General features: G+C 38.3%; 58 protein-coding genes, 1 tRNA gene and 1 other annotated feature (2 of these 60 running past the window's edge). Of the genes, 6 read left to right on the top strand and 53 right to left on the bottom strand.

Annotated features, from left to right (window positions below; translation table 11 throughout):
• The 36 genes from ppdK to gpr all read right to left on the bottom strand — a co-directional run.
• Positions 1 to 2502, bottom strand: partial view of a pyruvate, phosphate dikinase gene (gene ppdK, locus AC4HCY_RS11285; protein ID WP_333783243.1) — the 5' portion only. 117 nt of this gene lie to the left of the window's left edge; 2502 of the gene's 2619 nt are visible here — the first part of the coding sequence; the start codon lies at positions 2500 to 2502; its stop codon lies beyond the left edge, outside the window.
• A complete protein-coding gene (locus AC4HCY_RS11280; RefSeq protein WP_323430484.1) occupies positions 2502 to 3314 on the bottom strand; it encodes a pyruvate, water dikinase regulatory protein in 813 nt (270 codons plus the stop codon). The genes ppdK and AC4HCY_RS11280 overlap by 1 nt, the downstream gene beginning before the upstream one ends.
• On the bottom strand, positions 3314 to 3970 hold the full coding sequence (ccpN, locus tag AC4HCY_RS11275; RefSeq protein WP_323430485.1) for a transcriptional regulator CcpN: 657 nt from the start codon (positions 3968 to 3970) through the stop codon (positions 3314 to 3316). The genes AC4HCY_RS11280 and ccpN overlap by 1 nt, the downstream gene beginning before the upstream one ends.
• A gap of 189 nt (positions 3971 to 4159) precedes the next feature.
• Complete coding sequence (gene glyS / locus AC4HCY_RS11270; RefSeq protein WP_491094288.1) at positions 4160 to 6244, bottom strand: glycine--tRNA ligase subunit beta; 2085 nt, start codon at positions 6242 to 6244, stop codon at positions 4160 to 4162.
• 16 nt (positions 6245 to 6260) lie between these two features.
• Positions 6261 to 7151, bottom strand: coding sequence for a glycine--tRNA ligase subunit alpha (glyQ, locus tag AC4HCY_RS11265; protein WP_323430487.1), 891 nt, complete (start codon positions 7149 to 7151; stop codon positions 6261 to 6263).
• Between the two features lie 54 nt (positions 7152 to 7205).
• Positions 7206 to 7376: a binding site (T-box leader), on the bottom strand.
• A gap of 51 nt (positions 7377 to 7427) precedes the next feature.
• Complete coding sequence (locus AC4HCY_RS11260; RefSeq protein WP_323430488.1) at positions 7428 to 7958, bottom strand: DUF4342 domain-containing protein; 531 nt, start codon at positions 7956 to 7958, stop codon at positions 7428 to 7430.
• Positions 7959 to 7989: 31 nt separating this feature from the next.
• Entirely contained in the window at positions 7990 to 8745 is a 756-nt protein-coding gene (gene recO / locus AC4HCY_RS11255; protein WP_323430489.1) for a DNA repair protein RecO, read from the bottom strand.
• A gap of 9 nt (positions 8746 to 8754) precedes the next feature.
• A complete protein-coding gene (gene era, locus AC4HCY_RS11250; protein WP_323430490.1) occupies positions 8755 to 9651 on the bottom strand; it encodes a GTPase Era in 897 nt (298 codons plus the stop codon).
• 67 nt (positions 9652 to 9718) lie between these two features.
• Positions 9719 to 10117 (bottom strand): cytidine deaminase, encoded by a 399-nt coding sequence (locus tag AC4HCY_RS11245; protein WP_323430491.1) that lies wholly within the window; start codon positions 10115 to 10117, stop codon positions 9719 to 9721.
• Positions 10118 to 10121: 4 nt separating this feature from the next.
• Positions 10122 to 11174 carry a DUF3048 domain-containing protein gene (locus AC4HCY_RS11240; protein WP_323430492.1) on the bottom strand — a complete coding sequence of 351 codons (1053 nt, stop codon included), beginning with the start codon at positions 11172 to 11174 and terminating at the stop codon, positions 10122 to 10124.
• 228 nt (positions 11175 to 11402) lie between these two features.
• The gene (ybeY, locus tag AC4HCY_RS11235; RefSeq protein WP_333783244.1) at positions 11403 to 11879 is read right to left on the bottom strand and encodes an rRNA maturation RNase YbeY; all 477 of its coding nucleotides are present in this window, start codon (positions 11877 to 11879) and stop codon (positions 11403 to 11405) included.
• A gap of 27 nt (positions 11880 to 11906) precedes the next feature.
• Entirely contained in the window at positions 11907 to 13964 is a 2058-nt protein-coding gene (locus tag AC4HCY_RS11230; RefSeq protein ID WP_323430494.1) for an HD family phosphohydrolase, read from the bottom strand.
• 15 nt (positions 13965 to 13979) lie between these two features.
• Positions 13980 to 14972, bottom strand: coding sequence for a PhoH family protein (locus AC4HCY_RS11225; protein ID WP_333783245.1), 993 nt, complete (start codon positions 14970 to 14972; stop codon positions 13980 to 13982).
• Positions 14973 to 14999: 27 nt separating this feature from the next.
• Positions 15000 to 16178 carry a sporulation protein YqfD gene (yqfD, locus tag AC4HCY_RS11220; RefSeq protein WP_323430495.1) on the bottom strand — a complete coding sequence of 393 codons (1179 nt, stop codon included), beginning with the start codon at positions 16176 to 16178 and terminating at the stop codon, positions 15000 to 15002.
• Positions 16179 to 16190: 12 nt separating this feature from the next.
• Complete coding sequence (yqfC, locus tag AC4HCY_RS11215; protein WP_255228376.1) at positions 16191 to 16463, bottom strand: sporulation protein YqfC; 273 nt, start codon at positions 16461 to 16463, stop codon at positions 16191 to 16193.
• 94 nt (positions 16464 to 16557) lie between these two features.
• Complete coding sequence (locus AC4HCY_RS11210; protein ID WP_323430496.1) at positions 16558 to 16938, bottom strand: hypothetical protein; 381 nt, start codon at positions 16936 to 16938, stop codon at positions 16558 to 16560.
• Positions 16939 to 16978: 40 nt separating this feature from the next.
• Positions 16979 to 17971, bottom strand: a complete 993-nt coding sequence (floA, locus tag AC4HCY_RS11205; RefSeq protein ID WP_323430497.1) for a flotillin-like protein FloA — start codon at positions 17969 to 17971, stop codon at positions 16979 to 16981.
• 1 nt (position 17972) lies between these two features.
• Complete coding sequence (locus AC4HCY_RS11200; protein WP_323430498.1) at positions 17973 to 18467, bottom strand: NfeD family protein; 495 nt, start codon at positions 18465 to 18467, stop codon at positions 17973 to 17975.
• Positions 18468 to 18567: 100 nt separating this feature from the next.
• A complete protein-coding gene (locus tag AC4HCY_RS11195; RefSeq protein WP_323430499.1) occupies positions 18568 to 19737 on the bottom strand; it encodes a SpoIIE family protein phosphatase in 1170 nt (389 codons plus the stop codon).
• Positions 19738 to 21438: a [Fe-Fe] hydrogenase large subunit C-terminal domain-containing protein gene (locus AC4HCY_RS11190; RefSeq protein ID WP_491094287.1), complete on the bottom strand. Its 1701-nt coding sequence runs from the start codon at positions 21436 to 21438 to the stop codon at positions 19738 to 19740.
• 1 nt (position 21439) lies between these two features.
• On the bottom strand, positions 21440 to 21685 hold the full coding sequence (locus AC4HCY_RS11185) for a (2Fe-2S) ferredoxin domain-containing protein (RefSeq protein WP_323430501.1): 246 nt from the start codon (positions 21683 to 21685) through the stop codon (positions 21440 to 21442).
• 309 nt (positions 21686 to 21994) lie between these two features.
• Positions 21995 to 22438 (bottom strand): GatB/YqeY domain-containing protein, encoded by a 444-nt coding sequence (locus tag AC4HCY_RS11180; RefSeq protein ID WP_255228383.1) that lies wholly within the window; start codon positions 22436 to 22438, stop codon positions 21995 to 21997.
• Between the two features lie 26 nt (positions 22439 to 22464).
• Entirely contained in the window at positions 22465 to 22641 is a 177-nt protein-coding gene (gene rpsU / locus AC4HCY_RS11175; protein WP_255228384.1) for a 30S ribosomal protein S21, read from the bottom strand.
• Between the two features lie 130 nt (positions 22642 to 22771).
• On the bottom strand, positions 22772 to 23116 hold the full coding sequence (locus AC4HCY_RS11170) for a histidine triad nucleotide-binding protein (RefSeq protein ID WP_255228385.1): 345 nt from the start codon (positions 23114 to 23116) through the stop codon (positions 22772 to 22774).
• Between the two features lie 70 nt (positions 23117 to 23186).
• Positions 23187 to 24494: a tRNA (N(6)-L-threonylcarbamoyladenosine(37)-C(2))-methylthiotransferase MtaB gene (gene mtaB, locus AC4HCY_RS11165; protein WP_491094286.1), complete on the bottom strand. Its 1308-nt coding sequence runs from the start codon at positions 24492 to 24494 to the stop codon at positions 23187 to 23189.
• 175 nt (positions 24495 to 24669) lie between these two features.
• On the bottom strand, positions 24670 to 25413 hold the full coding sequence (locus tag AC4HCY_RS11160; protein WP_491094285.1) for a 16S rRNA (uracil(1498)-N(3))-methyltransferase: 744 nt from the start codon (positions 25411 to 25413) through the stop codon (positions 24670 to 24672).
• A 1-nt stretch (position 25414) separates the two neighbouring features.
• Positions 25415 to 26353, bottom strand: coding sequence for a 50S ribosomal protein L11 methyltransferase (gene prmA / locus AC4HCY_RS11155; RefSeq protein ID WP_491094284.1), 939 nt, complete (start codon positions 26351 to 26353; stop codon positions 25415 to 25417).
• Positions 26354 to 26482: 129 nt separating this feature from the next.
• Positions 26483 to 27640 carry a molecular chaperone DnaJ gene (gene dnaJ / locus AC4HCY_RS11150; protein ID WP_323430505.1) on the bottom strand — a complete coding sequence of 386 codons (1158 nt, stop codon included), beginning with the start codon at positions 27638 to 27640 and terminating at the stop codon, positions 26483 to 26485.
• Positions 27641 to 27669: 29 nt separating this feature from the next.
• The gene (gene dnaK, locus AC4HCY_RS11145; RefSeq protein ID WP_323430506.1) at positions 27670 to 29493 is read right to left on the bottom strand and encodes a molecular chaperone DnaK; all 1824 of its coding nucleotides are present in this window, start codon (positions 29491 to 29493) and stop codon (positions 27670 to 27672) included.
• 36 nt (positions 29494 to 29529) lie between these two features.
• The gene (gene grpE / locus AC4HCY_RS11140) at positions 29530 to 30120 is read right to left on the bottom strand and encodes a nucleotide exchange factor GrpE (protein ID WP_323430507.1); all 591 of its coding nucleotides are present in this window, start codon (positions 30118 to 30120) and stop codon (positions 29530 to 29532) included.
• A 42-nt stretch (positions 30121 to 30162) separates the two neighbouring features.
• Positions 30163 to 31194, bottom strand: coding sequence for a heat-inducible transcriptional repressor HrcA (hrcA, locus tag AC4HCY_RS11135; protein WP_323430508.1), 1032 nt, complete (start codon positions 31192 to 31194; stop codon positions 30163 to 30165).
• A gap of 105 nt (positions 31195 to 31299) precedes the next feature.
• Positions 31300 to 32430: a radical SAM family heme chaperone HemW gene (gene hemW, locus AC4HCY_RS11130; protein WP_323430509.1), complete on the bottom strand. Its 1131-nt coding sequence runs from the start codon at positions 32428 to 32430 to the stop codon at positions 31300 to 31302.
• Positions 32431 to 32439: 9 nt separating this feature from the next.
• A complete protein-coding gene (lepA, locus tag AC4HCY_RS11125; protein ID WP_491094283.1) occupies positions 32440 to 34248 on the bottom strand; it encodes a translation elongation factor 4 in 1809 nt (602 codons plus the stop codon).
• Positions 34249 to 34378: 130 nt separating this feature from the next.
• A complete protein-coding gene (locus AC4HCY_RS11120; RefSeq protein ID WP_323430511.1) occupies positions 34379 to 34696 on the bottom strand; it encodes a hypothetical protein in 318 nt (105 codons plus the stop codon).
• A gap of 5 nt (positions 34697 to 34701) precedes the next feature.
• Positions 34702 to 35895: a stage II sporulation protein P gene (gene spoIIP, locus AC4HCY_RS11115; protein ID WP_323430512.1), complete on the bottom strand. Its 1194-nt coding sequence runs from the start codon at positions 35893 to 35895 to the stop codon at positions 34702 to 34704.
• Positions 35896 to 35994: 99 nt separating this feature from the next.
• Complete coding sequence (gpr, locus tag AC4HCY_RS11110; protein ID WP_491094282.1) at positions 35995 to 36969, bottom strand: GPR endopeptidase; 975 nt, start codon at positions 36967 to 36969, stop codon at positions 35995 to 35997.
• Between the two features lie 234 nt (positions 36970 to 37203).
• Here gpr and rpsT point away from each other — a divergent pair, with 234 nt between their 5' ends.
• Entirely contained in the window at positions 37204 to 37467 is a 264-nt protein-coding gene (rpsT, locus tag AC4HCY_RS11105) for a 30S ribosomal protein S20 (protein WP_323430514.1), read from the top strand.
• Positions 37468 to 37505: 38 nt separating this feature from the next.
• On the opposite strand, the gene holA is transcribed toward rpsT, so the two are convergent.
• The 4 genes from holA to AC4HCY_RS11085 all read right to left on the bottom strand — a co-directional run bounded on the left by holA (position 37506) and on the right by AC4HCY_RS11085 (position 41796).
• Positions 37506 to 38561 carry a DNA polymerase III subunit delta gene (gene holA, locus AC4HCY_RS11100; protein ID WP_323430515.1) on the bottom strand — a complete coding sequence of 352 codons (1056 nt, stop codon included), beginning with the start codon at positions 38559 to 38561 and terminating at the stop codon, positions 37506 to 37508.
• Between the two features lie 27 nt (positions 38562 to 38588).
• Entirely contained in the window at positions 38589 to 40919 is a 2331-nt protein-coding gene (locus AC4HCY_RS11095; protein ID WP_491094281.1) for a DNA internalization-related competence protein ComEC/Rec2, read from the bottom strand.
• Positions 40920 to 41049: 130 nt separating this feature from the next.
• A complete protein-coding gene (locus AC4HCY_RS11090; RefSeq protein WP_323433107.1) occupies positions 41050 to 41430 on the bottom strand; it encodes a phage holin family protein in 381 nt (126 codons plus the stop codon).
• A gap of 117 nt (positions 41431 to 41547) precedes the next feature.
• A complete protein-coding gene (locus AC4HCY_RS11085; protein WP_323433108.1) occupies positions 41548 to 41796 on the bottom strand; it encodes a holin in 249 nt (82 codons plus the stop codon).
• A gap of 164 nt (positions 41797 to 41960) precedes the next feature.
• On the opposite strand from AC4HCY_RS11085, the gene AC4HCY_RS11080 reads away from it, so the two are divergent.
• Both AC4HCY_RS11080 and AC4HCY_RS11075 read left to right on the top strand, forming a co-directional pair.
• Positions 41961 to 43157, top strand: a complete 1197-nt coding sequence (locus AC4HCY_RS11080) for an alanyl-tRNA editing protein (RefSeq protein ID WP_323433109.1) — start codon at positions 41961 to 41963, stop codon at positions 43155 to 43157.
• Between the two features lie 121 nt (positions 43158 to 43278).
• Positions 43279 to 44481, top strand: coding sequence for an NAD(P)/FAD-dependent oxidoreductase (locus AC4HCY_RS11075; protein WP_323433110.1), 1203 nt, complete (start codon positions 43279 to 43281; stop codon positions 44479 to 44481).
• A 19-nt stretch (positions 44482 to 44500) separates the two neighbouring features.
• Here the strand turns inward: AC4HCY_RS11075 and AC4HCY_RS11070 are convergent, their stop codons facing one another.
• On the bottom strand, positions 44501 to 44830 hold the full coding sequence (locus AC4HCY_RS11070) for a hypothetical protein (RefSeq protein ID WP_491094280.1): 330 nt from the start codon (positions 44828 to 44830) through the stop codon (positions 44501 to 44503).
• A 182-nt stretch (positions 44831 to 45012) separates the two neighbouring features.
• On the opposite strand from AC4HCY_RS11070, the gene AC4HCY_RS11065 reads away from it, so the two are divergent.
• Positions 45013 to 45939, top strand: a complete 927-nt coding sequence (locus tag AC4HCY_RS11065) for an AEC family transporter (protein WP_323433112.1) — start codon at positions 45013 to 45015, stop codon at positions 45937 to 45939.
• A gap of 100 nt (positions 45940 to 46039) precedes the next feature.
• Positions 46040 to 46136: transfer RNA gene (locus tag AC4HCY_RS11060), tRNA-Sec, on the top strand.
• A gap of 28 nt (positions 46137 to 46164) precedes the next feature.
• On the opposite strand, the gene AC4HCY_RS11055 is transcribed toward AC4HCY_RS11060, so the two are convergent.
• The 5 genes from AC4HCY_RS11055 to AC4HCY_RS11035 form a co-directional block, all read right to left on the bottom strand.
• Positions 46165 to 46425, bottom strand: coding sequence for a cysteine-rich small domain-containing protein (locus AC4HCY_RS11055; protein ID WP_323433113.1), 261 nt, complete (start codon positions 46423 to 46425; stop codon positions 46165 to 46167).
• A gap of 14 nt (positions 46426 to 46439) precedes the next feature.
• Positions 46440 to 48362 (bottom strand): selenocysteine-specific translation elongation factor, encoded by a 1923-nt coding sequence (gene selB / locus AC4HCY_RS11050; protein ID WP_323433114.1) that lies wholly within the window; start codon positions 48360 to 48362, stop codon positions 46440 to 46442.
• 24 nt (positions 48363 to 48386) lie between these two features.
• Positions 48387 to 49790 carry an L-seryl-tRNA(Sec) selenium transferase gene (gene selA / locus AC4HCY_RS11045; RefSeq protein WP_333783349.1) on the bottom strand — a complete coding sequence of 468 codons (1404 nt, stop codon included), beginning with the start codon at positions 49788 to 49790 and terminating at the stop codon, positions 48387 to 48389.
• A gap of 278 nt (positions 49791 to 50068) precedes the next feature.
• Positions 50069 to 51112, bottom strand: a complete 1044-nt coding sequence (gene selD / locus AC4HCY_RS11040) for a selenide, water dikinase SelD (RefSeq protein WP_323433116.1) — start codon at positions 51110 to 51112, stop codon at positions 50069 to 50071.
• Between the two features lie 191 nt (positions 51113 to 51303).
• Complete coding sequence (locus AC4HCY_RS11035) at positions 51304 to 51915, bottom strand: helix-hairpin-helix domain-containing protein (RefSeq protein ID WP_491094279.1); 612 nt, start codon at positions 51913 to 51915, stop codon at positions 51304 to 51306.
• A 147-nt stretch (positions 51916 to 52062) separates the two neighbouring features.
• Between AC4HCY_RS11035 and AC4HCY_RS11030 the strand changes: the two genes are divergently transcribed.
• A complete protein-coding gene (locus tag AC4HCY_RS11030) occupies positions 52063 to 53337 on the top strand; it encodes a D-alanyl-D-alanine carboxypeptidase family protein (RefSeq protein WP_491094278.1) in 1275 nt (424 codons plus the stop codon).
• Between the two features lie 20 nt (positions 53338 to 53357).
• Here the strand turns inward: AC4HCY_RS11030 and AC4HCY_RS11025 are convergent, their stop codons facing one another.
• The 7 genes from AC4HCY_RS11025 to AC4HCY_RS10995 all read right to left on the bottom strand — a co-directional run.
• On the bottom strand, positions 53358 to 53741 hold the full coding sequence (locus AC4HCY_RS11025) for a RidA family protein (RefSeq protein WP_323433119.1): 384 nt from the start codon (positions 53739 to 53741) through the stop codon (positions 53358 to 53360).
• 19 nt (positions 53742 to 53760) lie between these two features.
• A complete protein-coding gene (locus AC4HCY_RS11020) occupies positions 53761 to 54414 on the bottom strand; it encodes a helix-turn-helix transcriptional regulator (RefSeq protein WP_323433120.1) in 654 nt (217 codons plus the stop codon).
• A gap of 91 nt (positions 54415 to 54505) precedes the next feature.
• Positions 54506 to 54856, bottom strand: a complete 351-nt coding sequence (gene rsfS / locus AC4HCY_RS11015) for a ribosome silencing factor (protein WP_323433121.1) — start codon at positions 54854 to 54856, stop codon at positions 54506 to 54508.
• 65 nt (positions 54857 to 54921) lie between these two features.
• On the bottom strand, positions 54922 to 55875 hold the full coding sequence (locus tag AC4HCY_RS11010; RefSeq protein ID WP_323433122.1) for an LCP family protein: 954 nt from the start codon (positions 55873 to 55875) through the stop codon (positions 54922 to 54924).
• A gap of 13 nt (positions 55876 to 55888) precedes the next feature.
• Entirely contained in the window at positions 55889 to 56464 is a 576-nt protein-coding gene (yqeK, locus tag AC4HCY_RS11005) for a bis(5'-nucleosyl)-tetraphosphatase (symmetrical) YqeK (RefSeq protein WP_491094277.1), read from the bottom strand.
• A gap of 16 nt (positions 56465 to 56480) precedes the next feature.
• Positions 56481 to 57116, bottom strand: coding sequence for a nicotinate-nucleotide adenylyltransferase (gene nadD, locus AC4HCY_RS11000; protein ID WP_323433124.1), 636 nt, complete (start codon positions 57114 to 57116; stop codon positions 56481 to 56483).
• A 92-nt stretch (positions 57117 to 57208) separates the two neighbouring features.
• Positions 57209 to 57671 carry the 3' portion of an MgtC/SapB family protein gene (locus AC4HCY_RS10995; protein WP_491094276.1) on the bottom strand. Its footprint extends 200 nt past the window's final position, so only the last 463 of its 663 coding nucleotides appear in the window; its start codon lies off the right edge, out of view — the gene reads right to left on this strand; it ends in the stop codon at positions 57209 to 57211.

Raw genomic sequence — 57671 nt, 5'->3', positions numbered from 1 at the left:
GCCATGCTCACCGCATATTCCTAATTTGATATTTGGCCTTTCCTTTCGTCCCAGTTCAACAGCCATTTTCATGAGCTTTCCTACACCTTTTCTATCTATGGCCTGGAATGGATCTTTATCAAAGATTTTCTTATCCATATAGTCTTTTATAAACTTACCGGCATCATCTCTTGAAAAGCCATATGTCATCTGAGTCAGATCATTTGTCCCGAATGAGAAAAATTCTGCATCCTTGGCTATTTCATCTGCTACCAAAGTTGCCCTGGGCACTTCTATCATAGTCCCATACATATATTTCAAATCGATTCCGGAATCATTTATAAGCTCATCGGCAAGCTTTGTTGCAACTTCTTTAAGAAAAGCTAACTCTTTTACATCACCTACCAGAGGTACCATTATCTCAGGTTTTACATCTATCCCTTTTTCCTTTTTAACTTGAATAGCCGCTTCAATTATTGCCCGGGTCTGCATCTCTGCGATTTCAGGATAGGTTATTGCCAATCTGCAGCCTCTATGCCCCAGCATCGGATTGAATTCTTTCAATTCTTCAACTCTGGCTTTTAACTTTTCATGTTCAACCTTCATCTCATTTGCCAGATCGATTATATCTCCATCATCATGAGGCAAGAATTCATGGAGCGGGGGGTCCAGCAATCTGATGGTCACAGGTCTGTCTCCCATAGCCTCGAAAATACCAATAAAATCTTCCCTCTGCATTGGCAGTATCTTTTCTAATGCAGCTTTCCTCTGCTCAATATTATCCGCAATGATCATCTCCCTTACGGCAGGAATTCTGGCTTCATCAAAAAACATATGCTCAGTTCGGCATAATCCTATGCCCTCTGCGCCGAATTTAACGGCTTGAGCTGCATCTTTGGGTGTATCCGCATTAGTCCTGACCTTAAGCTTTCGAACTTCATCAGCCCATTCCATCAATTTGCCAAAATGCCCGCTCATTTCAGGTTCATGAGTCTTTATTATACCCTCATAAACATTTCCGGTGCCTCCGTCTATGGATATATATTCTCCCTCTACGTAAGCTTTGCCGTCAATGATGAATTTCTTATTTTCTTCATAAACCTTTATAGCCTCACAGCCTGCTACACAGCATTTGCCCATTCCTCTTGCGACAACCGCAGCATGTGAGGTCATGCCTCCTCTGGCGGTAAGTATGCCCTGAGCCTCTATCATCCCTTCTATATCCTCCGGCGATGTTTCCTGTCTTACAAGGATCACCTTCTCGCCTTTTTTAGATGCTTCTACTGCGGCTTCAGCAGTAAAATATATCTTTCCGCTGGCGGCTCCGGGGGAAGCAGGGAGTCCTTTGGCTATGGACTTTGCCGCTTTTAAAGCATTTTCTTCAAAGGTGGGATGCAGCAATTGATCAAGCTGAGACGGCTCTATTCTCATAATAGCCTCTTCTTTGCTTATCTTTCCCTCTTCAACCATCTCTACCGCTGCTCTGACCGCAGAAAATGCAGTCCTCTTGCCGTTCCTGGTCTGGAGCATATAGAGCTTGCCCTTTTCAATTGTAAACTCTATATCCTGCATATCCTTATAATGATTCTCCAAAAGATCAGCAGCCTGTACAAATTGATCGTATATTTCGGGCATGACTTCTTTAAGCTTTTCTATGCTTTGAGGAGTTCTGATACCGGCAACAACATCTTCTCCCTGGGCATTTATCAAGAATTCGCCAAAAAGCTTTTTCTCTCCTGTTGCAGGGTTCCTTGTAAATGCAACTCCCGTACCGGAGTCATCTCCCATATTGCCAAATACCATGGATTGCACATTTACTGCAGTACCCAAATCATCAGGTATGCCGTTAATTTTTCTATATATTTTTGCTCTTTCATTATTCCAGGATCTAAATACTGCTTCAACGGCAAGAACTAATTGCTCTTTGGGCTCCTCCGGAAACTCGCTTCTAATTTCATTCTTATATAATGACTTATACTTTAACACTACTTCCTTTAAGGCTTCAGCATCTAAATCAGTATCATATTTTGCTTTCTTGGCTTCTTTTACAGATTCCAATACACTGTCAAACTTGTATTTTTCTATAGACATTACTACATCGCCAAACATTTGAATGAATCTTCTATAGCTATCGTAAGCAAATCTCTCATTTCCCGTGATTTTGTGTATGGCTTCAACGGTATCATTATTCAGACCTAAATTCAATATGGTATCCATCATACCGGGCATTGAAAATTTGGCCCCGGATCTCACCGATACCAATAATGGGTTGTTTTTATCCCCGAATTTTTTATTTGTCTTGTTCTCCAGTTCGGATAATTTTTCAAAAATTTCATTCAATAGTTCTGACCAAATCTCTTGGCCTTTTTCATAATACATATTGCATGCTTTTGTGCTTATGGTGAAGCCTGGAGGCACGGGCAGGCCTATATTGGACATCTCTGCCAGGTTCGCTCCCTTTCCCCCCAGCAAATCCTTCATTGCGGCTTTACCCTCATTAAAGCTGTATACAAGTTTATTCATCAGTTTTCTCCCTTCATAATCCTTAGTATAATACTAGCTGTTTCTTCTATAGCTTTATGGGTTACATCAATAACCGGACAACCAATCCTTTTCATTATCTTCTCTGAATAATCCAATTCCTGAAGAATGCGATCCATGTTTGCGTAGTTTGCTTCAAAGCTCAAGCCCAGAGCTTTAAGCCGCTCCTGCCTTATAGCATTTAATTTGTTAGGGCTTGATGTGAGACCGAATATTTTCTTCGACGAGATATCAAATATTTCCTTTGGGGGCTCAACTTCAGGCACTAGAGGAATGTTTGCAACCTTTAAGTTCTTGTTTGCAAGATACATGCTCAAGGGCGTTTTAGAGGTTCTGGAAACTCCCAAAATTATTACATCTGCTTTTTTTATGCCCCTCGGGTCTTTTCCGTCATCGTATTTAACGGCGAATTCAATGGCCTCTACTTTTTTAAAATATTCTTCATCCAATTGCCTTATAATACCAGGCGTGTATATCGGTTTAGCTTTAGTTATATGAGAAATGGCATCAATAACCGGCCCCATAATATCGACATAGATGATACCTTGATCTTTTGCTTCATTCTCCAGATATTCTTTTAGTTCGGGTATGACCATGGTATATACTATAATGCTGTTGTGAGCCTTGGCTTCATTTATTATTTCTTTTATTGTCTGCTTTTCGCTGACATAAGGTATTCTCCTTATCTCACTTACGATACCTCCATATTGTGCCGCTGCAGCTCTTGCTACCTGCTCGGCTGTTTCTCCGATGGAGTCTGACACAATATAAATTATTGATTTTTCGTCTAACATCATAATCCTCCTAACTTATCGTTGCACAAATCGAAAAAAAGTCTTGTAATATTGGTTTTTGATACTTTTCCGGTAATCTTATAGCCTGTCTTCCCATTTTCAGCACACACCTGTTCTACAACCGGGACACTGTCCACTTCATGAAGAATTATCTTTGCAGCAGCGTCATAGGCACTATCGTCATCCTTTACATATGCTATATTAGGCATTCTGGTCATTATTATCCCTACAGGCACCTTATGTATATCCGTTTTTCCCAAAGCAATCTTCAAAAAATCCTTTCTTGATGCAACACCGGTCAGCAGACCTCCGCTATGAATATATATCGTACCGACATCTTCCAGGAAAAGCGTGACTATTGCATCATAAACCGTTGTATCTTCCGATACTATGACAGGGCTTGATTTTATATTCTCCACCTTTAGATTTTTGATAAAATCAGAGATCATATTATTTACAGACTGGCCGGAATACAAATATCCGACTTTAGGTCTTGCCTCCAAAAAGCCTGACATAGTAAGAACGGTAAGATCCGGCCTTAGGGCTGCCCTAGTCATGTTAAGCTGCTCCGCTATATGCTCGCTGGTGATAGGTTCATGTTTCTTCACTAACTCAATTATTTGTTTTTGCCTATTAGTTAATTCTATAGGGTTCACCCTCTTTCATAGAAATATAGAAATTAAATTTCTTTGCTAATTGTGCTATACTATTTCATATTTATATAGCACATATAAGTATATTATCATAAAAAAAACTTGTTTTGCAATATTGATTTCAATATTGTATAGAATAAATATTAAAGGTACGCATTTATAATCATAAATGCATACCTTTTGTACAAAAAACTACCTGCTGACTACGATGATGGATAAATCGGCAAACCTCATCATCATGCTTTCTATGTTTTTAAGCAACGCGAGCCTGTTTCTTCTGATGTATTCGTCATCAACCATTACCATAGTATTGTCAAAAAAATTATCTATGGGGGCTTTCAAAAGCATCAATGACTTCAATGCATTGTAGTAATCTCTCTTTTCCACAGCATCTCCAAACAGCTTGCTGACCTCAGTATAGGATTCATATAGCTCTTTTTCAGCCTTTTCAGCCAGCAACTCCACATTGATTTCTAAACTGTCGGCTTTTGCAGCCAGATTGCTAACCCTGTTAAAAGATCCCGCTATGCTCAGGAAATCTTGCTGGCTCTTCCAATCGGACAGCTCTTTGATCCTTAGCAGAGCATCCTGTATATCGATCAATCCCGTCTTTAAAACCGCTTCAATGACATCATAATCATATTTTCTGTCCAGCAAAACATTTTTCAGCCTCTGCCTGAAAAACTCGTTGATATCGTCTATAACCTTAGATACTTCGTCTTTCATTATCCCTTTATCATAGAAGGGTTTGATTGCATTTTCAATAAGACTCTTAAGGTTTATATGAAGCTCTTTATCCAGAATTATATTTATGATGCTTATAGCCTGCCGTCTTAAAGCATATGGGTCCTGCGAGCCTGTGGGCTGTATGCCAATTGAAAAACAGCCGCTTATCGTATCGATTCTGTCGGCTATGCTCAATATTGAACCAATGATCGATGCCGGCATGGCGTCGCCTGCATTTCTCGGCATATAATGCTCTTCTATTGCATTTGCGACTTCAGAATCCTCTCCCTGGACAAGGGCATATTCTCTTCCCATTATCCCCTGCAGCTCGTCAAATTCCTTGACCATGCCTGTGACCAAATCGGCCTTTGACAGATAAGCTGCCCTATCTAGTTTATTCATGCTATCCCGGTCTAGATTAAGGCAATTTGCCAGATAGGCTGAGTTATTCATTATATTTCTTGTCTTATCATAAATAGTTCCAAGTGTTTCCTGGAAAACCACATGCTTTAGCTTTTCTACACAATCATCTAAAGATACCTTCTTATCTTCTTCATAGAAAAATCTTGCATCTGACAGCCTCGCTCTCAGCACCTTTTCATTGCCCTGTCTTACAACATCGATAAAGCTGTCATCGCCATTTCTGACCGCAATAAAATTGTTCAATAGCTCTCCTTTTTCATTTTCTATCGGAAAATATCTTTGATGCTCCTTCATAGGAGTTATTATAGCTTCTTTAGGCAGCTTTAGGAAGTCCGGTTCAAAGCTTCCCAATAAAGCAGTCGGATATTCCACCAAGTAAACTATTTCTTCTAAAAGCTCCTCATCCTTTATAAGCACTCCGTTCTTTTCTTTTGCGATTTTCTCGCATTGCTTTTGTATGATTTCTCTTCTCTCGTTTTGATCTACTATCACATATTCTCTTTTAAGTATATCGAAATAGTTTTCTGCCCTATCGATCTCAACCTTATCTTTCGACAGAACTCTATGCCCTCTTGTAAATTTACTGCAGGGTATGCCGTCTTTATCAAACTCTATCAACTCATCACCATAAATTGGCATTAGCCAGCGCACCGGTCTGGCAAATCTAAAGCTCTTGTTTCCCCATTTCATGGATTTTGGAAAGCTGATGGAGGTTAGAATTTCCGAAAGCAGCTCTTTCAATACTTCTTTCGCAGCTATGCCCGAGACATGCTTTCTGCCGTATACGTATTCTGTACCGGATAATTCTTTGATATATACATTTTCCAGACTTAATCCGTTTCCCTTTGCAAAACCTAACAGGGCTTTGGTGGGATTGCTCTCAGCATCATAAGCCGCTTTTTTTGAAGGTCCCTTTAATTCTGTTTCTAAATCTTCTTGCTTTTCATCCAAAGCTTTTACATATAATACAAGTCTTCTTGGAGTACCATAGGTCTCAAGGGACTTAAAATTGATTCTATTTTCCGTAAAAGACTTTTCGGAAACTTCTTTTAATTGATCTAAGGTTTTATTCATAAACTTTGCCGGGATTTCTTCAGTGCCTATTTCAAATACCAAATCTCTGCTCAACTTTTTCTCCTCCTTCTCATTCTTTTTCGCAGGCCGCTGCCTTGCTTTTGAGAGGATAGTCCATCTCCTCCCGCTGTTTCAGATATCCTTGTGCAACCAGCCTCGCCAGATTCCTCACTCTGGATATGAATCCTGTTCTTTCGGTCACGCTTATGGCTCCTCTTGCATCCAAGACATTAAAGGTATGAGAGCATTTAAGCACATAATCATAAGCCGGAAGTATAAGCCCTTCGCCAATAACCCTCTTAGCCTCAGCTTCGTATGAGTCAAAGAACTTGAACAACAAATCAGTATCAGCCACCTCAAAACTGTATATCGAATGCTCTACCTCTGCTTTCTTAAATATATCTCCATAGGTTATCCCATTAACCCATTCAATGTCAAAAACATTATCGATTTCCTGGATATACATGGCGATTCTCTCCAGTCCATAAGTCAGTTCCGCAGATTCCAGTTCACAGTCAAATCCTCCGATTTGCTGGAAATATGTAAACTGCGTGATCTCCATACCGTCCAGCCATACCTCCCAGCCTAAACCCCATGCTCCTAAAGTCGGTGCCTCCCAGTTATCTTCAACAAATCTTATATCATGCTTTTTAGGGTCTATCCCCAATGCCATAAGGCTTCCCAGATATAAATCCTGTACATTATCAGGAGAAGGCTTTAGTATAACTTGATATTGATGGTGCTGATAAACTCTATTCGGGTTTTCACCATACCTGGCATCGGCGGGCCTTCTGGAAGGTTCTACATAGGCAACTCTCCAGGGTTCAGGACCCAATGCTTTAAGAAAAGTATAGGGGCTCATGGTTCCCGCTCCTTTTTCAACATCATATGGTTGTGCAATGATACAATTATGCTTTGCCCAATAATTTTGCAGCGTGAGAATTATCTCTTGAAATGTCATAAATTTTCCTCCTTACAATCTTATTTAGTAAAAAAAATAAAACCTTCCATCCCTGTAAGGGACGAAAGGTTATCTTCCGCGGTTCCACCCTTATTGGCCGGCTGATGCCGCCCTCTTGTTAATTAAGCTCAGGAGTGCCTTTACCACAAACGAATGCTGATTTTCACCGGCCACCAGCTCTCTAAAATTCAAGTTATAGCTACTACTCTCCATCACAGCCAATAAAATAATTCTTGTAATATAATCTAGCAAAACCAAGTTATTTTGTCAATAGCATTAGGGCAAGTCCGTATCAATTTTAGGGCAGCAATCCTCAGCAGTATTGCTATTGGTCATATTTTGCTTGGTATTTTTTACGTCTTCGGCAAAATCTTTGACTTTATCTGCTGCATTGACTATAGCATCATTGATAACATTATTTACATTTACTGTGTCTTTATTTTGCCTTTCAACTTCAATGGTGCATTTGGTCAGCAATGCGGCAGCGGTTCCCAGGGCAGTTATCTGAGGCATAACTACAGCACTTATGGCCCCGGCGGTCACCGGTATATCCAAAATTACACTATCATCCTTTTTTACTCTTATTCGATTTACATTGCCTGACTTTACCACAGCTTTCAGTTTATCTATAACTTCACTGCCTTTTACAGATACTGATTCTGTCCAGTTTCTGCCGCTTGATTCTTCAATGCTTATTAAGGCATCAACCACATTGCCGTTGGCCTGTGTCAGTGCCTCCCGGGCTTCCTTATATGAAACGCCGGTCCTGTCCCTTATTATGTCTATCTTATCCAGCGTGATATCCATTTTACCCTCTCCTTTCATTGACCAGTTATAATTATTCTCTTTCGAGACTTTTTATGTTATTGATAAAATCCATGGATTTAAATCTTTTGTCCAAATGTTTTTGGACAAAAACATTGATAATTTTATCAATCTCTATAAAAATAGTATTATCAATTTTTATCGTATTTAATCTCGAAATAGGTGTGGACAATAAAAGACCAAATGTTTCCAAAGCTCCTGGACTCAGTTTAACTGCATTTTTGTCGGCTGTAAAACAGCGGCTGCACAAAGCTCCTCCCAAGTCGATACTGAACTTCCACAAGCTTTCTTCATTACCGCAATTTGCACATTTTGAAATCAACGGCCTGAAGCCGCTTAAATCCATTAGTTGCATCTGATAGGCACATGATAATATGCCTATAGGTATTTCATCATTAGATAGATAATATAAGGTTCTTGATAAAAGCAGAAATAATCTTTCACTTTGTATATCTTCATCCGTCACTGTGTCCGCCAGCTCAGCAAAATAAACGGCATAGGAAAGCTTTAACAAATCATTTCTGATATTATAAAAGGATTCTCTAAGCTCTCCTGTGCTTACATGATAGAAATTAGTCCCCTTGTACAATATCAGTTCACTGAAGGCAAAAAGCTCGCTGCTTGGCAAAAGGCTGCTTTTTGGTCTTCTGCAGCCTTTTGAAATAGCTTTGATCTTACCTTTGCTTCTTGTCAATATAGTCAGTATCCTGTCCGCCTCATTAATGTCTGTATATTTCAAAACAAGACCTTGTGTCTTAATGATTGCCATATTACACCTCTAATTATAACCTAAGGCCTTTAGAGCCGATAAGCTGTCCCTCCAATCCCTTTTAACCTTTACCCAGAGCTGCAGGTTCACTTTACAGTTCAATAAATTTTCTATATCAACTCTTGATTTGCTTCCTACCGCTTTAAGCATCGACCCTTGTTTCCCTATTATTATCCTCTTGTGTGACTCCTTCTCACAATATATGGTGGCATCTATATCAATTATATCTTTGTCTTTTCTCTCTTTCATGGAAGTCACTTCAACTGCAGTTCCATGAGGAATTTCTTCTCTGGCCAACAGAAGTATTTTTTCTCTTATATATTCGGCGACGATAAACCTTTCAGGAACATCCGTTATCATGTCTTGAGGGAAATACATAGGTCCTTCAGGCAAGAATTTCACTATTTCTTTTATCAAGTCATCTGTATTATTCCCCATTTTAGCGGATATGGGTACTATGCTGTCAAATATATTTTCATATAGTGTAATCTTTGCCAGAACGCCTTCCAATTCTCTCTTTGATATTTTATCAATCTTATTTAATGCCAATATTTTTCTCGTCTTAACATTCTTAACAGTATCAAATATGAATATATCTCCGCTTCCAATCTGGGCAGAGCAATCGATCAGAACCACAGTTACATCAACACCCTTTAAGGATTGCACAGCAGCACTTACCATATATTCACCCAGCTTATGCTTGGGTTTATGTATTCCCGGTGTATCTAAAAAAACTATCTGATGATCCTGTTGCGTCAATATACACCTTATAGTATTTCTGGTAGTTTGGGGCTTATCGGATATAATATTTAACCGCTCACCCATAAATGTATTTATAAGCGTAGACTTTCCCACATTAGGTCTTCCTATTATAGACACAAAGCCTGATCTAAAACCGCTATCCATATCATCTCCTCCTTCCATCATTTTATTTTTAATCATTGCTCTGGATGATAAATTGCCGATATCTCTTCTAAACTTCCTTGATTGCCTCAAATTCGGTAAATGCGTAAGGCAAAAGATCGCTCAATTTATATATCACGATTTTATGTCCATCTGTAAAAATAAGCTTCAAATCCAACCCAAACTCAGACATAAATTGCCTGCATATACCGCAGGGATAAGTAATATCATCGCTGCTGCTGACAATTGCAATGGCCTCAAATTCTTTCTCGCCTTCTGAAATTGCTTTTGTAAAGGCTGTCCTCTCAGCGCATATCGTAGCACCATAAGATGCATTTTCAATATTACATCCGGTATATATCTTGCCGGATTTACCGAGAAGTGCGGCTCCGACTTTAAAGTTGGAATATTTCACATAGGCCTTCTCCCTCGCTTCTTTGGCCTTCTCAATCAAAAAGTCATAACTCATTTGATCACTCTCCGAATTCTATTTTGACATACTCTGGAACTACTTGAATCCAGGTTATGCCTTTATTTATAAGGATCTCTTCCCCTTTTACATTTTTATATATAGTTTTGCCGCTTCGGCTGGATTTGTCCCATTCTATTTCAATAAGCTTTCCGCCCGTTAAAAGATAGCCCCTGTTCTTGCCAATATTTTTTATTTCCAGCCTTCCAACCTTATCTAACACTTTTACCCCTGCTCTTTCGACTATAATATTAGTTGCTTTAATGTCTTGTTTAGATTCCTTATCCTTCATATTATCGCCGTTTATCTGCCGATAATATACTTTTTCCTCTTTATTATATATATATGAGACCTTATATCTTTTATCATAATTTATAACAATTTTTTGTCCATCTCCACCATCAGGTATTACAAAATCATCGTTAAAATTGAAGTATTGAGGGGCGGTTTTATTTTCAAGCTTTTTATTCAGGGATACCTCCCTCATCATCCTTGTATTGGTATATAGATTATGGGGCATTTTTCTGTCAGTCGACCGCCAGAAAACCGGAGTACCGGTCAGATCATTATATGCATCTACCTTTAATGTTTTAATATCGCTTAATGCCTGAGGGCTGCCTCCGCAGTGAACATAAATAGAACCAAACTCTAAAGCTTTGTCAATAAAATATGGTCTTGCACTCCTCACAGGTCCGATCTTCTCCGAAGAAATATGATGGTATATGGCCATATACCTGGTGATATTGCCTTCTACAGGCATTTCATAAATTATGTCGGCTTCACTCAAACCGGATTGAGGCCTGGCGCTTATCTCATTATCTAGCATTACAGCAATAGGCCTGTATTTTATTTCTGCTTCATCCGTCACTGCCATGCCGGTAAGGGAACAGGTAAATTTATTTTCCTGAGCCGATTCTCCTATAGGTCCATTTTCACCCGTTGTGCTTGTTTCCGTGTCCTCATCCGGCTTTACCGGTTCTGCTTTAGGTTTACAGGCAGACGCTAATATTCCAATTATTGCAACAATTACTAAGAGAGCCCTCAAGGATGACTTCATTCTAACCCTTCTTTCATTATTTTACTGTGAAAAGCCTACAACTTTCATTCTGAACGAAACTAAGTTGAGTAAAGAATCTAACTAATATTCTTCGTTGCACTCAGAATGACGGCATATGCTTTTTTTACCCTGGATCGCTTCGTCACTAAAGTTTCTCGCAATGACGGGAAAGTATATGACCTATAGCATTATACTAATTCAGTAATACTTATTTTTTATTTTTCATTCCTATCTGCTGATTTTCAATATATTCAAAATATCATCTTGCTTCTTGAACATTAATATTTCATCTTTCCCGTCTTCATGATCATACCCCAAAAGGTGCAGCATTCCATGGACCAAAAGGAATGCGATCTCTCGTTCCTTGCTATGCCCATATTCCCCTGCCTGCTCAATAGCTTTTTCTACAGATATAACTATGTCCCCTAACGGCTGTTCTCCTTCGAAATGTTCTTCCGGGCCATCCTTAGACTCATCTTCAAACTCCAGCATGGGAAACGATAAAACATCTGTGGGTTTATCAATATTTCTAAATTTCTTATTAAGAGCCTGTATTTCTTGATTGTCTACAAAAGATATGCTGATTTCAAAGTTTTGATCCCATTCCTCATAATTCAATACGCCTTTTACGATCCCGTTTATAAAATTCTCCATGTCCTCAGCAACTTCCAATATGCTCTGGCGGCTATCAATTAATACTGTCAATATATCCACTCCCATTCTCACTGATATTTAATCTTCTTTAAGATTCTCAGGGTATTCTATCCTTTCATGAAAGATGCCCGCCAAAACCTTTACAAAAGCCTCGACAATGCTTTCTATATCCCTCAGGGTCAAGCTGCATTCGCTGAGTTGATTGTCATTTATTTTTTCAAAAAGTATTTTCCTTACTCCTTTTTCTACCCCATCCTTTGTAGGTTCGCTCAAGGACCTGATATAAGCTTCGGCGGAATCTGCCAACATAACTATGGCAGCCTCCTTGCTCTGGGGTTTCAATGAAGGATAGCGGAATTTATCTTCCTCCACCGAATCTTCACTCTGGGAAGCTATAGCTTTATGATAAAAATAGGCTACTAGAGTATTTCCATGATGCTGACCTATTATATCGATGACTTTGGACGGCAACTTATATTTTTTGCCAGTTTCTATTCCATCTTTTACATGAGAAATAATGATCGATGCGCTTAAGCTGGGAGAAATTTTATCATGAAGATTTTCTTGCGTTAATTGATTCTCTTTAAAGAAATAAGGTCTTTTGAGCTTTCCTATATCATGATAATATGAGCCGACTCTGCAAAGCAAAGCATTTGCTCCTACCTCTTCTGCAGCAGCTTCAGAAAGATTGCCTACCAATATGGAATGATAATAGGTTCCGGGGGCTTCTATCAAAAGCCGTCTCAGCAGCGGCTGATTGGGATTGGATAGCTCAAGAAGCTTCATTGGTGTTATAATGTCGAATACAGATTCAAAAAAAGGTAGTAAGCCGATTGTAAGCACTGAAGTAAAAATCCCGCCTACAATACCATAGCTGACATCATAGATAAAGGATTTGGTCTCAATATTATTGATGAGCCCAAAACTAAAGATAGACAAAGCATTTATAAATGCTACTGCTAATCCGGCATAAATAACCATGCTTCTATGATGAGTTTTTGAAACTATGATAGAACCCAAAATCCCTCCAAGCAATACAGATATCATCAAAGCGTTATTAAAATCTGTGACAAATCCTACTATTATAGTCATCAGTACGTTTACTATAATAGCTATTCTGGTATCTGCGAGGATTGTTATAATAAACGCACAGGCAGGTATAGGCATTATATAAAATGAAATATGTCTTGTTCCAACTGCTATTAATAGAATAATAACGATGATGATGCTTGTCAAAAGCAATGCCGAATTGCTTGTCCAAATATTAGGGCAAAAACGCCATATATATAAACAAAATATTATCATGGAAACCATTATTAAAGCTCCGTACGATAAAATAATCCTTAAACCATTGCCGCTTTCATCCTTTAGAAGCCCATAGGCCTTCAGCAGCTGTATTTGCTGACTGTTGACTTCTTGACCCTTGCTTATGATCCTTGTGCCTTTTTTTATCAGGATTTCATCAATATCGGCCCGAGCTTCACTTTTTCTCAAATTTGTTTCTGTTTCATCATAAAAGAGATTTGGCTTTATTATTGTCATAGCGATTTTTGAGCCTACGTCGTTCAGTTTGCTTCTTTTAGGCAGCTTTGAAAAAAAATCGGCTATTTCCTCTTTTTTGGTTTCAATCTGCATTTCGCTGAGCCTTTCATTCAATATCTGATTGATAAGGTATTTGACATTCTCCTTAACCTGTAATAAATCTTGCTGAGAGCAATTAAGCAATGATACATAGTCTTCCTTGTCCAAAACTATGGCAGGATTATTTCCTAAGCTTTCAAGTTTTTGCTCTATACTCAACTCTTCCAGGATTCTTTGCTCCTCCAGCTGATTGAAGAACAGGTTGATTTGCTTTTCAAGCTCTATTTGCACTGTCAAATCTACTCTATAAATAGGCTGAACCATATTTTCAGCTTCTTTACGCTTGATTTCTGTCGCTGCCTTATCAACCATGTTAGCCGGTGCATCAATATCAATATCCGCAATATCCCCAATATTCAAGATATACTGTTTTGGAGCTGCGGTAATTATTAAGACTATATATATGATCAAAAACATGGAAACCAGCACTGAAGCTTTCGTGAGGTTATTATTGGTCCAAGCATTCACTGGCTTAAGCTTCTTTTGTTTATCCATAATTCACCTCCACGCTTATTCGATAAAGGATTCATTATTTTCCGCATTCTCTTCTTCATATTTTTCATAAGCTTTTATGATATGCTGTACAAGCTTATGTCTTACAACATCTTTCTCTCCCAAATGAATAAAATCTATTCCATTTATGTCCTTTAATATATCTTCAACTTCCTTTAATCCCGAAAACCTGCCTTTGGGCAAATCTATTTGAGTGACATCGCCTGTAATAATAGCCTTTGAACCAAAACCCAATCGGGTCAGGAACATCTTCATTTGCTCCGGGGTAGTGTTTTGAGCTTCATCCAAGATGATGTATGAATCATCCAAAGTTCTGCCTCTCATGTAGGCTAAAGGCGCCACCTCAATCAAGCCCTTTTCCATGTTTTTTTGGAAATTTTCTACCCCCATTATATCGTACAATGCATCATATAAAGGTCTAAGATAAGGATCTACTTTGTCTTGCAAGTCTCCGGGAAGAAAGCCCAGCTTTTCCCCGGCTTCAACTGCAGGTCTAGTAAGGATAATCCTGTTTACTTCTTTATTTTTAAAGGCTTTGATTGCCATTGCCATTGCCAAATATGTTTTTCCGGTACCTGCCGGTCCTATAGCAAATACCACTTCATTATTTTTTATTGCATCAATATACTTTTTCTGTCCAAGGGTCTTGCATCTTATCACTTTTCCTCTGGCTGTCGTAATGATTATCCCGCTGAGCTCTGCTGTCTTTTTATCTTCACCGTCACGGACCAACCTGATTGCATAATCAACAGTATGGCTGCTTATGCCACCTTCCTCGTCAAGCTTCTTTATCAGCATATTTATAACTTTATGAGCCATGGATGCATTATCGTTATCTCCAATGATTCTGAGCTCGTCATCTCTTAATATCACGTCTACACCGAATTCATTTTGAATCAATGATAAGTTCTGATCAAAATCTCCGAACAATAGCTTTGTTTTATCCATATCCATTAATATAACCTTTCCCTCTGATGTGCCACTTGTCAAACTATACTCCTCCTACTTTAAGTAAATCTAATTTATTTTTGCTTTAGTGCCTATGTTTTCGAGAGCTTCAACATATATTTTGCCCATTACCGATTTTTCATTAACAAAATACTCTATTTTACTCCCAAGAATAACCGCGTCTTCAGGAATTTGCATCTTTATTCTTGCATTCAATCGTTCCTCACATCTGGCCTTTGCCACATCTTCATTCAATCTTATATCTAAAGGCTTAAGCTCTTCATACCTGGTAATGATCAGCTTTATAGGAAAAACATAGCTCCCAAAATTTAATAAATGCATTTCTCTGTGACTTTTATTATATTCTTCAAAAGGTATTTTCTTATTCCTCTCATACTTTTTCTTTATTATTTCTATCGCGTAGGTATTAAAGGCTTTCCCTGTTTTCTTATATTCGATTTGTTCAAAGGGGATTTCCTCTGCCTCTTCATACCACGTCCTCGCATGAATTTCAGCCATGGAATGGACATAGCGATTTGGCAGATCACCTCTTATTATTGTACCGGACACCAGAACCTGGCCTTTTTGTACGGTATCTCCGTCTTTCACCATACCGTCACCATTCAGGATAAGTATTTTTTCTATAACACCATTTTTAACGGCAACGATATCGCATGGATCCTCCCTGCTTATAGGCTGCTGCTCCGGTCCCTTTTCTACAATAGTTACAAAGGCTTTTGTCCCCTTTATCTCCAAGCCGATCCAGGTCAGGTCCTGCATTTTTATCAACATGCTATTTTCGATTTCTCGCTTGTCTATCCTTCTCTTGCTTATTCCGATCCTTAAGCCTGCAATGTTCAAATTGTCCATAACAGCTTGCTCATCTAAGCTTTTTAATCCATGAATCTCAATCATCCATATATAAGAGCTTAAAATATATAAAAAAACAAACAATGCACCCAATCCAAAGAAAAACCATTTCCTTTTTTTTACTGTTTTCATTTTGAAAGGTACACCGCATTTTTCTATTATTTTAATATTGCTGTCAGTTTTTCTTACTATAATACGAAGCTTTGAGAAATCTTTAAGATTTATTTTGGCTTTTATAGTCGTATAGTCTATTTTTTCTATATCCCAAATATATATGCCGTTTACTACAGCTAAGTTAATAAATCGTTCAATCTTAACGCCTTTTATTATTATGATAGCATATCCGCAAAAATAATTCCATAATCTAAGAATAAACAAAGCATCACCCCATCAATAGCTTACATTGCTTATATTTCCTGTTATTATAATCTCCTCTTGTATTATTGATTTGATAGTCAGCCTCTGTCCCGAAACTGTCAATACCCCACATCCTGTATTTACTCTTATCTGATTATCGCAATAGCTTATGACCCCCTTATGATTTTCAATTAATACACTATCGGTGCCCAATATTGAAATCTTAGGTATGTCTAAAGTAATATCTTTAGGCAGTTCCAAAGCATCTGATATCTTTTCCTTTATCTTATATGACTTTGAATTCATAACATACACCTCATAATAAATTTATGACAAAGCCCACTCTTTAGAACAAAAAACACATGAGGTTTTCGCTCATGTGTTTTTAAATCAGATCGTCTTATCTTCTTCTCAGCGCTAACGGTTTATCAAGAACCTCTGACATTATTATGGCATGCTGAAGCTCCGATAATCCTATATCATAGGGTTCTTCAAGCCCGCCTAAAGATTCATTTTCAATAGGATTCTCCTCTGCAGCCCTGTAAGAATTGCTTCTGTTATCATCCCAGCTTGCGCCCTGCAGTACTGTCCTATCATCATATTCAAAACCGCTGCTATATTGGTGATTTGCTTCCGGAGCCATATTTCGATCCTTATGGTCCGCGTTCTTAGTTTTTTTCGCTGATGATGGCATTGGCTTCTTCTCTTGATTGGCTTTGCCTATAGTGCCTATGATATTGGCAATAATAGAAATCAATATAAATATCCATATACTTTTCAATATGCATTCCCTGCCTTTATCCTAAACTCCGTACAGGAATTTACTTTTTATCTTTAATTGATGCATCACTGCTCTTGCCGGATTTCGATATTGAATCCCTCATCTGAGTATCAGCTTGAATGTTTTGCATATTCAGATAGTCCATCACGCCCATTTTCCCTTGTCTTAGAGCTTCCGCCATAGCTTTGGGCACCTCGGCTTCGGCTTCAACAACTTTTGCCCTCATCTCCTGAACCCCTGCCTTCATCTCCTGCTCCTTTGCAACTGCCATGGCACGCCTTTCTTCTGCTTTAGCCTGGGCTATCCTCTTATCTGCTTCAGCCTGGTCTGTTTGAAGCTGGGCACCTATGTTCCTCCCTACATCTACATCCGCAATATCTATTGATAAAATCTCAAAGGCTGTACCGGAGTCCAAACCTTTGTTTAAAACAGTTCTTGAAATTAAATCAGGATTTTCCAGGACGGCCTTGTGGCTTTCAGAGCTGCCTACTGTCGTCACTATTCCCTCTCCTACCCTGGCGATTATCGTCTCTTCTCCGGCTCCGCCTACCAGTCTATCGATATTGGCTCTCACTGTAACTCTGGCTTTTGCCTTGACTTCAATTCCGTCCTTGGCAACTGCTGCTACTACTGGAGTTTCAATAACCTTGGGGTTTACGCTCATCTGAACGGCTTGAAGCACATCTCTGCCTGCCAGATCTATAGCCGCTGCTCTCTCAAAGCTCAGGTCTATCTGAGCTCTTTGTGCCGCGATAAGAGCATTTACCACTCTATCGACATTTCCTCCTGCCAGATAATGGGCTTCCAATTGATTGACAGAAACCCCAATACCGGCTTTTCTGGCCTTGATCAGCGGATTGACTATCCTGCTGGGAATGACCCTTCTGAGCCTCATTCCTACCAGATTAAATATGCCTACATTTACGCCTGCAGCTAATGATGAAATCCATAGCCCGATAGGTACAAAGCTCAGGAATATGGTTATTCCTAAAATGATAACAAATATGATCAGAATAGGTATTATCAAATCCATATTAAATCTCCTCCTCAGATTTTTTTACTATAATTTTCATGCTGTCAACCTCCGAAACAATGACTTTTGCCCCTTTATCTATGAATTCGCCTTGAGATTGAGCATTTGTTCTCTTGCCGTCAATTGTCACTACGCCGGAAGGTCTGAGAGGCGTTTCCGCAACACCTGTTTTTCCTATAAAAGAAACATCCTTTTCGGAGCTTGTATAGCCTTCTTCTTGTTTTTGCTCTGTATCTAATATAAGAAATTTCATATACTTACTTCCATAACCTAGTTTATACATCATTACAATTACTAATACAAGTATCGCTATTGTGGCAATGATAAGCAATAAAGCCTCATATATGCTTGAAGTGATCATTGCCACACTGATAATAACACATATTATCCCCGATACTCCTGCCACTCCAAAACCGGGCATCAAACCTTCAATAGCAAGCAGCACCAATCCAAGCACATATAGAAAAACCGTCAGCGCATTCCAATCGCCAAACAAAACATTTACCCCCTTTAGATTCATCGAGTCGATTATAAACTCAATTATAAAGTTTATAATATATTAATATTATTATACACCAGTCTTATAACCATTTCTATTAATAATATATTTTTACTACTTCTTTTCCGAATAAATCTAATTTTTCTGCCAGCAACTCCAGAATTTCCGTCTTTATACCTAAAGCATCTGAAAATTCTTGTTTTTTATGCGCCGGATTAACCGCCCTTCCAATATAAATGTTTATATGAGTATATCTATCAAGCAGCATTCTTGTAAGCTTAGATGCACCGTCATTATATCTATATATAAAATTGTATTGCTCCATAGCACCTTTATTGATATCTTTAAGATTTTTCAATACTTTGTTTAAAGTAATAATACCTTCTGTAACGAGATCAATTCCTGAGATATATGCTATAGGAGGTATATCAGGGCTTTCATATTCCAAAACAGTTTTTATGGGCTTTTTTATGCATCTGCTGACAATATTTGCAGTAGTTCCGCCGCAAACAACCTTGGCTCCGGGGCAATCCATAAAGGACTTGACTGCAGCAGCATCCATAGAGGGATCAGAAGGAGGACCTGCCATTATTGATAAATGGCTTGGCTGTCTGATCTCTGCAGCTACAATGGTGGTATCATCTCCCGGCTCACCTTGATAGAAGCTGCTGCAAGCGCTTATTATCTGTCCTGCCAGCATATTTACGGAAGGATTTTTCCTAACGTTTTTTTGTATATACTCCAGCACATTGTCATATTGCCATCCCATATTCAGTATTTTGCCTACTCCCGCATGAACTACGCCATCGCTGAACATGACAAAAATATCCTCTTTAAATATTTGCAATTCTGACTCTCTGATCCTTTTTCCATGAATGATTCTTTCTTCCCAAGGCAGGCTAACAGCTTCCCCGCCTCTGAAAAATGCTATGGAAGGATTGTCGAATTCTACTATATAAGCATGTCCATCATTAAATATTTGTAATATGGTAAATGTAGAATATGCCACTTGCCTTACACTGCATATGGGAAGAGTCTGTGTAATAGTATCAACGGCCTCATCAATGGAAGCCCCTTCTTTAAGCATAGTACCAATTATTTTAGATGTAAGCGTTGCCAGAATGTTGGCTTTCACACCACTCCCTAAACCGTCCGACAGTATAATTATTACGGACTCCCTTGTCCTTATTACTTCAACCTTATCACCGCAAAGCTCTTCATTGTGCTTGTTTAAGCTGCGTACAGACACGTCAACAAAAAATGCCATTTAACTTTCCTCACTCTTCAACATAATATCCTTTAGCTTGCTTAACGAAACCTTTGTCTCCGCCGTGGTTTCGCCCAAAAGGCTAGCTATTTGCTGTGCTACATACATTTGTTTATCTATTACATCTTGAGCCAGCTTAATAGATTCGTTCTTGACCTTGAAATCTTTTTCTTTTTGCTTTTCTTCCTCCGTTATATCTTTAAAAATGCCTAAAATAAGCCCATGCTCGTTCAAACGTACTATTGTGGCTTGGGTTCTTATTCCGTAATTATCAAAGCTGATTTTCTTAGTGATCAAGCTCTCGCCCGATTCCATTAAGCATATGAATTCATATACATCAAAATAATCATAGGCTTTTTTTCCTATTATATCAGCTCGGCTAAGGCCGAACATCTTTTCGGCAGATTTATTAAATTCCTGTATCTCAAAATCTTCGTTTATTGCCATTATTACATTAGGGGTGTTGCTTATTATTATGTTCGAAATAGATTCTGCTCTTTCCTTCATATAAGGAAGGCACATATACAACTCTGCTTTTCCCTGATATACCGCTATGGCTTTCTCTCTGCATGAATTATATCCGCATGCACCGCAGTTAAATTCTTTCTCCTTGCCGGGTTTCCCTATTTTCTTCAATATTCCTCTTATCTCATCTTCAGTGGGCATTTTAGCATCAGGCGATTTCCCTGAAAATACCTTGTCCAGCTTTATTTTATCACCCTTGTTTTTATTCGCAGCCCGGCTTTTAACCGCAAATTCGATGAGTTTCCTTCTTTCCTCAAGAATCCCTTTCTTTAATTTATTGCATCCTGAACCATTGAGACAGCCACCCCTGCAAGCATTCATTTCTAAAAAAGCACCTTTAATCCCTTTGCCTGAAGAAAGATATTCCAATATATCCATGCATTCATCTATTCCATCTATACTCATAGTTTTTTGAATTTCCCGATCTAATCCCATGCTCATGAGCACGCCACCGGGCATGGGATAAAATCTGCTGCTTCCTGGTTCTTCATTATCAAGCTCCGCTTCCCGGCATTGGGATATATCTATATTTTCCTCTTCAAACCACTGATAAAGCTCATCATAGGTCAATACAGCATCGACAAATCCTTCACATTGCGGCTCTTCACTCTCATGCTTCTTAGCCACACAAGGACCTATAAATATAACCTTGGCATCCATTCCCCTTCTCTTCTTTATCATCTTGCCATGAGCTATCATAGGTGATACTACCTCAGCCATATTGCCGACCACATGAGGATAGTATGTTTGAATCAAATAATTAATAGTCGGGCAAGCTGTGGAAATAACATTCTCTCCGGGCTTGGCTTCCACAATCTCTTTATACTTTTGTGAAACCAGCCTGGCGCCTGCTGCAGTTTCTTCAACAGCAGAAAATCCGAGTTTTTTAATCGCTCCTATCAATCTTTCCGGGCTATCGGTCAGGGAAATAAATGATGGAGCAAGGCTTGCAATAACTGTAAAACCCTGAGAAATAAACTCTTTGACTTTTCCGATATCACTTCTGATATACTTTGCATTCTGAGGGCATATTTTTAAACAAGTGCCGCATACAATGCACATATCCTCTATGATTTGAGCCTGTTGATCCTTAATCCTTATCGCTTTAACAGGGCAGTGTCTGACACATTTATAACAGTTTTTACAATCAGTTTTTGACAGTTTTATTGCATTCATATTATTCACTCTCCAGAATAAATGTCCTAAAAAAACTTTCCACATTTTGAGGATTAACGCTATTGATATATCTATCTCCTACCTTGATTACAACACCATCAGCGCAATGTCCGAGACAGAAGGATGCCTTTAAGTCCACTTGTTCATCCATAGAATATCTGGCTATAAGCTCTTGCAGGCTCTTTATCACCTTGTATGAACCCTTAATATGACATGAACTTCCTATACAAACACTAATCTCTATCATTTCTTCACTTCCTGTCAGTTACTGTAGTTAATTATTTAACAATTATATTGTAACAATTATCTCCCCATCTTGTCTATAGTTGAACGAGACTTCATTCAGAAGGGGATCGCACACCCACTGAATCTTAATTCAGTGATTAATAGATTTTACATTTTGAGCTAAAAGAAAAGCCTCATTGAAATATTTAATAAATCAACAAGGCTTTTCTTGCAAAGTTCTTAAGTTCCAGTGCTTATTAAGGAAATCCAAACTTTTTTATGCATTATTATAAAACCTGAAATCTATAGATTTCAGGTTTATTAATCAGAATTAATCTAAATGCTTTTTAACTAATTCATTTACCAATCTTCCATCTGCCCTGCCTTTGGTCTTAGGTAAAAGAGCCTTCATCACCTTTCCAATATCCTTGGCACTTTGAGCTCCAACTTCAAATATTGTTTGTGAAACAATGCTGTCTAACTCATCTTCACTAAGCTGCTGAGGAAGGTAGGCCATCAAAATATCAATTTCCCTTTTTAAATCCTCCACCAGGTCAGGTCTATTGCCTTTTTCGAATTCCGGTATGGAATCCTTTCTTTGCTTTACAGCCTTTGCAATAACTTCAAGAATAGCTTCATCATCCAGTTCTGTCTTTTTATCCTTTTCAATCTGAAGTATTCCTGCCCTCACCATAGTGATGGCATTTTTTCTTAAGGTGTCTTTATCTTTCATTGCAGCCTTCATATCATCCAGTAAAACTTGCTTTAGAGACATTTAAACCATCCTTTTTATATAAAACTTTATTTAAATTTTCTCTTTCTAGCTGCTTCAGATTTCTTTTTTCTTTTTACACTAGGCTTCTCATAATGTTCTCTTTTTCTAACTTCAGCCAGCACTCCAGCTCTAGCACATTTTTTCTTGAAACGTCTCAATGCGCTTTCCAAAGATTCATTTTCACCAACTTTAATTTCAGACATCTAACTCACCCTCCCTCCGCTGGTAACAATCACTAGGTTAAATTTAACTGCATAAAAAGTGGGATAAATTAAACACATATTTTATTATACAGTACATGCTAATCAGGTGTCAATAAAAGGTTTGACTAATTTAACCGGGAGGCCATTGCAAAAGCCTGCCGCCTAAAAGGTGAAAATGTATGTGGGGAACTGTTTGTCCTCCATTCTCTCCGATGTTGTTTACTACTCTGAAACCTTTTTCATCAATGTTCAGATCTTTTGCAAGCTTAGAAGCGACCTTGAAAACATGACTTATCAGCAGATATCCATCTTCATTTAGATCCATAATAGATCGGACATGAGTTTTGGGGACAATGAGCACGTGAACCGGAGCTTCCGGGTTAATATCGTTAAATGCCAGCACCTTATCATCCTCATATACCTTGCTGCATGGTATTTCACCCTTTATTATTTTACAAAAGATACAGTTTTCCATAAAAATATATCACCTCCCTAAATAGGCTTAGAGAATTATTCAACAAAACATTTAAAAATCCTTCTAGATACTAAATCTTTTCCAAAATTCCCAACATCATGTCTTTATTTATGCCTTTAATTTTTGTGCTAATTATCTTACCCTTAATATCATATGCAGTCTCAGCCATTACTCTTATATAATTATCTGTCAATCCTTCATAATAATTGCTGTTTTCATCGATTTTTTGCTCAAAAAGTACATTTAAAGATTTACCTATAAAGCTATTCATAAACTTCATTTGATTTTCTTTTGCAATATTGAATATAATCTTGCTTCTCTCTTCCTTAACCTGCGCGCTGACCTGCCCTTTAAACTTTGCAGCCGGGGTTCCTTTTCGGGGTGAAAATTTAAAAATGTGCATGCTGCTGAAGGAAACTTCTTTAACAAATTGGACAGTTTTTTCAAACTCCTCTTGTGTCTCTCCCGGAAATCCTACGATTATATCTGTTGTTATGCCTACTTCAGGATATATGCTTCTCAATTTTTTTACAACTTCCATGTACTCCTGTGTGGTGTACTTCCTGTTCATCCTCTTCAATGTCTCATCACAGCCGCTTTGCAATGACAAATGAAAATGCCTGCAAAGCTTGTTCAGATGAGGAAGTCTTCTCAAAAAATCATCATCAAAGGTTTTAGGCTCAACAGAGCTCATTCTAAGCCTTTCAATGCCATCCACATCATGGACCATTTGTATTATATCTATCAGCCCGATATCGCCCAGATCTCTTCCATAAGACCCCACATGAATGCCTGTTAATACTACTTCTTTATATCCGCTGTCAGCCAGAATCTTAACCTCTTCTATTATGCTATCCGGTTTCCTGCTTCTGATATGACCTCTGGCATAGGGTATTATGCAGTATGTGCAGTATTGTTCACAGCCTTCCTGAATCTTTATGAAAGCTCTGGAGCGGCTTTTATAGTGCTTAATATTCATATCTTCAAATTCTTCTATCTCCATTATATCTCCCACAACACTGATCTTGTCTTCAACGTTTTGAGCATCTTCCACCAGCTGTACTATTTTGGAACGTTCATTTGTTCCCAGAACTAGCCTTACCCCATCTATGCCTAAAATTTCATCAGAGGCGATTTGAGAATAACATCCGACCACTGCAATAAAAGCCTTTGGATTATATTCCAAAGCTCTCCTTATTATCTGCCTGGATTTCCTATCTCCCATATTGGTTACAGTGCATGTATTTATTATATAAATATCTGAATAGCCATCATATTCTACTATCTCATAGCCCGCATTTTCAAATGCTTCTATCATGGCTTCGGTTTCATATTGATTGACCTTGCAACCCAAAGTATAAAAAGCTACTTTATTCAATGTTTTTCCTCCAGTCTTGATTTTACGTCAATAATTACTTTACTAACAAACTCTAAGTTCCTTCACAATCCGCTCTTATATCAGTCAGCAAAGCAGTACCTGGTTCACGCAATCCTCTGACCCAAAAGGAATAATACCCTAACATTTCTGAGTTCTGAGCTCTAAATCCTGAGTTCTAATATTGCATCTCATCAAATTCATACATTATACAGCTTAAAACAGCAGAGCCTGCGGTTTCGGTTCTTAATATTCTAGGTCCAAGCGTAACAGGGACAACGCCTTTGTCTAATGCTGACTTTATCTCAAAATCTTCATATCCGCCCTCCGGTCCGATAAAGATTCCAATACTTTCTGCTTTTTTACCATGAATACTCATTTTTAGATTATTATTTTTCTCCAATTCGTAAGGTATTAGAGATATGTCAAGCTCCGCAGCTTCTGCCAAAGACTCATAGAAGCTTCTAGGCATGTCAATTTTAGGTATAATGCCTCTGCCGCTTTGCTTGGCTGCTTCCTCGGCAATTCTTTGCCATCTCTCAACCTTTTTTATTCCATCCTTTTCACTTGACAGTCTAACTACGGTTCGGGCAGTTTCAACGGGTACAATCCTTCTCACGCCGATTTCCGTACACTTCTGAATGATAACGTCCATTTTAGTGCTTTTGGGAATACCCTGAAAAAGCACCGCATTTATCCCAGGCTCTCCATCAGATGCTCTGCTCTCCAGTATTCTTGTCCTAACCGCATATTTATCGATGTTTTCAATTACAACCTTATAATCCATGCCTTGACCATCACATACCACTATATCATCACCAGGCTTAACCCTTAATACCCTCGATATATGGCTGACATCGTCACCGGTAATAATTATGTTTCCCTTTTTAATATTATCCTTACTAATAAAAAATCGATGCATATTAATCCCTCTTCGCAGCTATTGCGCACCATTCACCCATCTGCTCTATTTCCAAAATATCAAATCCATGCTTTTTCAATTCTTTAATCACTTCATCCTGCCTGTCTAAGATTATGCCGGATGATATGAATACTCTCCCGGGCTTCAGGAACAACAATGCTTGAGGAGTAAAATCCATAATGATATCAGCTATTATATTGGCAACAATCAGATCCGCCTTCGCTGATGCTGCATCCAGGAGGTTACAATTCTTGACCTTGATTTTATCATCTTCTTTATTGACAGATACGTTCTCCGCAGCTACTTTACAAGCTACGCCATCCAAATCTACACATAAAACGCTATGAGCTCCCAATTTTGCCGCAGTTATTCCCAATATGCCTGATCCGCAGCCAACATCGTATACCTTATAGCCTTTTTTGATATAGCGTTCCAACAGCTTTATGCACATCAATGTGGTTTCATGATTTCCTGTACCAAAAGCCATGCCAGGATCGATTTCAACCACTATATCATCGTCCTGCCCGTCATAACTCTCCCAGGTAGGCTTTACCACAACCCTTTCTCCTGCCTTAAAGGGTTTAAAATACTGCTTCCAGGCTGTGGACCAATCTTCTTCTTTAACAATCCTGGTTGCCAATTCCCCTTTGCCTTTATTAAGGCCAAAATCAGATAAGGAGTCGACTCTCGATTGAATATTTTCAAGCAAAGCTGCCGAATATACGGTTTCGGGAAAATAACCCTTTACTTTAACATCTGTTCCCATGGCCTGGATCAATTCAGGTTCTACATAATCCCAATCCGTCTTATTATGATTCAGGGATATAAAATCATTGGGATCTTCTATAGCAACTCCTGCAGCGCCTTCATCCTCCAGGAGGTAAGACACTGCTTCGCTGGACTCTGTAGTGGTAAAAACACTTATCTCTATGTAATTCATATTTGCTCTCCTCAATAATAGAATAATTCAAAATACTTATCATATTATATATAATTATATATTCTTTTACAATATATTCAGATCAGAGTCCAATCCAAATTTATGAAAATAAGCAGCACCGCGTGCTGCTTATTTTCCAAAGGCATCCTTAACTTTGCCGAAAAAAGATTTGCCAAGATCGCCGGTATTCTCACCGCTTGCATCTGCAAACTGTCTGAGAAGGTCCCTTTGTTTCTCATTCAGTTTTTTGGGTATTTGAACCTTCACAGTAAAATATAAATCGCCTTTAGTGTTGCGCTTCAAATTTTGCACGCCTTGGCCTCTGAGCTTAAAGGTAGTTCCTGTTTGAGTTCCTTCTTCCAGGCTATAATCAGTATTTCCCTCTAATGTGGGCACATTGATCTTACCGCCCAAAGCTGCCTGAGCAAAGGTTACAGGCACTTCGCAGAACAGGTCTGAACCTTCCCTTTTAAATATTTTATGAGGCCTTACCTTTAGGTATATATATAAGTCCCCGTTTGGGCCGCCTTTTAGCCCTGGTTCCCCTTCACCTCTTAAGGTAAGGATAGAACCATTATCAACACCTGCAGGTACATCCAAGGTGATTTTCCTCGTTTTCCTCACTATTCCTCTTCCAAGGCAAGTGGTACATGGATTCTTTATTATTTTGCCTTCTCCGTGGCATTGTTCACAGGGGCGAACATTTACAATACGCCCAAAGGGCGAATTTTGAATATGGCGTACCTCTCCTGTGCCTCCACAGGTCTTGCAGGTTTCTGCACCGCTTCCATCTTTAGCCCCGGTGCCACTGCATACCGTACAGGTCTCATTTCTGGCGATATTTATCTCCTTCTTGGCCCCAAAAGCAGCAGCTTCAAATTCTATCTCCAGCTCATATTTCAGATCACTGCCCCTTTGAGGCCCGGATTTTCTACTCCTCCCTGAAGTAGAAAATCCAAAGCCGCCGTCTCCGAATATCGTATCAAATATATCTCCAAAGCCGCCAAAGCCGGAGAAGTTTCCAAAGCCTTCGAAGCCTCCGCCTCCAAAGCTGTTAGGATCAAAAGCAGAATGCCCGAATTGATCATACTTAGCGCGTTTATCTTTATCGCTTAATACTTCATAAGCCTCGTTAATCTCTTTAAACTTATTCTCTGCATCCTTGTTGCCTTGATTGACATCAGGATGATATTTCTTGGCCAATTTCCTGTATGCTTTTTTTATATCATCTTCAGAAGCGCTCTTATCTACTTCCAAGACCTCATAATAATCTCTTTTTGTTGCCATGCTAACACCACCTTGCAGAGGGGTAAATACTATTTATCCTCATCAACTTTATAGTCTGCATTTATAGTACCGTCATCGTTTTGTGCCCCAAAATCCTCCGGATTCGGGCTTCCTTGACCTCCGGCAGCCTGATATATCTTGGATGAAATGTCATAGAAAACCTTAGTAAGTTGTTCGGTGGCTTCCTTAATGCGGCCATTATCTGTACCCTTCAAAGCTTCCTTCAGATTATTCAAGTCAGCTTCAATCTTTGATTTATCTTCCTGGCTTAATTTATCGCCCAAATCTTTAAGCGATTTTTCTGTCTGATATATCAAGCTGTCTGCCTGATTTCTTATTTCAACCTCTTCTTTTCTCTGCTTATCCTCGGCTGCATGCTTTTCAGCTTCTTTTACGGCTCTGTCTATTTCATCATTTGAGAGGTTGGAGCTTGCAGTTATCGTAACCTTTTGCTCATTGCCGGTTCCCAGATCCTTGGCCGATACATGAACTATGCCATTTGCATCTATGTCAAAAGTAACTTCAATTTGAGGTATTCCTCTTGGTGCAGGAGCTATGCCTGTCAGTTGGAATCTTCCTAAGGTTTTGTTGTAGGAAGCCATCTCTCTTTCACCCTGAAGAACATGGATTTCTACGCTTGTCTGTCCATCGGCAGCTGTCGAGAATATTTGACTCTTTTTAGTCGGTATTGTCGTATTTCTTTCAATCAGCTTGGTGAATACTCCGCCAAGAGTTTCAATACCCAAAGACAGCGGAGTTACATCCAGCAGCAATACATCCTTAACCTCTCCTGTCAATACAGCGGCCTGTATTGCAGCACCCAGCGCAACACACTCATCCGGATTTATACCTTTATAGGGTTCCTTGCCGGTCAGCCTCTTAACCGCGTCTTGAACAGCGGGTATTCTTGTGGAACCTCCGACCAATATCACTTTATTGATCTTATCAACTGACAAGCCTGCGTCTGACAAAGCTTTTCTTGCCGGTTCCATAGTAGCTTCAACAAGATCATGTGTCAGTTCATCAAACTTTGCTCTTGTCAAGTTGACATCCAAATGCTTCGGACCGGTTGCATCTGCGGTTATAAACGGCAGGTTTATATTTGTCTGAACTACGCTGGAAAGCTCAATTTTAGCTTTTTCTGCAGCTTCTTTCAATCTTTGCATTGCCATTTTATCATTTCTGAGATCTATCCCATATTCTTTTTTAAACTCATCTGCCATATAATTCATGACTCTTGCGTCAAAGTCATCCCCGCCAAGCTTGTTATTCCCGCTGGTTGCCAAAACCTCAAAGACTCCATCGCCCAGTTCCAGCAGGGATACATCAAAGGTTCCGCCGCCTAAGTCAAATACCAATATTTTCTGGCTTTCTTCCTTTTCCAAACCATAGGCCAGTGCAGCAGCAGTAGGCTCGTTGATTATTCTCAATACCTCCAGGCCTGCAATCTTGCCCGCATCCTTAGTTGCTTGCCTTTGGCTGTCGCTAAAATATGCCGGAACTGTGATAACAGCTTGGTTAACAGTTTCTCCTAAGTAAGCTTCGGCATCCTGCTTAAGCTTCGAAAGTATTATTGCCGATATTTCAGGCGGGGTATAATCTTTTCCATCTATATTAACCTTGTGATTGCTTCCCATTTCTCTTTTGATAGACATAACCGTCCTATCAGGATTTGTTATCGCCTGCCTTTTGGCGACCTGACCAACAAGCCTTTCACCGTTTTTTGAGAAACCAACTATAGAAGGAGTTGTTCTGTTGCCTTCTGCATTTGGTATTACTACAGGCTCACCGCCTTCCATAACAGCTACACAAGAGTTGGTAGTACCTAAATCGATACCAATGACCTTTCCCATTTATATTCATCCTCCTAAAAAAATTTTACATTATATTTAATTCTTAATCGCTACTTTAACCATTGACGGCCTGATAACTTTTGTTTTGAGCATATAGCCTTTTTGAAAAATTTCCTTTACCTGATTTTCATCTTCCTCATCGGCCTCCACCTGCATTACAGCATGATGTCTGTTAGGGTCGAACTCACAGTTTAAAGCCTCGATTTCCTCCAGACCGTTCTTGTTCAGGGTCATCAGAAAATCCTTATAAATCATGTCCAAGCCTTCAACATACTTGCTGTCCAGATCTCCTGCTTTAAAAGAATCTATAGCTCTTTCAAAGTTGTCTATTATAGGGAGAAGCTGGCACATAATGTCTTCTAAGGCATTAAAGAACATTTCTTCTCTTTCCTTTGATACCCTTTTCCTGTAATTGTCAAAATCCGCCTGGAGCCTCAAATTTTTATCCTTGCACTCCTCTATAGCAGCTTCGCATTCCTTAATCTTATCTTCCCTAGCCTTAATCTCTTCTTTCAGCCTTTCATTTTCATCCGACAAATCTTCATTTTGCCGTTCACAATTCACTTCCTCATTTTGCATGTCGAGATTATCCTTATTCTTCAAATCATTGTCCTGCTTTTTTTTCATCTTTCAGCCCACCCATCAATCATATTATTTAAAATATTTTACCTATGTTTTAATTATCTGTGTCAAAATATCATTGAGGTTTTGTGTCAAGCAATCCACTATTGAAATAACCTTGGAATATTTCATTCTTGTAGGACCCAATACTCCTATCGATCCTATTATCCTGCCGTTATAACTGTATGTTGCAGTGATCAAGCTGCAGTCCTTCAGCTGGTGAACCTTATTTTCCTTGCCTATAATAACAGTAGTATCCTTAGATACATCGTTCAATATATCAAACAGCAGCTCATTTTCGTCAAGAATATTTAAAAAGTCCTTGGCTTTTTGTATATCGTTACATTCAGGCAGTTCAAGCAGATTAGCCGCTCCATCATAATATATCTCTGCTCTTTCCGAATACTTGAGGGCTTGCAATAATTCCGGCAAAACCTTCGCAAATATCTGTTCATAACCGCTTATTCCATTATCCGGATCAGTAAAATCAATCCTCACCAGTTCTTCAATCGATAAGCCTAATAGCTTCTCATTTAATATCCTGGATATTTTATCAAGAGCATCAATTTCAATATCGGTTTCAGTTCTGAGCACGCTGTTTTTTATTATCCCTGCATCGGTTACAATTACAGCCAGTATATTATTGCTATCCACCTTGATGAGCTGTAAATGTTTTAAGCAGGTTTTTCTGAACTGAGGCGCCATAGCAATGGAAGCATATTTAGTCATGCCCGACAATAATTTTGATGCATGCTTAATAAGCCTGTCAATCTCGCCTATAGTATCCAGGAACTCATTCTTGATAAATTCATAATCCTGTTGATTAATGGTCTTCTGGCTCATCAATTTATCTACGTATAATCTGTATCCTTTGTCTGACGGTATTCTGCCGGCTGAAGTATGAGGCTGCTCAATATAGCCCATATCTTCCAAATCAGCCATCTCATTTCTTATAGTTGCCGGACTTATATCTGTGAGATATTTTTTGGATACTGTCCTTGAACCTACCGGCTCCGCAGTATTGATGTAATCTTCAATTATAGCCCGTAGAATAAGCTGCTTCCGGCTTCCGAGTGACATAAACCTCACCATCCTTGTTAGCACTCTTCACTACTGAGTGCTAATTCTGTTTTTAAAATATCACTGTAACATTTTTTTGTCAATAGCATTTTGAAAAATTTGTTTTCACTGCATGAATTCAACAAATACCTTATTTGATAAATCCTGGCCCTTAGCCGTCAATCTTACCCTATCATCTTGTACTACTATAAGGCTGTCTTTAATCAACTTAGATAAGGCATTGCCATATTCCTCAATGAAATGGATCCCATATTTAGCATTAAAATCAGATATGCCTATGCCTGAGTTTAATCTCAACCCCAGTATTATTGTTTCCCACATATCTTCCTTAATGCTTATATCTTCATTGCCTTCAACAGCAGCTTTCCCTGCCTCAATATTTTTTATATACTCATCCAAGCCGCTGAAGTTCCAAAATCTCTTGCCGTCAATTTTAGAATGGCTTCCGGCGCCCACACCCGCATACTCTTCGTTTCTCCAATAAATCAAATTATGCCCGCAGCAAAATCCTTCTTTGGCAAAGTTAGAAATCTCATACTGTTTTAAGCCATAATTCCTCAATACAGCTTTTGCAGCTTTATACATATCCCTATCCAGATCTTCATCAGGGATATTCAATACGCCTGATTTAATTAAAGAATGAATAGGAGTATTCTCCTCAACTATCAGACTATAGCATGATATATGTTCAGCTCCCAAGCGGCAAACATTGTCCAATGTTTCAAGCCACATATTCAAGCTTTGACCCGGAAGTGAAAACATCAGGTCAACATTTATATTATTAAAGCCCGAGCTTCTAAATAAGCTGAAGCTTCTCAAAAAATCCTCACGTTTATGAATACGCCCTATGGTATTTAGCAGTTCATCCTGCCAAGCCTGTAAGCCTATGCTTATCCGGTTTATCCCTATAGCTTTGTAAATATCTACTTTAGCTTTATCAACAGTACCGGGATTGCATTCGATCGTAATTTCTGCTTCCCTTTCAATGTTTTTTTCTATGGTTTTCATTATTTTTGCTATATTCTCGGGATTAATAATGGTGGGGGTTCCCCCACCAATAAAAATGGTTTTAAAATTATAGCTTTGCTGATCTGAATAATACTTTAATTCTCTAATCAATGCATCAATATACGCATCTTCATATATAGCCTTGTCATCATATGAGTTAAAATCGCAATAGATGCATTTCTTCTGGCAAAACGGTATATGAACATATAGTCCAATGCTTTTTTTCATATGATTCACCTAATCATTAAGCTTCAGAACCGACATAAAGGCTTCCTGTGGTAATTCCACGCTTCCAACCTGTCTCATTCTTTTCTTTCCTTCTTTTTGCTTTTCCAAGAGCTTTTTCTTTCTGGAAATATCTCCGCCGTAACATTTCGCCAGAACATCCTTTCTCAACGCCTTAACCGTTTCTCTCGCTATTATCTTTTGGCCTATGGCAGCTTGTATAGGTATTTCAAACATCTGCCTGGGAATTACATCCTTAAGCTTTTCAGCCATGGCCCTTCCCCGGTTATAGGCTTTTTCCTTGTGGACTATAAAGGATAGAGCATCAACAGTCTCCCCATTCAGCAATATATCAAGCTTAACAAGATCGGATTCTGCATACCCCTTAAGCAAATAGTCAAAGGACGCGTATCCTTTTGTCCTTGACTTCAGTGCGTCAAAGAAGTCATATATGATTTCATTCAGAGGCAGTTCATAGTTTATTATCGCTCTGGTCTCTTCCATATACTTCATATCCTTGAATATGCCCCTTCGGTTTTGACACAATTCCATTATTGTTCCCACATATTCGGTAGGAGCCATAATAGAAGCCTCCACTATAGGTTCTTCCATATATTCTATCTCTGAGGGAGATGGCATATTTGTAGGATTCGATACTTCCGCCATTTCTCCATTGGTTTTCATTATATGGTAAATTACGCTGGGAGCGGTTGTGACCAGATCCAGATTATATTCTCTTTCCAGCCTTTCTTGAATGATCTCCATATGAAGAAGTCCCAAGAAGCCGCATCTGAAACCAAATCCCAAAGCTACGGAAACTTCAGGCTCAAACAGTAAGGCTGCGTCATTGAGCTGCAGCTTTTCCAATGCATCTCTTAAATCATTATAATCTGCTCCATCAGCAGGGTAAATACCGCAGTAAACCATTGGAGTTACTTTTCGATAGCCGGGCAAAGGTGAAAGACATGGGTTTTGTGCATTTGTTATTGTATCGCCGACATGTACGTCTCTTACATTTTTAATGCTTCCTGTTATATATCCTACTTCACCTGCCAGCAATTCGCTGCAAGGCGCCATTGCGGGCTTTAATGTTCCCACTTCTACAACCTCATATACAGCCCCGTTGGACATCATTTTTATATTCATTCCCGGGCTTACTTTACCGTCAAAAACTCTTATATAGGCAATCACACCTTTGTAGCTGTCATATAACGAGTCAAATATCAAAGCCTTTAAAGGTTCATCCTCGTCTCCGCTTGGATGAGGTATATACTTTATTATTCCTTCCAAAACTTCCTCTATCCCTATACCTTCCTTAGCAGATATAAGAGCCGCGTTTTCCGCATCCAGGCCTATTACATCTTCTATCTCTTTCTTAACAAATTCAGGGTCTGCACTTGGCAGATCGATCTTATTGATCACCGGGTACAGTTCAAGATTATTGTCTAAAGCCAGATATACATTAGCCAGAGTCTGAGCTTCTATTCCCTGGGTAGCATCTACGATTACTATTGCTCCTTCGCATGCTGCCAGGCTTCTCGATACCTCATAAGTAAAATCAACATGTCCCGGAGTATCTATGAGATTGAATATATATTCTTCTCCATTCTTTGCCTTATAATTGAGCTTGACAGATGTAAGCTTAATAGTAATGCCTCTCTCTCTTTCTAGATCCATATTATCTAAAACCTGAGATTCCATGTCCCTTACCGCTATTACTCCGGTTTTCTCAATCAATCTATCTGCAAGGGTTGATTTGCCATGATCTATATGGGCAATAATGCAAAAATTTCTTATGTGTTTTTGCCTGTCCTTTATCATATGGACTCCTCCTTATACAACTAAACAAATATAATTTAAAATCTTTTAAATTATAGCATAAATCATTTTACCATAAAAGTATATAATATGTAATCCCATAAAACATATAGGCCCTTGAAGTCATTCAGGTTCAAGAGCCTAAACCTTTCACTATTTTATTATAAGCATCTTTTGACCAGTGCAGCGCATCATCAACAGCTTTTGTGATGTGTTGGATATTGAACATATATGTTTCACCGGCAATATCTATTCTGACATCCGTTTTATTTTCAAGCTGAAAAAACACTGCATGCTTTCCGTCTTTTTTTACCATAATGGCAGAAGTTTTTATATCGGTTACATATATCATAATAACAAAAAAAGCAAAGCACATGAATAGAGTTATTGCATTTCTCATTCTCTTTCTTCTAAGCTTTCTCTTTATTAATCTTTCCTCCGTCCTGCTCACAGTTTTCACTCCTGCAGTTCCATAAGTACCTCTCCCATTACATTACCCATAAGCTCAGCAGAATAATTCGCCTCTTCTGCAGTGTTGAGCATGCAACCTATCTCAATCAACATTGAATAGTTGCTGAAATATTGATTGTATTTGCTGTTAGCTCTTTCGGTTTTTAAATACAACCCAGGGTATAGTTTATCCATTTTTTTCTTTATATATGCTGAAAACTTCTCTAACTCCTTGTAGTTTGGATTTTTTTTGCCTATAACCAGCATTATCCTTGCAGCTTTTTTGCCATTTATAACGGCAGTATAGTCATTTTTTCTGGCTGTCCTATGCTTGTCGTCTTTGACTGTAAAGGCATCCCTATGTATATCCCATACAAATTTTATCGAATTATATTTACTTGTCTGCTTTTTAATGGTCATCAAAGAATTTCCATAGGAATATGCATAAGAATCTTTATCGTGATAAGTCTTGTCATGAATGACCTTATACTTATATTTATCCTGAAGCACTCTGGCTAGTGTACTTCCCGTAGAAACCACATTATATTTTTCAGTCAAGGTATGGTAATTAGATGCCGTATTGGGCATATAGCTCTCTGTCGCATGGCTGTGATATATCAATATTTGGGGAGACTTATCCGATAACTCAACTTTTTCCGGGGATTGTATATCAGCATCGTATTCCTCATTTTCACCGGCGGTTGCCTTCGCATCCTCGCCCGCTTGCATTTCCTTAGCCTTATATTCATCTTCTTCGCTGAAAAAAATATCTCCTTCAGGAGCATCAGAAAAGCTTTTTATATCAGGCATCTTTTCTTCCATGGATTGAGCTGCAATCAAGCCTTCCTCTATATTCCCGAATCCTGAATAGGTCAGTTTTAAAAAGGTAAAGGGGTCTTCTAAGAGCTTGGCGGGTATTGATGCCACAGTGTCCGAAATAAAGCTATCCATCCCTGCCGCCTTTTCTCCCATGTACCCTTCATAAGCTGCTTTTAAAGCTGGTATGGAGTTATTTAGAATAAAAATAAGCAAACTGCCGCTATTGTTTTTATCTATATCCTTATATACATCTTGACTGCTAAAGGCCTCCACAGGCTCTCCGATGCTTTTATTCACAGTCAAAAAGATCAAGAGGATACAGCATAAAAGCAAACCAAGCCCCAAAAAACCTTTATTCCTAGATCTCCTTTGTAAACTCAAATGTCTACACCCCACTTTACTTTGTATGAAGCTAAATAGAGAAATGTATTATATTCTAACTTATATGCCGGCTAAATACTTTTATGATAAAAACATAGATCAATTTAAAAATCTGTGTACATCATCCATGTGTATGCCCGGATGCAATGAAATATTCAGTCCGTCTGCTATTACATCAGAAATATCTTCTATAAAATCATCTATTTCTTTGGGTGTTACCATTAAATCTCCCATACGGGGTGACAAAACCTCATTTATTAATGTCATCTTCTCTTCCCTGTTTATATTTTTCAGCATCTCATAAAAGTTTTTTTCCTTTCTGGCTTCTTTTATAAGATTATCGATGACCAAGTCTATTGTGTCATTTGCCATAGTAGCCGCATCCACTACAGTAGGCACACCTATGGCAATAACCGGTATTCCCAAGCTCTTCTCGCTCAGTTCTTTTCTGTTATTGCCTACTCCTGAACCCGGATTTATACCTGTATCTGCAATTTGAATGGTAGTATTGACCCTTTCCAGCTTCCTTGAAGCCAAGGCATCGATTGCAATGACAAGATCAGGTTTAACTCTGTTGACCACGCCGAGTATTATTTCGCTTGTTTCTATACCGGTAATGCCCAATACACCGGGAGATAAAGCGCAAACCGATCTCACGCCCTCATCTATTTGTTCCGGTAAAAATTCCGTCATGTGCCTGGTGACCATTATTTTTTCTATCACCTTAGGTCCTAAGGCATCGGGAGTAATATTCCAATTTCCTAAGCCCACCACTAAAATTACTGAATTGTCATTAAGCTTAACAAGGCTTATCAGCTCTTTAGCCAATGCTCTGCTCACATCTTCCATTAAATCAATATCCTTTTCCTTCAGCCTGGGAACTTCCAAGGTTATGTAATTTCCAACGGGCTTTCCCATCATCTCTGAGCCTGCTTCCTCTTCAATCTTAACCCTTGTTATTTTTATATCCTCGGTGCCGGCATTATCTACAATAACTCCCGGAATATCCTTATTACCCTTTCCCTCTTGTATTTCCTTGGCCTCTAAAGCTAAGTCCGTCCTTATATTTATCATTTCTTTCCCTCCATGCAAATCCTTTGTTTTTATATAATTAACTTGCTGTGCCGATAGATTCTGTTGACTGATGTTAAAATCAATGCAAATCTCCGCCAATCCGGAACAACATATTAATTATCTGTATTATATGCATAATATAATGACACAATACTTTTTAGTATTCCCTTGCATTTTGCCATGCCGTGTGATAAAATACCATTTGTTAATTGATTTTTGAAGGAGGTGAATGTATTGGCTAATATTAAATCCGCAATTAAAAGAATAAAAGTTGCAGAGTTCAAAACTCGCAGGAATAAGATGATTATTTCCTCCTTGAAAACTTCAATAAAAAAATTCGAAGATTCTGTAAAGGGCGGAAATCTTGAGGAAGCTCAGAACCTTTATAGAAAGGCTGTCAGCATGATCGATAAGGCTGCCGCTAAAGGTTCACTTCACAAAAATACTGCTGCAAGAAAAAAATCCAGACTTTCAAACAAGTTGAAAGCTGCAATGTAATATATAAACCCTGGCATTTTGCCAGGGTTTTTACATACTTATTCGTCAAACAAGGAAGCAAATAGCAGCTCAAAGGAAAGGCGCTCACCTGATCTTCCCGTTTTTATATCTTTTTCACATATCAGGCATCTTTCAAGAGCATTCTCCAGGCTGGGGTAATTCATCTTATCAGTGTGCTTCATATACAGCTTAACGGTATACTCATGTATTTTGGCCTTTTCGGATATGCTTTTTCCATCCAATCCGCGGCTCCTTAGCTCCTTTATCCTGATCAGATTTTTTATACCTTTTGATATCATAGCAAGAATACTGAAGGATGATTCTCCGCACAAAAGCATATCATTATATATTTTCAAGCTTTTTGAGATATTTTTCTCCCAGCAAGCATCGATCAGCTTGAAAATATCATTCTCCAAGCTCTTGGGAAATAGTTTCTCTAAATGATCTTGAGTAACAGCTTTATCTTGACCAATATAAGCCAGGGTCTTGTTTATTTCATTTTGAACATGATAAAGGTTCATATCGCTGTTCTTATCCAAATAACCTGTATTAGCAGCAAAATACTCCAAGTCCATAGGTTTAATTTCTTTTCCGGCTCTTGTAAAATGCCCCTTGATCCATTGTACTAAATCGCTTTTGCTGATTTTGCCGAATTCATAGATCTTCCCAATTTTATTTATATCCTTGTATAGCTTTTTTCTTCTGTCTGCCTCAGCATAGTTTACAAATACAAGACATGCTGTATCCGGCAATTCGGATATAAAACCAAAGCCGCCTGCTTTATCTGGCTCCTTTGATCCTTCAGTCCCTTCTTCAGAAGTTTTTTTTGATTTTGAAACAAGCCCTGCAAAGTCCTTAACTATTATAAGCCTTTTATCGCCGCCGAAGGGCATAGTGCTGCAAGCATTTATAAGCTCAGATAAGTCAAAGCTATCCTCTTCAAAAATAGTAAGGTTTATTTCCGGAAAATCTTTTATTAAATAAGCTGTCATCTCTTCAACGGCTTTATCTAAAAGGTATGTCTCACTGCCGTGCAGCAAGTAAATATTGCTTACATCTCCCGATCTGAGACTATTGATAAAAGACCTGTACATTTTATTCCTCCTGCCTTATATATATTATTATCTTACACTATCTATTTTTAGCTTTAATCCGTCGGATATTATTTTGATTGCACCGTTATTATCCGTTCTGTATATCTTTGATCCAACTTCCTCAATATTCTCCATGGCTTCATAGGAAGGATGACCGTAAGTGTTTTGTCCCACCGATATCAGAGAAATCTTGGGAGAGACTTCTTCAATAAATCCTTTTGAAGAAGAAGTGGAACTGCCATGATGAGGGACTTTTAGCACTACAGAATTTATATGCTTACCCGCCAATGCCACCTCAGCTTCCTCTTGAATATCACCTGTAAACAGCATGGTAAAATTTTTATAGACCAATCTGAAAACGATTGAGTTGTTGTTTTCATCAGAGGAAGTTCCCATTATAATATTTCGTTGTGGTGATAAAATATTTATAAATACATCATTCTCTAATATCAGTTTATCATTTTCGTTGACATAAAATAGCCTTGAGCCTTTTATTTTCGAAACATCTATAAGGCTGCGAAGGCTTTCATTTTCAAAGTCCACTTTGGGCAGCAGCACATTTTTCACTTTAAACTCAGAAGCAACTTTGATGAGCCCTTCCAGATGATCTTCATGGCAATGGGACAATATAATCGTATCCAGCCCCCATACCCCGAGCTTTCGCAAGGCGGGCACCGTTATTTTAGAGCCTATGTCGTAGTAATAACAGCCCTTAGCTCCGGAGCCGCCCCCATCTACCAGAATGTTTTTACCTTTAGGAGTTGTTATCAATATTGCATCTCCCTGTCCCACATCTAATAATACTACTCTCATATCTTTATTTGTAATATATTTTATGGAAAGAAGAGTGATGAGAAAAATTGCTGTCATATAAATATGAAATTTCCATTTCCATAAATGATAGCCTATCCCATTATCCCTATTGATGATAAATATAATCGATAGGTAGTATATAACATAAATATATATAGGTAAAGCAGAAACAGAAAATCCGGCAAAAATCATATCTGCGCTCATATGTACTATTTTCAATAAAAATGATATCAAATAATAATCCGAAGCTAATACATAGATAGAAAGTGTAGGAAAAAATATGCCTATTGCTACACCGGCAAAACCTATTGCCAATATTGCAAAAGTCAATGGTACAGCTATTATATTTATAAAAACATTAACCATGGAAAAGTACTGGAAGCTATGGATCAATATAGGGCTTATCCCGATCTGGACAGCCACAGACAAAGAAACGGATTTGATGATTGATGGCGGTACGGGAATACTCTTTATCTTTTTATATATAGGATCATATAAAAAAACTATTGAGTAAATACAGCCGTATGAAATTATAAACCCCAAATTATGAATAAGCATCGGATTGAAAATAAGCATTATGATTGCGGCAAATGATACGGAAGACAACAAATCATATTCCCTATTCATATTTTTACCTGCGATGATAACCAGCATCATTATTAAAGCCCTGACTGCCGGCGGCGGCGCACCTATAAGCATGACATAATATATGAGCAGGAACCCGCTTAAAAGCCCTTTGATTTTTTTGTCTAATCTTAATACATCAAACAATTTATTAAGCATAAGAGCAATAAAGGATACATGCAGTCCCGAAACGGAAAGTAAATGAGACAGGCCTGTCTTTTGAAGATTGATCATGTCCCTTTCATCGATCCATTGTTTATCACCCAAGATTACGGCATTAAGAAAAGCCGCTTCTTCCCTGGGCATAGACGAATTTATTATGTGCGCAATCCTATTCCTAAGTCCATATAAAAAAATGACTTTATAATTGTTTGCTGAGCTTTTTATAAGCTTGTTATCTCTTGATGCAAATTGATTGTATATCCCTCTGCTCCTGTTGTATAAGCCATAATCCTGATCACCAAAGTTTCTCCTGTTTATAAAGCCCACTGCTTGTCCTCTTGCTCTTACTACATCTCCTGCTTTATAAATGGTCTTGCCATAATTCTTAAACAGTATTCTTTCTTTATAATTATATATTTTTTTATCATCTGATACGGTCTTTGTTTCTGCGTTATAAATAATTCCGCTGCTTTTTTCAATTCCGTTATCTAAAATAAGAGCCTCTATTTCTATGGTTTTATCTCCAAACCTGTCCAGCTTGCTTTCTAATGAAGCAAACCAGGCGTACTCACCCATGCCGATAAATAGAATCAGAGCACAGAAAACAACGAGCTTTGCTTTGCTTTTTCTATATAAAAAAAGCAAAAGCAAAGCAAGAAAAAGGCTGATTAAAACGACAAGCATTGCAGGCTTTATCATATAAGATAGTGATATGCCCACAAGTAAAGATAAGGCAATACAAAAAAGTATATTATCCATAGATTTATTACTCCTGATTTAATCTGCTGCGGTGCTCTAACATTATGCAGATCTATGCAACGAATTGATTTGGGTAATAGTATCAATATGGAAATTATAACATAAAAAAATAAAACTGCCAAAGGCAGTTTTACATGAATCTCGTGGGCAGCAGCATATCGATCAACCCGATTATGAGAGCACCTATTAAAGCCCCCCATATGGATACCGCCATATTAGCAACAAAAAATTGTGTAAAGTATATTATGGCTGCAGACACTATAAAACCTGACACTCCTCTTCCGAATGGAGCCGCATCGAAATTAAAGATTCTACCTATAAGGTAGTCTACGGCAGAGATTATCAATGCAGCAATCAGAGCCGTCCAGAATCCTCTGATAGAGAAGCCTGGAACCAACCAGGAAGTAACGAGCAGGACTACCGCGGCTACAACAAATCTAATAATGAATCCTATGGCTCCTCCGCCTGTACTTCTTCTGGCTTCATCATTGCGTGTATTTTCATCATCCATTAGAACTCACCTCCAAAAAATGTCTCTTTTGTATTGTTTACGCATTATATATTATTGCTTTTTTTGTATTTATTATTTAACCAATATGTGGTAAAATAATCGTTGCATAAATTTCTTCTATTTCCGTCTCATTCTTACCTCCTCTATTGCATTTTTTGCACCCGAATATAATCCAGAGGCAGAAAGGCCATAAATTATTCCTTGAAATATTTTCAGTTTGATTTGAGGTTGATCTAAAAAGAAAATCCCAATCACTATTCCAAGGATCAAAGCAGCTAAGGCACCAAACCTTTTTGGTAATCCCACACCTTTCAGGATTTCAATCACTGCCATTATTACAGGTATGATTATAGCTTCATTAAACATCTCATCACCCCCTAAACTTTTATTAATATATTATATGAATTTGATAAAGCACATCATGTCATATGAAGTTTATAGATCCACACGATAATTATAGTTGATCAAGCATGTTTACATTTAAAGAATAATTGGATAAACTAAAAAATAATGAAGACAGGAGGGTGAAAATGAGCAAAAAATTATATTTTGAGAATGCTTATTTGAGAGACTTTGAAGCCAATGTAATAAACTGTATCGAATATGACGGCCGCTGCGCATTATTGCTGGATCAGACATGCTTCTATCCCGAAGGCGGAGGGCAACCGTGTGACATAGGCTATATAGGTGAATGTGAGATTGCTGAGGTAATTGAAAAACAAAATCAGATACTGCACATAACTAATAAAGATTTAAGTCAACAAAAAGTAAAATGTAAAATCAACTGGAAAAGAAGATATGATTTTATGCAGCAGCATACCGGTCAGCACATATTGTCCCATTGCTTCCTGGAATTGTTCAATGGCAAGACCGATAGCTTTCATTTGAGCACAAACGCTATGAGCATTGAGATAGATATTAAAGACTTTGACCAAAACCGCTGCAATCTCGTTGAAGATATGGCCAATGAAATTATATATAGAAATCTGCCCATAACAACAATGATCGTTGATGAGAAAGAGCTTCAAAAACTTCCATTAAGAAAGCATCCAAGCGTTAAAGACAACATACGGATAGTTAAAATAGGCAATATAGACTACTCCCCATGTGGGGGCACTCATGTTATGAGCACCGGCGAAGTAGGTATAATAAAAATCATAGATTTCGAAAAGCTTAAAGAATCCTATAGGTTTGAGTTTCTATGCGGAAATAGAGCATTAGAGGATTACAGAGATAAAAATATGCTTATGCTTACCCTCGGTGCTAAATTTTCAGTAAGATATCACGAGTTAGATAAAGCTGTGGAAAAGCTGATTAATGATCATAAAAATTTAAGCAAAGAATATACAAACACTAAAAAAACACTGTTAAAATATGAAGCTGAAGAGCTTTTCAGTAAATGCAAAGCTATAGATGGTAAAAAAATACTTGTTAAAATATTTGAGGATAGAAAAACTGATGAAATTAAACTGCTTTCATCAGAAATTACTAATCACAGCCAAACCGTGGCCTTGTTTGGTGTTTTAAATGATTCAGCCCAAGTTATTTTCACCCGTTCAGATGATATCGATATAAACATGAATTCAATATTGAAAGAAGTGCTGCCAATTATAAATGGAAAAGGCGGCGGAAATTCAAAAGCTGCACAAGGCGGAGGAAGCATGCTCCAGAATTTGAACAATTTGATGGAAGAAGCATATAGAAAAATTTTGCATTATTATATATAGCTTCAATAATATTTTAAATTATAAGATAATAATTATTAATTAATAAGAGGAATAGTAATAATTATGTCGAATCATTTTCAATAGACAATATTATGGAAATATACGAATGGAGAAGTGAGGTATGAATAAAAAACTGCTGATAATCGGAGGAGGCATTGCGGGCCTCAGTGCTGCAAAATCCGCAAGAGAGGCTGATATTGATTGTGATATAACCATATTTGAACGAGAAAATTATAATACTTACATACGCACAAGAATACCCCATTATATATCCGGAGAAACAAGCTTAAAGGAAATGATGCCTTATAATGATGAATGGTACAGCAAAAACAATATCAATTTGATTAAAAATATTGAAGTTATAAAACTTAACGCAGATGCTAAAGAAATCATCACTGATAAAGGAAGCTTCCTTTATGATGCACTTATAATAGCTTCAGGAGCCCGGCCTTTTTCTCCACCTATCAAAGGTGTCGAATTGGCCAATGTAATTTCAATACGCTCCATAGAAGATGCAGATAATGCCAGACGGCTATCCCTAAAATCAAAAACCTGCACTGTAATCGGCGGAGGATTGCTTGGCCTGGAAATGGCCTGGTCTATAAGTCAGCTCGGATGCAAGGTCAACATCATAGAACACAATGACAGGCTGCTGCCCAGGCAAACTGACACTGTCGCATCTTCCTTGCTTTTTGAAGCGCTTAGCAATAAAGGCATGAATATTTATCTAAATTCTCAAACAGAAGAGTTTATAGGTGGAACTGTTGTAGAAGGCGTAAAATTGACGGATGGAAAAATTATAGAAACTGATTTTGTGATTCTGTCTACGGGGGTAAGAGCAAGCATCGGCCCCTTTAAGGATGCAGGCTTGGATATTGGCAGGGCTATAACCGTCAATGAGCTTATGGAAACAAATGTAGAAAACATATATGCAGCGGGTGACGCAGCAGAATTCGTTGGAAACAACTATTGCATATGGCCTATAGCCATGTCCCAGGGTAAAGTTGCAGGGTGTAATGCGGCAGGAAAGCAATTGAAGTATGAAGATATGAAGCCTTTTACGCAATTAAAAATTCATGGGATTGCTTTGTTTACCATAGGAAATATTTTTGCTGAAGGCTGCACCATACTGGAAGAGTTTAATAAAGATGATCGCAAATATATGAAGTTTTTTGTGAAGGATAACATGATCATAGGAGCTATAGTATTCGGTGATGCTGCCCTGCCGTCAAAAGTGAAAAAAGCAGTAGAAAATAAGGTACGGCTTTCATTGGATAAATTCAGCATCGAAGAATTGATCAAGTCAATCTGTTGTGCAAGCTGATAAAAGCTTGCACAACGAGTTAATTAATATCGTTGTCCTCTTTTTTTATCACACTCGATTGAATATTTATTATATTTTCATCATAGCAATCCATACCTTTAATTAGATTTTTGATAAGAGCCTTTAATTTCTCATCAATGACATCTATTATATCCCCCATATCATCAGCTCTTTTAATTGCATCCTCCAAATCGCTTTTATGTGCCAGAGTTATCCTATTAAACTCATCTGCGCCCCCTACCAGAAGTCTATACGAACTTACAAGGGGGGTCAAGATATCTATTAATAGCCTAATATCTCTCAATAGCTGGTCATTATTATTTGCATATAGCTCCGCTCTTTCCTCCATACACCCACCCCAATATTTATGCTATTTATCCCTCAGTGCCGAACCCTAAAAAAGACCTGTAAGGAATACCCTAAGACCGACCAGAAGCCAAAGGCCAGCGACTGTTTTTGATTGACTCTTTATCAAAATCTATGTTATATTATTTATTGTTATTCACATTATTTATATTATCGGGGTGAAATATGAATCTTCAAGTTGCAGTTAATCAGATATCAACTCTTTTTATTATAATGTTCATTGGGTTGATTGCCAAAAAAGTAAAGTTAATAGATAAAGCTTCGGAAAAGTCTATGTCCAATATTTTATTATACATAGCTTTGCCGGCCTTAATGTTATCTTCAGCTAATATAAGCTATGATTCTAATACTCTGCCCAACATGATGCAGGTATTTTATGTCACACTTATACAATATTTTGCTGTTATAGTATTTGCAAACATAACCGCAAAGCTTCTGAAATTCAAATTTCCTCTTTCAGGAGCTTATATTAACCTGCTGACCTTTGCCAACGTGGGCTTTATGGGTTTTCCCATAGCAAATGCTTTTTTTGGTCCCGCAGGATTACTGTATGCTACTGTGGCAAATCTTCTGTTTAATATATTCCAGTGGACCTATGCCATATTGGTGATCAGCAAAAAAGGCAGAATTGATATAAAAAGGCTTTTCAATATCGGAACTATATCGGCAGTGCTTACAATAACTATATTTCTTCTCCATATAAAATTGCCGTTTATTATACAAAATGCTTTAGACTTGACAGGGAAAATGACGACCCCCATCTCTATGATTTTAATCGGCTCTTTTATAGCAGATTTAGATTCAATAAAAAGCTTTTTTGATTGGCGTGTAATAACTATAGCAGTCTTTAAGCTGCTGCTTATACCATTTACCGTCGCTATTGCACTAAACGCACTGGGGGTTAACCATACTGTAATATCCATATGCGTTTTGATGGCTGCTATGCCTTCAGCTTCAACCAATGCAATACTTGCCAAGCAGTTTGATGCAGAAGCTGCCTTTACATCTGTAGCCGTATTTGTTACCACTTTATTATTTTTATTGTCTTTGCCGCTAGTAATATTTGTTCTTACCAATTTTATCTTAAAATAAGAAATTTTATGAATTATATTTATTTATTTTGCTAATAATTAATTTATCCATTGTTTTTTCAATGCATCCTGTGTTATTATGTAAAAAGGATTTTAATCATGGGGGTAGATGGGTGCTGGTGTGCCCTCTGGTCTTCAAAACCAGCGTGGGGGGTTGGTAGCTTCCTGGGTGGGTTCGATTCCCACATACTCCCGCCAAAAGAAAAAACGGCAAGAGCCGTATTTTTTATCTTTTTTTTGCGATTTCCATAAGTCCTGATATCCTTTGCATTATATGATCATATCCCTTTTCGCTGTGAGGTATAAAGCAGCTGCTGCAATCCTTGATACCTCCTTCAGCATATTTGAAATTGCCTCCGCAGTCTTCTTTCAATGCATATAATGGACAATAGCAGAACAAGCAGTTCATCTTCTTGCCTTGTTCAATTTTGTGACATGGATAGAATTCGCACTTTTCATGGGAAAAATGCTTATATTGCTCTCCCATAATGACCCCTTCTTTCATATTTTGCTGTTATATAATATTCTCTTATCTTCTACTCTCTTTGTAATTTTAATTTGATCAAAATAATCCAATATTGCCATTGCATATTTCCTGCTGGTTCCCAGCAGATCTCTGAATTCTCCAAGCTGTATTGATTTATTTTCTTTGATATAATTCACTGCCAGGCTTGTTGCAGCTTCTATTGCAGCTTTTGAAAAGGCAGTATCCTGATCCACCTTTACCAGATCACCGCTTCCGACCAGCGCATTAAATACCGGCGACAAAGATTTTTCCTGCAGCTTCAGCATCTCAGCCAGCTCCGCATATCTGGGAGGATTGTATTTATTTTTTTCAAATAAATCTATAATAAGCTTTTTTATCTTTTCCTGATCATCTGTAAATTTTATTTTGAAGTCCCAAAGCGATACAATTTGCCCATTTATCCTTATGATATTTTCTGAGCATAGATGATCAAAAATCTCATCAGAAATCTTCTGTTTAGAATTTGGCATTATCTTTGTCTTAAGCTCCTCTTTGGACATGCCGTTCCTCAAAGGATGCTTCTTGTGAAAATCATCAAGCAATATCCTTGCCTTTCCTTCCAGGTCTTCCAGGAACTGAATATGAACGTAAAAAGTACCTTCATTTGTTTTAAAGGCTTTAATAACATTTTCTGAGCTCAGTTTTTCCAATATCTTATCGCAATGTTCCGGAGTTATATTGCCGGCCGCCTTCGCTATTGAAGCCATATCAGGATAATATTCGCTCATCCTTAATACCTGCTGGTTTATTAAGTCCTCAATATCCCCCTTCTCTTTAATTGTAAGTTCTTCAATCACATCCTCTCTAAATCTTTTCCTCTTAGGTGGATTCGGTTCCAGTATTATGCCTCCTCCGATAGTTATCATAGGAGAGTAAAATCTTATGACAAATCTGTCATCCTTCAAGCAGGCAATCTGCTCTTCAAGCCTTATTTGCACAAATGCATTTTCTCCCGGCTCCAGTTCTTCTCTATCCAGGAGCACGACTCTTCCCAATACTTCTGCAGAGCCGTGATATATCCTCAACCTATCCCTATTGCTTATGCTTCTTTCAGCGTCTTTTAGAAGCTCCAGCCTTGCATCAAACATAAAGGTGGGTTCCATTGTATTTATAGCTGAAATGACGTCTCCTCTGACGACTTCCCCGAGCTTAATGCCGGCTAAGTTCATAGCCACCCTTTGCCCTGCTTCGGCTTTGTTTACGCTTATATCATGTACTTGTATAGTACGGACCCTGGCTTCAATTTTTCGAGGATATATCATCACCTTATCCCCTTCTTTTATAGTTCCTGAAATCAACGTACCTGTAATAATTGTTCCAAAGCCTGCAATGCTAAAAACCCTATCTACAGGAAGCCTGAAAGGCTTATCTATATCCTTGGCTTTTATGTTCTCTGTTAATAAGTCGATTTGAGCTGCAAGCTGATCCAGGCCTTCTCCCGTAACCGAAGAAACCGGTATAACTGCAGCATTCTCCAAAAATGTACCTGCTACATCTTCCCTTACCTGTTCAATAACTATCTCAAGCCATTCCTCATCCACCATATCCTTTTTAGTCAGAACTATAATGCCGTTTTTAATTTTCAACAGCGAAAGTATATTGAGATGCTCCTTTGTCTGCGGCATAACGCCCTCATCTGCAGCTATAACAAGCATGACCAGATCAATGCCCCCAATGCCTGCCAGCATGTTTTTGATGAATCTCTCATGTCCGGGCACATCAATTATGCCTGCTCTCCTTCCGCTCGGCAGATCAAAGTAGGTAAAGCCCAGCTCGATAGAAATCCCTCTATCCTTCTCTTCCTTTAATCTATCTGTATCTTTTCCCGTCAGCGCTCTGATAAGAGTTGTTTTTCCATGGTCTATATGTCCTGCAGTTCCTATAATTATATGTTTCAAAGCATATACCTCACTTTTAATGAATTATGACAGAGCCTTTTTTAAAGCTCCTTCTATTATTGCAAATTCATCTTCCCAAATAGTTCTCATATCTATGAGCACCCTATCCTTAAATATGCGCGTTATAACAGGTATTTCGTTGCTCCTAAGCCTTTTTTCCAGCTCATTTGCAGTAATTTTATGAGAGACCAAGCATATAGCAGCCGTTGGCATTTTATGCATCGGCATAGAGCCGCCTCCCACTTCAGAAAACTCTTCTTCAATTGATACAGAACAGCTTTCTCCTACAGAGCTTATAAGCCTTTTATATAATAATAATGTTCTTTCTTCAATGTCTTTTTTACTTTCAGTAAGCATTTTTAAAACCGGAATATTTTTTATTGCTTTTTCTTCGTCCAGATAAAGCTTTAAAGTTCCTTCCAATGCAGCAAGGGTTAATTTGTCGATCCTCAATGCCCTTGTAAGGGGATTCTTTTTCATGCTCTCTATGTGCTGCCTTTTGCCTACAATTATACCGGCCTGCGGTCCTCCAAGCATTTTATCACCGCTAAAGGTAACTGCATCCATTCCGGAAGCTACTGCCTCCTGAACAGTGGGTTCATATGGAAGACCATATTTTGTCAAGTCAACAAGAACCCCGCTTCCCAAATCTTCGATAGCCGGAATATTCTTTTCCCGGGCCAATTCTACCAAAGCTTCCGAGCTCACCTCCTCGGTAAATCCGCATATTCTATAATTGCTGGTATGAACCTTCATCAGGGCTCTTGTGTTTTCATTTATTGCCATTTCATAATCCCAAAGATGTGTCTTATTGGTAGTGCCCACTTCTATAAGCTTTGCCCCGCTTTGAGCCATAACATCCGGAATTCTAAAGGAACCTCCTATCTCTACAAGCTGACCTCTCGATACGACTACTTCTCCGGATTTAGCCATTGTACTGAGCACCAGCATGACTGCGGCGGCGTTATTATTTACAACCATTGCTGCTTCGGCTTTTGTAATACGGCATAATATATCCTCTACATGAGCATATCTTGAGCCTCTTATACCCATGTCAATATCCATTTCCAGATTTGAATACCTTGATGATATCTCTAGCAAGCTTTCAATTACCGAAGAACTGATGCATGCTCTTCCCAGATTGGTGTGAAGAACTACTCCGGTACCATTTACAACACGCTTTAAGTGATTATCCATCTTCTTTTTTACATGCTCGCCTATGGCAGCTATAATATCATTGAGCTTCAGCTCTGCTTCATTAATATCCTGGCTTTTTAAAATATAGTCTCTATATTTTTTTAAGCAATCTCTTATGGAATCAACCAATACAGCCCTTGGGCATACATCCAAAAGCTTATTAATTTCTTCATTATTTAAAAGTTCATCAACAGAAGGTATACTGCTGAGCAAATTTTTTTTATCAAGCATAGTCATCCTCCATTTAAATTAATCTGTTGTTCTAGTTTATAGCAAGTATAAAGCTTCGAGGCTAAGACTTTGTAAGCTTGTATAGGGCTGCGTCAAGGCTAACATGCTCTAAGCCTCTTCACATTGAACGAGACTTCATTCAGTGGGGTTTCAACTCCACTGACTATTAGTCGAGTCCATGCTGGACTTAGCCGCCCTTAGTACTAGCCTCCTATAGAGGCGGGTTCTTAGGGCGGGTTAGTTCAGTGAAATACTCTTTTATCAGCTAGAACAACGAGTTAAACTACTTCCAAGGGATTTGCACAGATTTCTTTAACTCTTCCTATTATATTGAAGTCGGTTTTGTTTTTCTCTTTCAGTAATTTCAAAAGTTCTTCTGATTTATCTTCATTGACGGAGATCAGCAGGCCGCCTGAAGTCTGCGGATCATAAAGTATATCTTTTATTTCTTGGTTGATGTCATTTTTGAAATTTACCTTGCTGCCTATATGTGCTTGATTTCTATAAGCACCTCCGGGTATTATTCCCATCCTTGCCAGCTCAATGCTTTCTTTGATAATCGGTATATAGTCGGACCATATTTCAATCGTTGCTTTGCTGCCCTCAGCCATTTCCAATGCATGGCCCAGCAAACCAAACCCGGTGATGTCTGTACAGCCGTTGACCCCGACAGCTTGCATTGCCTCACAGGCATCCTTGTTTAAATAGGACATGGTGTCTACAGCGATATTCATAATATCCTCATCCAGCATATCCGCTTTTATTGCGGTATTCAGCACCCCTATACCCAGAGGCTTTGTCAATATCAATATGTCTCCGGGTTTCGCCCCGGAGTTTGTCACTACCTTGTCCGGATGAACCATTCCCATAACAGACAACCCGTATTTGGGCTCATTATCCTCTACGGTATGTCCGCCGACTATCACTGCACCAGCTTCCAGCACTTTATCGGCTCCGCCTTTCAATATCTGCCCCAGGACATTCACCGGCAGGCAGTTTGGAAAGCATACGATGTTCATAGCCGTTAATGGCTTTCCGCCCATTGCATAGACATCGCTCAATGAATTTGCTGCTGCAACCTGGCCATACTTGTAGGGATCATCTACAATGGGTGTAAAAAAATCCATAGTCAATATGATCGCAGAATCATCATTTATTTTATAAACAGCAGCATCGTCTGAAGTATCCATACCCACAATCAGGTTATCATCATAAAACTTAGGCAGGTGGCACAAAACTTGCGCCAAGGTCTCAGGACCTATTTTAGCCGCTCAGCCAGAGCTTTCAGTCATTTGAGTAAGTCTTTTATATTCTATGTCCATTATTTCACCATCCTTATTCTATAGGGTATTCCTATTGGGCACGGGATTACGGAGAACACGGATTTATCTTGTTGCTCTCAAATAATTAAGCATCTGTAATATCTTGATAAATCAACATAATGATACCCTCCGTGCAAATCCGTAGAAGGTTCCGTGATAATCCGTGTTCCCCGTTCCCCACATGTCTCAATCTATTTTACCATAATCAAATCCTTGATTGCTTCATATCTTTTCTCTCCAATCCCCGTCACATTCTTTATGTCCTCGATGCTTTTAAAGGGACCATTAGCTTTTCTGTATTCAATAATTCTTTTTGCATAGGCTTCCCCTATTCCGGGCAGGGAATCAAGCTCAGATGCCTCTGCAGTGTTTATATTTATTTTTCCGGCATTCAAGCTGCCGGCTTGGCCGCTGCTTGATTCAGAAACTGCCCCTTGTATTGTTTCCCCAATTTTAGGTATGTAAACCTTTTCTTCATCCATGAGTTTTTTTGACAAATTCACTGCATCCAGATCTGCTCCAGCAAGTGCGCCTCCCACATAGGAAAGGGCTTCTCCCAATCTGGTTCCATCCTTAACCCATATAAAGCCCGGCTGCTTAACCTGTCCTGCAATATGAATACCTATCTCTGAAGCTTCTTGGAGAATATTATTTTCTTTTTCATTTTCTCCTATTTTTTCATTTTCTCCATCCTGAAGAAATATCTCAGAAGGTTTTTGTGAATTTATATAGATAGTACCTGAGAGAGCAAAACATAGAATTATTATTATAGAAAACAACAGCTTTTCTTTTCTGGAATTCATAATTTCCTGCACCCCTTGTACAACTTTAATATAGATATTTTCTACAACATTTTAGTAATTCCTGTTTTTTTTACAATCTTTATATAAATAATGTTTTTCTGCAACTTTTTTTGATATACTAAATATTGAATACTTGAGATGGAGGCAATGATGAAAAAAAAGTTCATATTATTAACAACGTTTATAGTTTTTATTTGCAGTATTAGCAGCATATGGGCCGAGCCTAATGTTAGTTCCCCTTCAGCTATTCTTATGGATGCAAAATCAGGCAGAATCTTATATGAAAAGGATGCGGATATAAAGAGATTCCCTGCCAGCACAACAAAGATAATGACTGCAATACTATGCATAGAACATGGAAATCTGGATGATATGGTCACTATTGGTACCAATCCTTCTTTGGTTGAAAGAGGAAGCAGTCAGATCTATCTTATACCTGAAGAGAAGCTTACTTTAGAACAGCTTTTATATGCGATGATGCTCGAATCAGCAAATGATGCTGCGGTTGCAATTGCAGAGCACATATCAGGCTCGGCAGAAGAATTTGCAAAGCTGATGAATGAACGAGCAAAGGAGCTGGGTGCCCAAAACACTAATTTTGTCAATCCCAATGGTCTTCATGATGATAACCATGTTACTACAGCCAGAGATCTGGCTTTGATCGCAAAGCATGGAATGATGCTTCCCAAGTTCAGGGAAGTGGTGAACACCGTTAAATATACTATACCGGAAACAAATAAGCAGCCGGTGAGAGATTACATAACCAATACAAATAAGTTGATATGGAAAAGCAATAAAAAGTATAGCTATGAGTATGCAATAGGTATTAAAACAGGTTACACCGTAAAAGCCAAAAACAATTTGGTAGCCGGGGCCTTAAAAGAAGGCACAGAGCTCATATCTGTCGTAATGGCTGAAAATGGCATAAGCGATTCTTCAAACGTTTATTCCGCTACAAAAGAGCTCTTTGAATATGGATTCAGCAGCTATTCAAACAAGAATTTATTAACGAAAAACCAGGTTGTGACTACCATAATGCTGCCGGGCTCTGATGAAAAAGTGAATCTGCTGGCTGCGGAGGATTATGATCTTCTTGTATCAAATGAGGAAATACCCAAAATAGAAAGCAGCATAAATGTAATTGATAAGATTAAAAAGCCTATAGAGAAGAATCAAGTTCTTGGCTTTATCAGCTATTCATTGGATGGTAAAGAAGTTAAAAAGATAGATCTGTTATCTGCGGAAGAACTTTTAGCGCCTGAAAAATCAGCAAAAAGATTTTTGAAATGGCTTTTGTGGTTTTTTATATTATACATTTTGTGGAGAACTTTTGTAGTATATAGCCGTTATCTTAGAAAAAAAAGAAGAAAAAGGGAAGCTCCTGTACTCTTTATGAATAGAAGAAGAGGCCGCCTTTGGTAAGCAGGCCTCTTTATTGTTTCCTACGGTATGTAAGCTATGACTTCGATTTCAACCAAAACATCCATAGGCAGTCTTGCAACTTCTACGCAGGATCTGGCCGGTTGATTCTTTGTGAAGTACTGGGCATATATTTCATTAATCTTACTGAAGCTGTTCATATCTTTAATAAAAACAGTGGTCTTGAGCACATTATCGAGATTGGTTCCTGCAGACTCAAGAATTCCTTTTATATTCTCAAGGCACTGTTTTGCCTGGCATTGAACATCTCCTTCGGCAATTTTCATCGTTGCCGGATTTAGAGGCGTTTGCCCTGATACAAACATAAGATTCCCAAATTTTATACCTTGTGAATAAGGTCCTATAGCACCTGGAGCATTGGTTGTGCTAATAACTTCTTTCACCATAGTAAAACCTCCTTAAAATTTATTCATTTACTCTTATTTCATCCAAGTAATTATAAATTGTGTACCTGGAAACACAAAGCACTTTTGCAACATAATCTACTGCACCTTTTATGAGGAAAACGCCTTTATCCTCCAAGGTTTCTACTATATTTACCTTGTCCTCCTTTGACATAAATGCTACCGGCTTGCCAAAGGACTCCAATGTCTTATTGACGATATTGCTGAGGACCTCATTTATAGTGCTTCCAAAGCTCTCTTCCTGACTTTCACCGGGAGTGCCAGGGGTATCAATATCAATCATATCACTCAAAATATTCTTTACAACAGTAATTTCAGATATATCAAAATTAGTGCATAAGAAACCTATGACTTCTCCTTTCTCATCCTTTATATACATGAGAGAAGACTTTAAAACCCTGCCATCAGAAGTCTTTTTCATATAATTTATCTTATGCTTGTCAAACTGAGCCTTTTTCAAGGTTGCCAAACCATATTCGCTCATAGGCCCGCCTACAGTCCTGCCGGAAACGTGACCGTTTGCTATGGCAACTATAGAATTTTGAGGGTTGCTTATATCATGAAGCACAACTTCACAGTTTTTACCGAAGGTTTGTGCTAAACCTTCAACAATAGGTACCAATGCTTTTAATATAGGATGTATATTATTTTTCAAGGACTACCCTCCTCATATTACATGTATATTGTCTATTGTATCACAAACAAAAACCCACATCCATAAAGGAAGTAAGGTTTTATACAATAAGCTATTCCTCTACTTCTATTGTTTTTGCATCTACCCAAAGCCTCTCTAGATTGTAGAACTTTCTTTCCTCTTCATAGAAAATATGAATAACCACATCATAATAATCCAATAGAATCCACCTGCCGCTTCTGAAGCCTTCTTTATGATGCATTGTATAACCGGCTTCCCCCATCTTTTCTTCAACATTATCGCAAAGAGCTTGAACATGGGTAGTAGAAGTGCCGGTAGCTATAACAAAATAATCGCTTAAAGCAGATAATTCATGTATATCAAGAACTTTTATATCCTTTGCCTTTTTATCCTGCAATATCTGGATAACCTCATCGACTTTAGCTCTAGAACTATTCTCCAATAATATCCCTCCTGCATTTTAAATTAACTCGTTCTTCTGGCTGATTTTCTTGGCTGATGCTGTATCTAACCCGCAATATCATCATTTTCTTCATCTTTAACTTTTTCTTCCGCACTCTTTTGAAGCCCTATTTCATCATTTATCTCTTCAGTCATCTCTTTGAGCTTCTCCTCATCGTAGACAAAATAAGAAACCTTGTTTATATAAGTTCCATCTCCCGGTAAAGTATACATCTTTATGTTTTCCGGATCAATATCCTTTAATCTTAGCGCATAGGATGCCATTTCAGTTTGCTCCATATTGGTTTTGATATACTTGCTGGCCGTATCCAGTATGGAAAAAGCCTTGGGCAATATTTTAGGGCTGGTCATATGCTTGATCAATGCTTTTGCAAATTCCTGCTGATTTGGTATCCTTCCCAGATCTCCATTAGAATAAGTGGCACGGTATCTGACAAAATGAACTGAGTTCCTGCCATTTAAAACCTGCTCTCCGGCCTTTATATCTATATGAAGATTTTGGGTGGGGTCATCATATTTCATGTTTTCAGGGACCTTTATCCTGACACCGCCCATAATATCTATTATTTTTTCGGCGCCTTTGAAGTCCATCTCTATATAATAATGTATAGGAATATCTAAAAGATCTCCTACAGTATCCATAGCCAAAGGCGCTCCTTCTTTTCTTGCCACAGCCGAATTAATCTTATTATAACCATAATTGCCTATATTGACCCTTGTATCTCTTGGGACAGATATAACAGCAGCTTTGTTGTTTTCCTTATTAAATCTCAGCACCATCATAAAATCCGATCTTGCATCATCTATTCCCATTATAAGAAAGTTTATGATAGGATCATCCTTGGCGCTGGGAGGTTGAAGGTCCGGATTTTCTTCCACTATCTGAGCAAAATCCGAATTGCTGGCTTTAAATCTTCCTAGATAATAATATGTTGCCCCTCCAATAACAATAGCAAAAACTAAAAATGATGCGATAAAAATTATTATATATTTCTTCATGATAACACTCCATTCATATTTGTGTGGCACTACCTATCAGAAAGTTCCTTGCACTAACCGTATCATGATGAAGCAATCCTTTTTTCTCTATAACATACAAGATTGTTAAATCAAGAGCATATAGCACGGCGCCATCCAAATCATTATAAGCCAAAGCCCTTATTTCTTCTATCCCTTTAAACTTTCTTGAGGGTTCAATGTAATCAGCAATAAAAATAATCTTTTCCATTAGTGTCATGCTTTCTCTGCCTGTCACATGATATCTTACAGCAGACAAAATTTCTTCATCTGTTATACCAAATACTGTTTTGCTTACATAAACCGAAGCAGGCCCATGCAATACCTCAGGTATCCTGTAGCTTTCCTGATCTACAGGGAATCCGGATTTTCTCGCATAATAAACCAAATCATCATATTTTTCTTCCTTGCTGCAATCATGTATCAATCCGGCCAGTCTGGCTTTGCGCTGATCACAGCCGTAATGTCCGGCAAGAGCTTCAGCTAAATCTGCTACATTTTTTGAATGAGTATATCTCTTATGGGATAAACGCTCTTCCAGATATAGATATATATCGGATAAATCTAACATATTATTTCATTCTCCATTATTTCGAATATAGCCGGCTTTTTCTGATATAATGCTCAACAGCTTCAGGAAGAAGATATCTTATGGTTTTATTATTTAATATCCTGTCTCTGATATCCGTAGACGAAATAGCCAAAGAAGGAACTTCAATGCTGAATATTTCCTTATCATACTTAGACTTAATTTCCATAAGTTTTTGTTCCATATCTTTTCTATAAAAACCGGGCCTTGTAGCTGCTACAAATCTGCAGATCCCCAAAAGCTCCTCAACATTATGCCAGGTGAGTATTTCCAATATTGCATCCGCACCCGTAATAAAATATATCTCAGCATCATCACCATGAATACTGCGAAGCGCTCTTATGGTATCCACAGTATAAGTCATACCGCTTCTCTCTATTTCCAGCCTTGATACTTCAAAGTAAGGATTTGTAATTGTCGCCAGCACTGTCATAAGATATCTGTGATTTACATCAGAGGCAGGCCTGTGCATCTTGTGAGGGGGGTTCTTTGTAGGCATAAAAAGAACCTTGTCCAGTTTGAACTTATCTCTAACTGCCTCTGCAGTAACTAAATGTCCATAATGTATCGGATCAAAAGTTCCTCCCATAACCGCAAATCTCTTGTAAATACCATTCTTTGAATCTATTCTCATCTTCTTTTGTACCTCATATAGTTATTATACTGCGCAATTCAATGTGCAGTTGTAGATATTATACACCATTCTTTTATACAGTGGAAGAAGTTTTAATTCAGTTCAATAAGGCTTATGCCCTCAATATCGCCTATTGCTTCAATTATATTCTCAGCTTTGATGTCCTTCAGGCTTTTTAATGTAAGCTTTATTATCACATTAAAATCATCAATATTCTCTATTGATATATTTTTTATCGCAACATTAAGTCTTCCAAGCTCAATACCAATCCTGCCGATTTGACCTGGTCTGTCTATAGACTTTACGCTTAAATTGAGATACGCATTCTTCTTATTTATCATAATTTCCAGCTTATTTAACACAATCAGAGACAGCAGTACAAATCCCGTGGCAAAGATCGCTCCCATATAAAAGCCTATTCCGCAAACCAAACCTATACACGCGACAGACCAAAGACTGGCAGCTGTAGTCAAGCCTCTTATAGTAGGGCCTTCCTTAATGATCGTACCCGCTCCTAAAAAACCTATGCCGCTTATCACTTGCGCTCCCAACCTC

The sequence above is a fragment of the Lutispora sp. QWL-02 genome (assembly GCF_058315355.1).
This window is presented reverse-complemented; position numbering and strand designations above follow the sequence as displayed.

Coding starts and splice junctions, on each gene's coding strand:
- AC4HCY_RS11280 (WP_323430484.1), bottom strand. CDS start 3,314: ATGTTAGACGAAAAATCAATAATTTATATTGTGTCAGACTCCATCGGA.
- glyQ (WP_323430487.1), bottom strand. CDS start 7,151: ATGACATTTCAAGAGATAATTCTCACGCTGCAAAATTATTGGGCAAAG.
- AC4HCY_RS11260 (WP_323430488.1), bottom strand. CDS start 7,958: ATGGATATCACGCTGGATAAGATAGACATAATAAGGGACAGGACCGGC.
- recO (WP_323430489.1), bottom strand. CDS start 8,745: ATGGCAATCATTAAGACACAAGGTCTTGTTTTGAAATATACAGACATT.
- era (WP_323430490.1), bottom strand. CDS start 9,651: ATGGATAGCGGTTTTAGATCAGGCTTTGTGTCTATAATAGGAAGACCT.
- AC4HCY_RS11245 (WP_323430491.1), bottom strand. CDS start 10,117: ATGAGTTATGACTTTTTGATTGAGAAGGCCAAAGAAGCGAGGGAGAAG.
- AC4HCY_RS11240 (WP_323430492.1), bottom strand. CDS start 11,174: ATGAAGTCATCCTTGAGGGCTCTCTTAGTAATTGTTGCAATAATTGGA.
- AC4HCY_RS11230 (WP_323430494.1), bottom strand. CDS start 13,964: ATGGATAAACAAAAGAAGCTTAAGCCAGTGAATGCTTGGACCAATAAT.
- yqfC (WP_255228376.1), bottom strand. CDS start 16,463: ATGAATTCAAAGTCATATAAGATAAAGGAAAAGATATCAGATGCTTTG.
- floA (WP_323430497.1), bottom strand. CDS start 17,971: ATGGATTTGATAATACCTATTCTGATCATATTTGTTATCATTTTAGGA.
- AC4HCY_RS11195 (WP_323430499.1), bottom strand. CDS start 19,737: ATGGCATTTTTTGTTGACGTGTCTGTACGCAGCTTAAACAAGCACAAT.
- AC4HCY_RS11190 (WP_491094287.1), bottom strand. CDS start 21,438: ATGAATGCAATAAAACTGTCAAAAACTGATTGTAAAAACTGTTATAAA.
- AC4HCY_RS11185 (WP_323430501.1), bottom strand. CDS start 21,685: ATGATAGAGATTAGTGTTTGTATAGGAAGTTCATGTCATATTAAGGGT.
- AC4HCY_RS11180 (WP_255228383.1), bottom strand. CDS start 22,438: ATGTCTCTAAAGCAAGTTTTACTGGATGATATGAAGGCTGCAATGAAA.
- rpsU (WP_255228384.1), bottom strand. CDS start 22,641: ATGTCTGAAATTAAAGTTGGTGAAAATGAATCTTTGGAAAGCGCATTG.
- AC4HCY_RS11170 (WP_255228385.1), bottom strand. CDS start 23,116: ATGGAAAACTGTATCTTTTGTAAAATAATAAAGGGTGAAATACCATGC.
- AC4HCY_RS11160 (WP_491094285.1), bottom strand. CDS start 25,413: ATGCATCGATTTTTTATTAGTAAGGATAATATTAAAAAGGGAAACATA.
- prmA (WP_491094284.1), bottom strand. CDS start 26,353: ATGAATTACATAGAGATAAGTGTTTTTACCACTACAGAGTCCAGCGAA.
- dnaJ (WP_323430505.1), bottom strand. CDS start 27,640: ATGGCAACAAAAAGAGATTATTATGAGGTCTTGGAAGTAGATAAGAGC.
- dnaK (WP_323430506.1), bottom strand. CDS start 29,493: ATGGGAAAGGTCATTGGTATCGATTTAGGTACTACCAACTCTTGTGTA.
- grpE (WP_323430507.1), bottom strand. CDS start 30,120: ATGAAAAAAAAGCAGGACAATGATTTGAAGAATAAGGATAATCTCGAC.
- hrcA (WP_323430508.1), bottom strand. CDS start 31,194: ATGTCACTCGGAAGCCGGAAGCAGCTTATTCTACGGGCTATAATTGAA.
- hemW (WP_323430509.1), bottom strand. CDS start 32,430: ATGAAAAAAAGCATTGGACTATATGTTCATATACCGTTTTGCCAGAAG.
- lepA (WP_491094283.1), bottom strand. CDS start 34,248: ATGATAAAGGACAGGCAAAAACACATAAGAAATTTTTGCATTATTGCC.
- gpr (WP_491094282.1), bottom strand. CDS start 36,969: ATGATAAATATAAGGACGGACTTAGCTTTAGAGGCCAAGGAAATACAA.
- holA (WP_323430515.1), bottom strand. CDS start 38,561: ATGTACAGGTCTTTTATCAATAGTCTCAGATCGGGAGATGTAAGCAAT.
- AC4HCY_RS11095 (WP_491094281.1), bottom strand. CDS start 40,919: ATGGATAATATACTTTTTTGTATTGCCTTATCTTTACTTGTGGGCATA.
- AC4HCY_RS11090 (WP_323433107.1), bottom strand. CDS start 41,430: ATGGATGATGAAAATACACGCAATGATGAAGCCAGAAGAAGTACAGGC.
- AC4HCY_RS11085 (WP_323433108.1), bottom strand. CDS start 41,796: ATGTTTAATGAAGCTATAATCATACCTGTAATAATGGCAGTGATTGAA.
- AC4HCY_RS11080 (WP_323433109.1), top strand. CDS start 41,961: ATGAGCAAAAAATTATATTTTGAGAATGCTTATTTGAGAGACTTTGAA.
- AC4HCY_RS11075 (WP_323433110.1), top strand. CDS start 43,279: ATGAATAAAAAACTGCTGATAATCGGAGGAGGCATTGCGGGCCTCAGT.
- AC4HCY_RS11070 (WP_491094280.1), bottom strand. CDS start 44,830: ATGGAGGAAAGAGCGGAGCTATATGCAAATAATAATGACCAGCTATTG.
- AC4HCY_RS11065 (WP_323433112.1), top strand. CDS start 45,013: ATGAATCTTCAAGTTGCAGTTAATCAGATATCAACTCTTTTTATTATA.
- AC4HCY_RS11055 (WP_323433113.1), bottom strand. CDS start 46,425: ATGGGAGAGCAATATAAGCATTTTTCCCATGAAAAGTGCGAATTCTAT.
- selA (WP_333783349.1), bottom strand. CDS start 49,790: ATGCTTGATAAAAAAAATTTGCTCAGCAGTATACCTTCTGTTGATGAA.
- AC4HCY_RS11035 (WP_491094279.1), bottom strand. CDS start 51,915: ATGAATTCCAGAAAAGAAAAGCTGTTGTTTTCTATAATAATAATTCTA.
- AC4HCY_RS11030 (WP_491094278.1), top strand. CDS start 52,063: ATGATGAAAAAAAAGTTCATATTATTAACAACGTTTATAGTTTTTATT.
- AC4HCY_RS11025 (WP_323433119.1), bottom strand. CDS start 53,741: ATGGTGAAAGAAGTTATTAGCACAACCAATGCTCCAGGTGCTATAGGA.
- AC4HCY_RS11010 (WP_323433122.1), bottom strand. CDS start 55,875: ATGAAGAAATATATAATAATTTTTATCGCATCATTTTTAGTTTTTGCT.
- yqeK (WP_491094277.1), bottom strand. CDS start 56,464: ATGTTAGATTTATCCGATATATATCTATATCTGGAAGAGCGTTTATCC.
- nadD (WP_323433124.1), bottom strand. CDS start 57,116: ATGAGAATAGATTCAAAGAATGGTATTTACAAGAGATTTGCGGTTATG.